The organism is Nitrospina gracilis Nb-211, assembly GCF_021845525.1.
Classification (GTDB): domain Bacteria; phylum Nitrospinota; class Nitrospinia; order Nitrospinales; family Nitrospinaceae; genus Nitrospina; species Nitrospina gracilis_A.
In genome coordinates this window covers 1,264,513-1,321,626 of sequence record NZ_JAKJKD010000001.1, presented here as the reverse complement: position 1 = coordinate 1,321,626, position 57,114 = coordinate 1,264,513, and the positions used below count along the sequence as shown (strand labels likewise).

The window sequence follows — 57,114 nt, the reverse complement described above, 5'->3', positions numbered from 1 at the left end:
CAAACTGACCCTGGAGCAGGCAGAAGGGTTTTACCACGTTCACAAGGAACGTCCTTTCTTTAAGGACCTGACCACTTACATGTCCACCGGCGGCCCCGTGGTCCTGCTGGTGTTGGAAAAAAACAGCGCCATCACCGGCTGGCGGGAACTAATGGGCGCTACCAATCCCAAGGACGCGGCGGAAGGCACCATCCGCAAGGAGTTCGCTGTGGACATCGAAAAGAATTCCGTACACGGCTCCGACTCAGCGGAGAACGCGGCGTTCGAGATTTCCTACTTCTTCAGCCAGACGGAAATCCAATCCTGATTGCCCTGAAAGGGGGTGAACCATGCAACGATCCCGACGGAACCCGGCCGCCCGCCTGTGGCGGGGCGCGCTTCTTTTCTGGACCCTCTGGTTTGCAATTTTACCCCCTGCCACGGCATGGACGCAGGACGAGCCCCGGCCGTACGTCCTGTACCAGAACTTCGAGAAACACGGCATCGTGGTCTGGCCCCGCGACCCCATGCCGCCGGAACTGAAAGATTTCATCGCCTCTTTGGGCTTTAAGGAAATCGCCCAGGGCCTGGCGGTCATGCGGTTCGGCGCGGTCAACCAGAACGGCACTTTCATGATGCCGGAGCCGGTACAGGAAAAGTTCGGCATCAAGCGGTTTATAATTCTCCAGATTTTGAGCGACCGGATCGGTATAATGGTAGGGATCTGGGAGCAGGAGTTCGGCCTCACCCTGCCGCAAAAGGTGTTCAATCTGGACGAGGTCAAGGAGAACATCCCGAAAACCTTGGATATTTTCCGGGAGCAGGAAGGCACCAAACCCATTTCCTGGCGACAACCCTGAGCCGGGAAATGGCGCCATCCTTGCCTCCCCCAAACCGGACAAGCAGGAGACACATTCATGCCGATTTACGAATACGAATGTGAAAAGTGCAAAGAACGAACCGAAGCCCTGCAGAAAGCGGACGATCCGCCTCTCGAAAAATGCGAGAAATGCGGCGGACCGCTTCACAAGTGCGTGGGCGGGGGCACCTTTCACCTCTACGGCCCCGGCTTCTACACCACGGACAATAAACGCAAATACCTGAAATAACCCGTCCTCAGGCACGAGGCCGAAGCGGAACCCAACGGCCCAGCGCCTGCTGGACCGCCTCCGCCCCGGCTTGATCCGCCGCCTTACTTTTACGGATATCGACCACGCTCACGCCGGAGCCCAGGGGACGCCACATTCCCGGATCGGTTTTTATAAATACCGCGATGGTGGGCAGGCCGAGCGCCGCCGCCAGGTGGGTCATCCCGGCATCGTTGCCCAGAAAACCCTGGCACTCACCGAGCAACGTGGCGCACAACGTCAGGGGAAAATTGTCCCATACCGGGAATCCGCGTTCCCGGCAAAAGGCGTGGACATTTTCGGCGATCGCCACCTCCGCCGGACCCAGCAGGAACACCGGCAGGGGACCCTGCCGATGCAACCAATCGGCCTGTTCCTGAAACCGGGCGAGCGGCCAGTTTTTGGAAACCCCGCCGCTTCCGGGATGCAGAACCCAGACGCCGTTTGAGAGTTGAGGAGAAGCCATCACCCGCCCCGCCTCCCCACGGTCCGATTCGGGAGCGTGCCAGGCCGGCGGCCAGTTGGGCCGGGACGGCAGGTTGGGAACCGTTTCCAGGTAATATTCGCTGACGTGCAGGCCCTCACGATAAGGAAACGGCGGGCGCACGATCACCTCCCCCGGCAGGCGTTGACGGAGCCGGTCCGCTACGGTGCCGCCGTGGTCCTGAATGAGGGCCACCACGCAATCGTAATCGGAAAGGAATTGCAAAGGCAGGCAATCGGCATCGTCGCCATACACCCGCCACCATTGCAGGTCGTCGGTGGCGAAAGCGCGATCGATGCAGTCGAAGCCTTCCATCAGAGTTTTCTGACGGGCTTCGACCACCACGTGGAGACAGGCGGGTTGCATGGAATGCACCGCCTGCAAAAACGGCAGAGTCATCAACACGTCGCCCAGCGCGCCGGTGCGGACGACCACGATTTTTTTCCCGGAAAGGCGATTCATATTACAAGCACAAAGGGCTTTAAACCCTGAATTCCATTGACAATCCGGGTCCCCTCCAATAACATGAAATGAAGAAAACCTATGATTTATATAACACGAAAAGTAGAATTTTGCGCCAGTCACCGGCTGTTCAATCCAACCTTTTCTGACGAAAAAAACGCCCAGGTGTTTGGCCTTTGCAATAACCCCAACGGTCACGGCCACAACTACACCATGGAAGTGACCGTCAAAGGGGACGTGGATCCAAAAACCGGCATGGTGCTGGATCTCAAGTTCCTGAAGAAGCTCGTCACAGAAGAGATCATCGACAAAGTCGATCATAAAAATCTCAACATGGACGTGGAGTTTTTGCAAGGGGTCATCCCCACCGCCGAAAATCTGGCTATCAAGTTCTGGGAGGTGCTGGAACCGAAAATCGGCGACGGGTTGCTTCACGAAATCAAGTTGTACGAATCTCCGCGCAACTTCGTAACCTATAAAGGACAAGTCAGTGAAAGAGTTGATTGAAAAATTGCTGCTCGAGCTGGGAGAAGATCCCTCCCGGGAAGGCCTTAAAAATACCCCCGAGCGGGTGTCCCGTTCCCTGAAATTTTTGACCGGCGGTTACTGGGTCAACATCGACGAGTTGGTGAACGACGCGCTGTTCACCGATGCCAACACCGATGAGATGGTGATCGTCAAGGACATCGACATGTTCAGCCTGTGCGAGCACCACATGCTCCCCTTCTTCGGCAAAGCGCACGTCGCCTACCTGCCGGACGGAAAAATCATCGGCCTCAGCAAAATCCCCCGCGTGGTGGATGCCTTCAGCCGCCGCCTGCAGGTGCAGGAGAGACTGACCACTCAGATCGCCGACTGCATCAACCGCGTGTTGAAACCGAAAGGCGTCGCCGTGGTCATCGAAGCCCTGCATCTGTGCATGTCCATGCGCGGTGTGGAAAAGCAGAATTCATACACCACCACGAGTTCCATGCTGGGTTACTTCAAAACCAACCCCAGCACGCGCGGCGAATTCTTAAGCCTGATCAACGGCAGTCCGCGCTACCGCACCTGACCGCCCGGCGGGCGGCCAATGCAAGCCAACCCTTTTAAAAGTAGTCATTTACAGGCTCCGGTATGCTTTGACATCGGAAATCAATGTCCATATAATGGGCTAAGGTCCATTCACTAAAGGTCGTCTCTGCTTGAACCACACCGCCTCCAGGGAATTGCTTCTCGAAAGCACGGAATACATTCCTGAAATTTTCGGCACCCAGGACGTCAACCTCAAACAGATCGAAAAAAAATTCAACGTCCGCATCACCACGCGCGAAAACCAGATCCGCATCAGCGGCGAACCGCACGAGGTGGAGGCGGTCGAACGCTTGCTCGTGCAGTTGCACGATATGCTGGCCAGCGGTCAGCGGCTGGTGAACGGCGACATCAAGTTCGCCATCCGCCTCATGGCGGAAGATCCGGACGTCGATCTCAAGGGGCTGTTCAGCGAGCGCATTCCCGTATCGCCCAAGAAGGGGTTCATCACTCCCAAGGGCAACACCCAGCGCAAAATGATCCAGGCCATCCGCCAGCACGATATCGTGCTCGCCATCGGCCCCGCCGGTACCGGCAAGACCTACCTCGCCGTGGCCATGGCGGTGGAAGGTTTTCTGAAGCGCCAGTTCCGGCGCATCATCCTCACCCGTCCCGCAGTGGAAGCGGGCGAGAAGCTGGGCTTTCTGCCGGGAGACATCGCGGAAAAAATCCAGCCGTACCTGATGCCGCTCTACGACGCGCTTTACGAGATGGTGGAGTTCAACCAGGTCCAGCAGATGATCGCCGAGGGCTACATCGAGATCGCGCCCCTCGCCTACATGCGCGGGCGTACGCTGAACGACTCATTCATCATCCTCGATGAAGCGCAGAACTCGACCCGCGAACAGATGAAGATGTTTCTCACGCGGCTGGGATTCCGTTCGAAGATGGTGGTCACCGGCGACATCACACAGGTGGACCTGCCGCGCGGCGTGCAGTCCGGCCTCATCCACGCCAGGGGAATTTTGCGGGACGTCAACGGCATCGACCTGATTGAGTTCGGTCAGAAAGACGTGGTGCGGCACGAGTTGGTGAAGAAAATCATCGGGGCCTACGACCGGGCCGAAAGCGAAGAGCCGCCCCCTTCTGTCCCTTCTGAATGAAAACGGTACCTTTCCTCATACCGCCCGGCCTGTCCCCCCTGCTCCACTGATATCATGCCCGTCCTGGTGAACAACGACCAATCGGCAAACAAAGTCGACGTGCGCTGGCTTAAAAAAGAAGCGCGGCGTGTGTTGAAAGCGCTGGAGTTGGAAGACGACGAACTCAGCATCCTGCTGACCGACGACCCGGGCATCCACGAACTCAATCGCCAGTACCGCGATAAGGACCAGCCGACGGACGTGCTTTCGTTTCCGCAGGATGACGGCGCGGTCAACGAAACCGGCGACCGCCTGCTGGGCGATGTCGTCATCTCCGTCGAAACGGCGGACCGGCAGGCACGCGATCACCACCTGTCCCTGCAAGAGGAGTTGATCCTCCTCCTCATTCACGGCATACTGCACCTGATGGGATACGATCACGAAACGTCGCGGAAGGACGCGCGTTTCATGAAAACGAAAACGCAGGAAGTCTTCGGCCACATTTTCCCCGGCCGGCAACCTTCCGGAACCAGCAACTTCTGATTTTCCGATTCCCCCCGGAGAGTGGACATGGAAAACCTTTGGGCCCCCTGGCGCATGGATTACATCAAGTCCGACAAAAGTAAGGAGTGCATCTTCTGCACGGCACCGCAGGCCAACGACGACATGGGCCGGAAACTGCTGTACCGCGGCAAGCTGAGTTTCGTCATCATCAACATCTACCCTTACTCCAACGGACATTTGATGGTTTCTCCATACCGTCACCTCGCCTGCCTGACCGACCTGACCGCCGAAGAGCTGGCGGAGATCGGACTGCTCACGCAGAAGTCCATGGAAATTTTACGCCAGTCGTACCATCCGACCGGCTTCAACGTGGGTTACAACATCGGCAAAAGCGGCGGCGCCGGGTTTGAGGAGCACATCCATTCCCATATCGTTCCACGTTGGACCGGCGACACCAACTTCATGCCTGTGCTTGCCGAAACCAAGGTGCACCCGGAGCATATTGAGGCCACGTTTCAACGGCTGTACCCCATCTTTCAGGAACTCAAAATTTAACCACACCCAGTCATGGCCAAAACCGCCAACAAGCAGAACGTTGTGGACGACGAAACTCCCATGATGCAGCAATATCAGAGCATCAAGAAAGAGTATCCCGACGCCATCCTGTTTTTCCGCATGGGCGACTTCTACGAAATGTTCAACGAGGACGCGAAGGAAGCGTCGAAACTCCTCGACATCGCCCTCACCTCCCGCAACAAGAACAAGCCAAACGCCATCCCCATGTGCGGCATTCCGCATCACTCCGCCAACATGTACATCAGCCGCCTGGTGAAAGGCGGCAAAACCATTGCCGTCTGTGAGCAGGTGGAAGACCCGAAGCAGGCGAAAGGGCTGGTTCGGCGCGAAGTCGTGCGCGTCATCACGCCGGGTACGGTGCTGGACGACAACCTGCTCGACCCCAAAAGCCATCACTTCCTGGTTGCGCTTTACTTCGGCAAGGAACAGACGGGACTCGCGGCGCTGGACATGTCCACCGGCCTGTTCAAAGTCACCGAACTTCCCCGGACTTCAGCCGACCTGCTACGGGATGAGCTGGGCAAGCTCGATCCCAAGGAAATCCTGATACCGGAAAACTCAACGAACGGCAATGAAGCCCACCCGCCAATGCTTCAGGGCACGGATTACTTCATCCAACCGGTGGAAGACTGGACGTTCCACCACAGCCAGGCACACCGCGTGCTGGTGGAACAGTTCAAAACCAAAACGCTGGATGGTTTCGGCTGTGAAGGCTGGCCCGCCGCCGTGTGCGCCGCCGGGGCTTTGGTGCAATACTTGAAGGAAACGCAAAAGTCTGCGCTCCAGCACATCACGTCGCTGTCCACCTTCAGCACGCAGGATTGCATGATGCTGGACCAGTCCACCATCAACAGCCTGGAACTGGTGCAATCGAGCGACGGCCAGCGCAAGCATTCCCTGCTGGGACACCTGGACGCTACCTGCACGCCGTTGGGTGCGCGGCGCCTGCGGGAATGGATTTTAAAACCACTCATCCGGCTGGAATCCATTCAACAACGCCTCGATCTCGTCGGCCACTACCGCGAACACCTGATTGAACGCAACGACCTGCGCGAGCAGTTGAAGCATATTTTCGACCTGGAACGCCTGCTCGGTAAAATCTCCATGTCCACCTGCACACCGCGCGACCTGATCGCACTGAAAAATTCCATCCGCGTATTTCCGGACATTCAACAAATGATTGAGCGCTGTCCCCTGCCCGCCATGCAGGCAATCAGCAGTGGCTGGGACAACCTGGAATCGGTGTACCAGCGGATCGACGAGCGCATCGAGGACGATCCGCCACTCAACATCAAGGACGGAAATCTCATCAAGCCCGGTTGCGATGAGGAACTGGACCGGTTGAAGGCCATCATGAAGGACAGCAACCAGGCCATCGCCAACCTGGAGGCGCGTGAGAAAGAACGCACCGGCATCCCGCAACTGAAAGTCGGTTACAACAAGATTTACGGTTACTACATCGAAGTCACCAAGAAAAACCTTGATCGCGTGCCCGACGATTTCATCCGCAAGCAGTCTCTGGTCAACACCGAGCGCTTCATCTCTCCGGAACTCAAGCAGTACGAAGCGGAGATCACCGGCGCGGAAGAAAAGGTGCAAGCCATCGAACAGAGATTGTTTCACGAAGTGCGGCAAGCCGTTGCTGACGAAGGGACACGCATCCAGGCGATGGCACGGTGCATCGGCGAGCTCGACGCTTTACTCGGCTTCGCGCAGATCGCGCACCAGCACAACTACTGCCGTCCGCAAATGAACGAGAGTGATGTGCTTCGCATTCAAAACGGGCGGCACCCGTTGGTAGAACTGATCGATCCCAACCAGCCGTTCATTCCCAACGACACACAACTCGACTGCAACCAACATCAGGTAGCGATCATCACCGGCCCCAACATGGCGGGCAAATCCACTTATCTGCGGCAAGTGGCGCTGATTGTCCTGATGGCGCAGATTGGTTGCTTCGTCCCGGCGGAAGAAGCGGAAATCGGTTTGGTCGATCGCATCTTCTCGCGCGTCGGTGCGCAGGATCATTTGCAGAAAGGTCAATCCACGTTCATGGTGGAGATGAACGAGACTGCTAATATCCTGAACAACGCCACGCGAAAAAGCCTGATCATTCTCGATGAAATCGGGCGCGGCACAAGTACGTTCGACGGCATCAGCATCGCCTGGGCCATTGTCGAGTTTTTGCAGGGCCCCGATCGCATCGGAGCGAAGACCCTGTTCGCCACGCATTACCACGAACTGACCGAACTCGAAAGACTGTTCCCTTCTGTCAAAAACTACAACGTACAGATTAAGGAATGGAATGACGAGATCATTTTCCTGCGCAAGATCGTTCCCGGCGGCGCGGACAAAAGTTACGGTATCCATGTTGCCCGTCTTGCCGGGTTGCCGGAAGAAGTGCTGAAGCGCGCCAATGAGGTGTTGTTCAATCTGGAGAACAGCGAGTACGACGAAGTGGGAACCCCCAAGCTGGCCCAGCCCCAGCCGCCCGCCGCCGGCCCCCAGCAGCTGGGCCTGTTCGGCGAGTCACCGTCTCCCCTGGTCCAGAAACTCAAGCAGTTGGATCTGGATAACCTCACCCCGCGCCAGGCTCTGGAGAGGCTGTACGAACTGCGCGACCTGTTGAAAAACGGTTGATTTGCGGGGTCGCCACCGCGACCGGCTCCGCCCTAAAAAAAACTCATTCAATTTCAAAGCCCTAAATTCCCGGTTCGCCTTCCCACCCGTTCTCCTTCCGGCCCACTGTTCCCTCCGCTTCGCGGGTCCACTAAATTCAATTTTTGTAATTATTTACATCCTTTTTAAAATACTTTAAAATATTCGAACAGGGATGGGGCTCTTACTGCTGTCATCTTACCTGTCGCTTTCTGAAGCCCCCAGCTTCGATTTATGTTTCCGATGTAAGCGGTAAAACTTAGAGGACGAAACCAAAATTGTTGGCACAAACTGTTTCAGGATGTATCCGGCAGAGCATTCTCACTGCGCTTTGCATTCTTTTCATGGCGGTTCCAGCATGGGCCAAACCGGTTCTGTCTAAAGTGACCCTGCACGCCGATCATGAAAAGGTCCGTGTGGATGGAATACTCGAAGACGCGTTCACCGATAAAATGATGGAAGCGTTGCATAGCGGCGTGCCGCTGACCTTCCATTATAAAATCGAACTTCTGCGTCATGTGAGCTTCTATCCGGACGAAATCATCAGCCAGAGCACCATTGCGCACACCGTGCAGTACGACACGCTCAAGAAAACCTACGAATTTTCATCGCAGGGCGACAACGTCGAGCGCAAGGTGGCGACCCGAAAATCGGATTTGTGCCGGGAATTGATGATGACATTGAAGGATGTTCCTCTGTCCTCGGTTTATCTGCTCGATCCCGATGAACGGTATTATGTCCGCGTCAAGGCGGAAATGATCAACGACGATGGCCTTTGGTTCCCCTTCAACTGGTTGTTATTCTTCGTGCCGATCCACGACTTTGAAACCTCGTGGACCGAATCCAGTCTGATCCAGGTGGAACCCAATAAGGGATTTCCCGCGGATGCGACTCAACCTCTTCGGAGTCCTTCTGGAACGCATGCCGGGGGATTGAACAATGCCGTTCGAGCCTTTAGTCAATAATCCCTACGATTCGCATCTCACCGAAGACCAGCTTCGCAGGAAAAGAATCCGGGCACGGCGCAACCTGGCCCTGATCGTCCTCGCGCTCGGTCTGCTGACTTATTTCGAGTTCTCCTACCTTCGCCAGCAGAACGCCACCATTTCGGACAACATTCCGGTTCTTCTGCTGTTCAACATCATTATCATCCTGCTGGTTTTGCTGGTGACGTTGATCGCGCGCCATCTGACCAAGCTGTACAACGAGCGTAAAAGCTTGATGATCGGCGCAAAGTTTCAAACCAAGCTGATCCTCGCGTTTTTGACCCTCGCACTGGTGCCTTCGGTCCTTTTGTTCTTCGTTGCCAGCAAGCTGTTCAGTTACAGCATCGGCACCTGGTTCAGCGTCCAGGTGGAGCAGTCGCTTCAACAGTCCATGGAGGTCGCGCGGGAATACTATTCTCACGTGGAAAAGACCAACCTGTTTTATGCGAAAAAACTGGACCAGTTCATCACCAACAACCAGTTGTACCTGGAAGACCGGCGCGAGCAATTGAGGCGGCTCGCGGAAACGAAGGTCGAAGAATACCAGTTGGGCGGCGTCATCATCTACGATCACGAGGGACGCGTGGTGGTTTCCTACGCCAGTCGTGCCATGCCGGAAACCTACACCAACAAGGATTACTCCGACCTCATTCGCGAAAGCATGGCCAACCAAACCATCACCGAGCCCCGTTCCTTCACCAAGGGCAACTACATGGTGGTCATCACGCCGCTCGTGCAAAACCTGGAAGACCGGCGGGCTACTTGGGGCTATATCCTGACCCTGTCGAAAATTCCACAGAGCACGCTGTTCAAAATCGAGAACATCCGCAACGCCTTTGAAGAATACAAAAAGCAGAGTTTTCTCAAACTGCCTGTCAGCGCCAATTACTTCACCACCTTCATTCTGATGACGTTGTTGATCCTGTTTTCCGCCATCTGGCTGGGATTTTACATGGCGCGGGGCATCACCGTTCCCATTCAGGAACTGGCACAGGGTACGCGGCGCATCGCCGAAGGCGACCTCAACTTCAAAGTCGATGTCGCCACCAACGACGAGATCGGCATGCTCGTCAACTCCTTCAACAGCATGACCGAGGAACTGAAACAGAGTCGCGTTAAGATCGACCGGGTCCATAGAAACCTGAGCGACACCAACATCGAACTGGAGCGCCGCCGGTACTATACGGAAACCATCCTCGAAAACATCGGCGCAGGCGTGGTATCCATCGACAAGAAAGGTGTCATCACCACCATCAACAAAGGCGCCAAGCGCCTGCTCAAAATGGGCGACCGCAAGGTACACGGGCGCAGTTACAAGGAAGCCTTCGACCCGGTCCTGCGCGACGCCATCCGCCACATCATCAAACAGATGGATGTCGGCCAACAGGAATCTTTCGAGAAAAAACTGGAGTTGACCGTCGGCGACAGCGCCCGCACGTTTCTCGTCAACATCAAGTTCATGCGCGATGGGGCGGGAAAGTACCTGGGGCTTCTGCTGGTGTTCGAGGACGTGACGCAACTCATCAAGGCGCAGAAGATTTCCGCCTGGCAGGAAGTGGCGCAGGGCATCGCTCATGAGATCAAAAATCCCCTGACGCCGATCCAGCTCAACACCCAGCGCCTGCGTAAAAAATATTACGAGGACAAGAAATCGTTCGCCAAGGTGTTCGACGAGAGCATCCGCATCATCACGCAGGAAGTGGAAGGCATGAAGGACCTGCTGAATGAATTTTTACGATTTTCGCGGATGCCCACTCCCCGGCCGCGCCCGGCGTCACTTCATCAAATCATCGACGACATTCATAAGCTTTACAAGACCCACACCAAAAAACCGCAGGTGGTCAAGGAATTCGATCTGGGCATCACGCTTCTCAATATCGATCCGGAGCAGATCCGCCGCGTGTTCATCAACCTGTTTGACAACGCGCTGGACGCCATCGATCCCGGCGGCACCCTGCGCATCTCCACCCGCCGGGACAAACGGTCGGGCACCATCCAAATCCAATTTTCTGATAATGGGAAAGGGATCAATCCCTCGGACCGTGACAAGCTGTTCCTACCGCACTTCACCACGAAGAAACGTGGCACCGGCCTGGGTCTCGCGATTGTCACCCGCATCATCAACGAACACAACGGGAGCATCCAGGTGGCCGACAACACACCGAAAGGCACGATCTTCATCATCGATCTGCCCGACACCTCCGCCCAGGCCGCCGCACCGGCGTCACAGGAACCCACCCTGCCCCGCACCGCCCCCCCGGCCTGATCCCTATTTCTCAATCCGTTCGGACGCCTTCCCAAAAAACGGATTTTTTAATAGAATATGGATCATACCCATTGATCATCAGGATGGAATCCCATGACTAAAAAACATGATTTTCTAATCGGAAGAAATTGGACCGGGGCCGTGGAAACGATTCCCGTGACCAATCCATATACACAGGAAGTGATCGCCGACGTCTCTCTGGCCACGCCGCAGGTAATCGACCAGGCCATCGGTCTGGCGGTCGAGACCTTCAAGACCACACGCAACCTGCCATCTTACGCCCGCAGGGACATCTGCAACCAGGTGGCGGACGGCATCGAGAAACGCCGCGAGGAATTTGCGCGGACGCTTGCGATGGAGTCCGGAAAACCGCTGATCTACTCCCGCGCCGAGGTGGACCGTTCCATCTCCACCTTCCGCGTGGCGGCGGAAGAAGCGACGCGCATTCACGGCGAGGTGCTGAACCTCGACATCACCGAGCCCGCCAAAGACAAAACCGGCCTTACCCGGCGGTTTCCGCTGGGCGCCATCTCCGGTATTTCGCCGTTTAACTTTCCGCTGAATCTGGTGTCGCACAAAGTGGCCCCGGCACTTGCAGTGGGCAATCCCATCGTGCTGAAGCCCGCCTCATCCACTCCGCTCACGGCCCTGTTGCTGGGCGAGGTGATTCTGGAAAGCGACGCTCCCGGAGGCATGTTCAGCGTGGTGCCGTGCAAAAGCCGCGACGCCACGGCGCTGGTCGAGGACCCACGCCTTCAGCTGGTGTCGTTCACAGGAAGTCCGCCCATTGGCTGGGACATCAAGAAGCGCGCAGGCAAGAAGCGCGTCATCCTGGAGCTGGGCGGCAACGCCGGCGTCATCGTCGAGCCGGATGCGGATATCGATTTCGCGGCCCAGCGGGTCTGCTTCGGCGCATTTTCGTTTTCCGGTCAGGTATGTATTTCCGTCCAGCGCACTTACGTCCATGAGGCGGTGTTCGACTCCTTCATCGACAAGCTGACCGCGGAAACCGCCAAGCTGAAAAAGGGGGATCCACTCGACGAGTCCACCACCTTCGGCCCCATGATCGATACCGGCAACTCCGAGCGCATCGAATCCTGGGTGAAAGAGGCTCTGGACGACGGAGCGAAACTGGTCGCTGGAGGCAAGCGCGACGGAGCTTTCTTCGACCCGACCATCCTCACCAACGTCAAGCGCGACAAGAAAGTCGTTTGCGAGGAAGCGTTCGGCCCGATTCTGGTGGTCGAGCCTTACCGGAATTTTCAGGAAGCATTGGACACCATCAACGACTCGGACTTCGGCCTGCAGGCCGGGGTGTTCACCAACCACTTGGGCAACTCCATGCGGGCTTTCAACCAGCTCCAGGTCGGCGGCGTCGTGCTCAACGACGTGCCCACCTTCCGCGTGGACAATATGCCTTATGGCGGCGTGAAGGATTCCGGATTCGGGCGGGAAGGTCTCAAATACACCATCGAGGAAATGACGGAAATCAAACTCCTCGTGATGAACAAATATCTCTAACCCCAAAACTTGAAAGAGTTTTTACCATGACCGAGCAGGCCCGCTTCGTTGACAACGGAAACGGTACCATCACCGACCACCAACTTCAGTTGATGTGGAAGAAGACCGATTCGTTTCAAGACACGAAAAAATGGCAAAACTGGTTTCGCGGCCACGAGTATATGCAAATCGTGAACCTGGAACGGTTCGGCGGGTTCGAGGACTGGCGATTTCCGTTTGAAGATGAGGCGTTCAGCCTGCTGGAATTGGATAAAACCAACAAGGACAAGTACGGCGACGACATTTACCTCGACCCGGCGTTCGAACCCGGGTCGGCTGGTGTCACTTGGACGGAGGACGTGAAGGAATCCGCGGCGCTGGTGATCCAGTACGAGGATGGGGTGAAGGTGTGGCCCTCTCAGTATGCCAACCTGAACATGGCCGTCCGGCTGTGCCGGGATCTCACCTGACCGGTTCCACATCCTTGCCCACGAGAGGCGGGTACACCACGTGGAGACTGGGCGGAGTGGGGCCAAAGTAATCGAACCACGGTTTGGCCACCACCTGGATCATATTCACCTCGGACGAAAACACTTTGGGAAACTGCGGATGCTTGCGCTCCGCCCACACCTCAATGCGCGCCATGCGTTCGGCGGGAAACTGAAAGTCGGGTCCACGCAGGGTGGTTTTATTGAGGCTGATGCGCACCGAGCCGTCCGGATCCGTCATGTACTCCGTCTCACCGCTCGCCGCCAGCCGCCACTGACGCCCCTGCGCCAGCAACAGCCTCCATTTATATGAGGTCTGAAATCCCCGCGCCTGTGCCACAAACAGAGTCGGGTCCAGAAACTGAATCCACGATTCTCCGTTTTCCAGATAGAAATACAGATTCAACACCGGCGTTTTGGACAACTGTTCCTGAAAAATCTTTTTCTGCATGCCGCCGCACCGCGGAAACTTGAGGATGGTTTCCGGGTCAACGCGCTGATTCGTCCACATCTCCTGACGAAGGAGCAGGGCGTCGGGCGATTGCAGGTAGCAACTGGCGGCGGCCAGTTTTTGGTCCACGTCTCGCGGACGCGGCGTCTCCACCGCTTTTTTCAATACCGCCATCAGTTTTTGATCGGCTTCGGGATGCGTGGTCCGCGCCGCTTCCTGCAGGATGTCCAATACCGCCTGCCAGTCTTCCTTATCGATAGCCTGCTGGAAGTCGGCCTCTATCAACTCCGCATACGCGCCTTCGCGTTTCTCAAAATATTCTTTTCCCCGAAACACCTTTTCCTTCATGAAGCGGTAACGCTCGGGGTTGGTGTAACGAAAGTATGGATAGTGGATGTACCCTGCGACGGCGTTGGCGAAATCCTCCATCGCGTTTTCGCGGGAATGAATGGGATGCTGGAGATCGGACACCGGCGCATAACGCATGATGTCGGGATCGTTGAGCAGGGTATAAATGAAATCGCTTCCCGGCTCCCCATCCAGCGCAGGCATATTGTGGATGCGGAATCCCGCCAACGTCAGCCAGTCCGCCTGGAGGCTGGGAAATTCGTGAAAAAGGTCAAAAATGTGACCCATCTCATGATGGACGATGTTCTGAAATACTTTCGTATCCAGATAAAAGAGGTCGTTATAAAATTCGATTCGCGGCTGTTCGTCGGCAACGACCACCAGATGGTGTTTCGCCGCCTGCCGGTAGATGGTGGTCAAGGGAGGAAACGTCGCGGCAAACACCTCTCCCGGCACCATCGCCTGCTTGCCTGCCTGCAGTTCGTTGGCGCGATAGAATCCCTTGAGTCCGGGAATGCGGTAAAAATTTTCGGGCAACAGCACAAAGGCTTCGTGCAGTTTGCGGATTTCGTCCGCCGTCCAGCCGCGGTCCAGATCCATCAACACGTACCCGAAGGCGGACTGGAATTTTTCCTTCAGTTCGTTGATCTCGCCGCGATAATCGCCCTTGTACTCGAAAAGAGGCCGTTTGCGGGGCGGCTCCTCCTCTTCCGTTCCCAAATGACTTGCCCAGGCGGGCGAGATCATCAGACTGGCCAGGAGGAAAACGGCCAGCACCTTATTGCGCTTGGTCTGGGGAAGGCGTGTCATGGATTTAGTGTACCTGAGCCGGGATCGGCAATACAAGCCAATTAAAAATGCCTTTTAAAACGGGAGGATGCGCAGGCTGAGGCCGCCAAAAACATTGATCGGCGGACCGGGTTCGAAAAAGCGGCCGAAGGCGGCATTGATGCGGACGTTGGCGTTGTACCGGTCGTCGAACAGATTGTTGACTCCGGCGAACAGCGACGCCTCCACGCACTCCCATTTCCCTTTCCAGCCGAAAAGAAGCTGACCCAGGCTGTACCCGGCACTGGTGGTGGTGTTGGCATTGTCGGCGAAAAAGCGCCCCACCCTCTGCACCCGGATCTGCCCGAACGCGCCGGACGGATGCGCGTAACTCACCCGCCCCTCCCAATGGTGTGCCGGTACGCCGGGAAAGGTGTTGCCGTCCAGGTTGACGTTGTTGGCCATGAACTCGTCAAACTCGAAATCCGAAAACGTGTAGGCGACCTCCGCCTGCAGGCCGCGCCACGTGGGCGTGGCCAGGCGCGTCTCCACGCCAAGGCGACGCGACTTCCCGGCGTTGCGGAAAAACGTCCGGCCGGGAAACGCGGGCAGTTCGAACGGTGTGATCTCGTCCCACGACCGGATGTAAAACACCACTGCTTCGTACTGCCACCCCGAGGGCGTACCGCGCAAGCCCAGCTCCTGGCTGAGGGAGGTCTGCGACTGGAGGCTGGGGTTGAACCCGCCCGCACCGGATGGATTGTTGATGAGTTCCGTGGTGGTCGGCGCTTCGAATACCGAAGCCACGTTGGCGTACACCTGGTGCCGGTCCGCCAGATGGTACACCAAACCCACGGTGCCGCTTCCCTGCGACAGGGTTTGCGAGCCGGACTGATCGCCGTCGGCGCCAAACGCATCGTCCACGCGGTAATGCAACCAGTCCCAGCGCCCGCCGATCACCACGTCCAATTTGTCCGACACTTGCCATTCGTTGCGGAAAAACGGACCGACGCTCTGCACGCGCTCAACCTGGTCGAAGGTCAACGCTCCCTGCTGGCCGTTGTTGTTGTCGTACCGCTGGCGGTCGTCGTTCTGGATGCCATAATCGACTCCGGCGAGAAAGCGATTCGTGCGGCCCGCAAGTTGACGATCGTTCTGCCACTGCGCCGCCAGACCCCCCACCCAGCGGTCGAACCGCACGCGGCCGCCGGAGGTGAACGGCAAACGGTTTTCAAAATCGCGGCGAAGCAGATGCGCCGTGATCGTCCATTCATCCTGTGCCGTCGGCATTTTGCGGTAGCGCACGGCAAGCTGTTCCTGGCCGACCTCTTCTCCAGCGTTGAACAGCAGGTTGCGTGACGCCGCCTGGCGGGGATTCGTCTCGGCCTGCTGAAACGTCAACCCGCCGGGGTCTTCGGTGAGTGGCGAATGAAATTTGCGGAACAGCACCATCCAGTCCGAATCCATTCCGCTATATATGTTGAACTTGAGTTGGGCGAACAGGTTTTCCATGCGGCTGTGGTCGCGCCAACCGGTTTGGCCCAACCGCGAGGCGAACAGACCGTAGTCGAACCCCCTTTCCTGTTTGCCCGCCCACAATTCCGTTTTGAAATAACCGAACGAGCCGAACACCTGCCGGGGAGCGAGTTCCAACCCGTCCGACTGCGGGTTGCGGGTGGTCATGGAGATCATGCCGCCCGACGCGTTGCCGAACAGCGACGCCGAGGGTCCGCGCACAATTTCCATACGTTGTATGAGAGACGGGTCGATGGAGTCCAACTGCGTCTGTCCGTCGGGGAGTGTCTGCGGGATGCCATCCACATGAACCTGGATGCCGCGCACACCAAAGGGCGACCGTGCGCCAAACCCGCGGATGGCGATGCGCAGGTCCTGCGCGAAGTTGAACCGGTTCTGGAAAAACACGCCGGGCGCGCTCAGCGCGAACTCCTCCACCGTCGCGCCGGGTTGATGGCGTTGCCAGGTTTCTCTCTCGATCAGACGCAGACTGTTGGGGATATCGCCGGGCGATTTTTTCGTGCGCGTGGCGGTGACTTCGATCGGGTCCAGCACCACGGCCTCTGAAGACTCTACCACCGCTTCCTCGCCCAGTGCCAACGGAACAAGACACAGCATGCCCGCAAACCAGAATCCGGTGCAAAGAAAAACGAAATTGAGGAGGGGGGCAAGTGGCAATCCAACGGGCACCAAACCCATTTTCCGGTCAGCCAGTCGCACAGAGGAAGGATTATTTTTTATCGAGGATTTCGAGAAGAGACTCCAGCTCTTCCTGAATTCGGTTTTTGAGATCGATGAAGGCACCGCGATCGAACCCGAAATCGAGCTGGGAAGCACCCTTGCGCCGCTGTTTGAGCCGCTGTTTCGCTCCGGCGATGGTGTATTTGTCATGATACAGCAACTGCTTGATCTCGAGGATGCGCTCGATGTCTTTCTTCTGGTACAGGCGCTGACCGGAGCGGTTCTTGTCCGGTTTCAAATCCTCGAACTCGTCTTCCCAGTAGCGCAGGACGTGTTGTTCCACGCCCGCGATCTCTGCGACCTCGCCGATTTTGAAAAACAGTTTGTCAGGAAGTTTGAGACTCATCGGTTTCACGGTTGGTGGACTGCAACAGTTGCTTGCTGGGTTTGAACGACAGAACCCGCCTCGGCTGAATGACGATGGGCTCACCCGTACTGGGATTTCTCGCCTTGCGGGCTTTTTTGTCACGCAGGTTGAAGCTGGCAAAACCGACGATGCGCACGTCCTCACCGCGGATCAGCGCATTTTTGATCTCCTCGAACACCACTTCCACCGCCTGTGCGGCTTCCTTACGTGTGAAGCCGACCTTGTCGTAAACCTTATCAACCAGGTCGGCCTTGACCACGGTTCCAATTTCCGGCGAGTTGGGCAAAAAGGCCTCTTGCGGTTCAGGTGAATATCATTGGGAAGCTTCTGCTTCCGCACGGGTTTCTTCGACAATCTTGGCGGTCAGGTGTTCCGGCACCACGTCATAGTGGTCGAACTCCATCACAAACACCCCGCGTCCACCGGTCAGCGCGCGCAGCTCCGGAGCGTAGTTGAGGATGGACGCCATCGGCACGTGTGCGCGAATGGTCTGGTCCTCGTCGCTCGCGTCCACGCCCAGAATCTTTCCCCGCTTGGAGTTGAGATCGCCCATCACGTCGCCGACGCACTCGCTGGGCACATTGACTTCCATCGTCATGATGGGTTCCAGCAAAATCGGTTTGCAGTCCTTGACGCCTTTCTTGAACCCGATCGACCCCGCGATCTTGAACGCCATCTCCGACGAATCCACATCATGATACGAGCCGTCGTAAAGGACAACCTTCACGTCGACCATCGGGTAATTGGCCACGGCGCCATGTTCCATCGCTTCCTGCACGCCTTTTTCCACTGCGGGAATGTAGGTTTTCGGGATGGCGCCGCCGACGATTTTGTTCTCGAACTCGAATCCGCGTCCGCGCGGCAGGGGCATGATCTCCAGCCAGCAGTCGCCGAACTGGCCGCGCCCGCCGCTTTGTTTTTTGTGCTTGCCCTGCACCTTGGTTTTGCCACGGATGGTTTCCCGGTACGGAACCTTCGGCGGCTTCGTGTCCACATCCACGCTGAACCGGCGCTTGAGGCGTTCGATGATCACATCGAGGTGCTCCTGGCCCAACCCAGACACCAGCAGTTGATGCGTCTGCGGGTCGCGCTCCACGCTGAGAGACGGATCCTCCTCCACCAGCCGCGCCAGCGCGTTGCTGATCTTTTCCTCGTCAGCCCGTGTCTTCGGAATCATGGCGCGGGCCAGCACTGGTTTTGGAAACTCAATGGGTTCGAACTTCACGCCGGAGGAGGCGACGGTGAGCGTGTCGTTGGTGGTGGTCGATTTCAGTTTCGCCACCACCGCAATGTCTCCCGCCGGCACCTCCGTCACCGGCACCTGTTTTTTGCCTTGCAGGTTAAGAAGCTGGCTCAATTTTTCCGAACCGCCCTGCGTGGCGTTGTACACGGAGGAATCCCCCTTCAACGTGCCCGAGAACACGCGGAACAGGGTCAGTTTCCCCGCATAGGGATCGACGATGGTTTTGAACACCAGTGCCGCCAGGGGGCCAGCGGGGTCCGGCTTCACTTCCACTTCCTTATCGTCTTTCAGGGACACCGCTTTTTGCGGTGGACGTTTTTCCGGTGACGGGAGATATTCCAGCATGGCATCGAGCAGACGGTCGGTGCCGATACCCTGCGCTCCCGCACCGAGAAGCACCGGGACCAGTTGTCCCTTCTGGATGCCCACCTGCAGGCCGGTATGGAATTCTTCGTCGGAAAGCTCGCCCTTTTCCAGATAGGTTTCGATGAGATCGTCGTCGGCCTCCGCCACCACCTCGACCAACTCCGCGCGGCTGGTTTCCACTTCGTCCACCAGGTCGGCGGGGATGTCTTCCGGCTGGCCCACGCCTTTGCCACCTTTTTCGTATTTGTAGTATTTGTTCTCGATCAAATCGACCACGCCGGAAAATGATCCGCCACTGCCGACCGGCACCTGCACGAGCATGGGATTGATCTTGAATTTTTTCTTGGCGGCGTCCAGCGCGGCCTTCAGGTTGGCCTTGTCGCTGTCCATTTTATTGATGAATATGATTTTCTGAAGATCCTGCTGGTCCGCCCATTGCCAGGTTTTTTCCGTGTAGTACTGGACCCCCGCCTCGGCGGAGATGACGACCACCACGCCGTCCACCACGCGGATGCAACCCGGCGTGTCCGTGACAAAGTTGTTGGAACCGGGGGTGTCCAGAAGGTTGAGTTTGTTCTTCTGATATTCGCAATAGGAAAGGGAAGCGCTGATGGAGTGACCCCGTTTGGCTTCATCGGGATCGTAGTCCATGACCGAGGAGTTGTCGCCGACCTTGCCCAGCCGGTCGGAGACGCCGGTGAGGTACAGGATGCTTTCAAGGATGGAAGTCTTGCCCGCCCCTCCATGCCCGATGAATCCAACATTCCGGATGTTTTCAGGACTGTACGGCTTCATAGCTCCCCCTTTTCATCATCTGCTGGAACACAGGCTTCCACCAGGAGTCAGGCGGAACCCAATCCTGCAATGAACTCGAGTTTGCGGCTATTTTAGAGACTGTCCCTTAAGCTTTCAAGGACCTTAGCATAGCACAGTTTGCAGTTTTTTCATGCGTTGATAAACCGTGCCAAAAAAGGAGGGATAGGATTTGAAGATTTTACTCAACTGCTGGGATTTGAGGCGCACGGCGGACACCCGTTCGCTCGCCGCCAAGGCATTGGAAGTTTTAGGCATATCCGTGACATGAAGGAGCTTTTGAATGGAACGCTCCTGGGACGTGATTTCGCCGAGAACATCGCCACTCGAAAGGAACACCCCTTCCGACTCTCCGCTTTGTTCGTTGGGGATCTGCACCTGTCCGGAGAGAATGACAAACACATCGCCCTTGCGGATGCCCTTGTCGAAAATCCTCTCGTTCTTGCTCCACTGCACGAGATCGCCTTCGCCCAGGGAGGCCACGAGGCCCGGACGGATGGAACTGTTGAAAAAGTTGCCCAGCTTGTAGAAGTCGTCGGTGATTTTCGGCAGTTTGACGCGCGAGTAGTATTCCTTCGGCACTTTGACCAGGGTCAGACGCGACATGGCTTTCACCGTGGCGCGCCGCCGCGGATTTTCGGTGGAGATAGCGAGTTCGCCGAAAAACATTCCTTTTTCGTAGATGATGGATTTGCGCTTGTTCAGGATGATCTCCGCAAACCCGTCGAGGATGATGTAAAACGAATCGCCGACATCGCCTTTGGCAAACACCACGTCGTTCGGCTGGTATTCCAGCACTTGCGAATGCTGAATGATGTCTTCCAGTTCCTTTTGCGGCGTGTTGCGGAACAGGCCCGCATGTTTGAGGTCCTCGACTTTCGGCTTGACCGGCATCGCCTGACCTTTGATCAATATCTCGGTCTGCCCCTCGTGCGCCGAGCGCATGTATGGATGTTCCGGCGGCTCCTTGTCGTGGTGGACCAGAACGACTTTGCGCGCCAGTGCGGGATCAAGATGCAACAGTGACTCAAAGTCGGTATGAATGGGACCACCTCCCACATCGTGCATGATGAGATCCGCATCCCAGATGAATCCCAGAATCTGCTCCCGCCGTTCCGGCGACAGGTGGCCGTTTTCGTACCAGGAATTCACCAGGTCGCGGTCGTATTTGGTATCGCCGGAATGCGCGATGGTCCGGGCCTTGCCGTTTTCATCCTTGTAGCTCAGCTTGAAACGGCCGGTGGGGATGGAGTGAAATGAATAATCGAACTCGATGAAAGTGCGCTTGAACCCTGGAAGCTTGACCTTCTTGTAGGGTTCGAGCTCGATAAAATCCACCAGGTTCTCCAGCACTTCCGCCGGGAACAAGGTAACCGCCTGGATCTTTCTGAGAAAGCTCTCGAAGATGATGCGGCTACTCAATACTTTGAGCCGCTGGCCGGAAAGAATTTTTTCAATGAAGCCCGCATCGTGATCGGAGTGAATGTGCGTGAGGAACATGTAGGGCACATCTTCGCCGGAAATGCCGTGCTGAACGATGGCGCGGTCGTTGTCGCTGAAGGCATCGACCATGATGCCCTTGCCCTCCGACCAGGCGATCATGCAACTGTTGTGACGCTTGTGGGTGAACCCGGAACCGACGCCGAGAAACGTCACGCCCATGAACGGTTTTTCCGCACGCTCAATCCGCGTCGGCACGGAATGGCGGTCGAGATTCAAAATATCGAATTGACAGCGGAGGATATTGTTCTGGTACACCTCAAATTCCGAGGGCCGGACCTGGCGGATTTTGAGTTTCTTGCGCTTGTCCACATCGCCCTTCACCTCCACCACGCCGGCGCTGTCAAACACATGGAAGTCCGCCACGTTTTCCAGAAAATCTTCGCGGTCTTCCTCTTTGGCCAGAGCGAACAGTTCCATCTCGACCTTCAACTGGGCGCAACGGGCATAATGCTGGGCGAAGGTGCGCTCGATATTCTTGATTTTTTTGGAAGCCAGCCACCGCTCGTTTTCCAGCAGGGTGGATATGGGCTCCGCCAGGCGGGCGTGCATGTCCTTGTCGGGCACATGCTTGGCGACCTGGCCTTCAAACACATGCCACAGCTTTTTGTTTCTGGACAACTTTTCCAGAAACGCCAGGTAGTATTCCCTCTCCTCGGAGGAGAAATGATGGATCCGGCCGAACCGGTAAAACTCCGCCTTGAGCAGGTTGTAAAAGTTGGGGCCGAACAGGGTTTCTTCGAAAATCGCCTTGAAGCGGTTTTTCTGGTCCTCGGTACAGAAGATGGAAACCTTCTGCCGACCGGGCTTGATGAACAGGTACGTGTAAAGAATGAATTCGAAATCGAACCGGTTGGTGCCGTTGACGAAGGTGCGAAGGGGGAGAACGTATTTGGACGGCAGGCTTTCCTCACGCTGGGAAAAGTCTTTCACCACACCCGGCGGGCAACCGAAACAGATGCGGCCGAAATCATCCGTTTCGAGGATGCGAAAGTTGTACCCCTTATGAAGGTCGAAGCTCATCCTGTGATTCCCTATTCATCCTGATGACGGGACGAAAAAATCATTCGCACCGGCGTTCCCGAAAAGCCGAATGCTTTTCGCAGGCTGTTGACCAGGTAACGTTGGTAAGAAAAATGGACACCCTGCGGGTAATTGACAAAGCATTCAAACGTCGGCGGGCCACTGCGAACCTGTGTCGCATAATAAAGTTTCAAAAACTTTCCTTTATAGGAGCTCATCGGGTTCCTTTGGATTGCTTTTTGAATGCAATCATTGAGTCGTCCTGTAGGAATTTTTCTCGAAAATTCCCCAAAAACCGACCGCACCTCTTCAAAGAATTTAGGAAATCCGAATCCGCTTTTAGCCGACACTTTTATCATAGGAGCAAAATCAACAAATTTCAATTTCAATCTAACCCGCGCCTCCACCTCCTCCTTTACGAGGCCCTTTTCCTGGACCAGATCCCACTTGTTGATGGCCAGTAAAAGGCCTCGACCGCGCTCAAAAGCGTAACCCGCAATGGTGGCGTCCTGCTCGGAGACGCCTTCCGCTCCGTCGATCACAAGCACCGCCACATCGCATCGCTCCAGCGCCTTCAATGCCATTATAACACTAAATTTTTCAACTACTTTTGTGGTTTTTCCCTTGCGCCGGATGCCCGCTGTGTCCATCAAAATAAAAGGGTGGCCCTCGTATTCCAGAGGCAGATCCACGGTATCCCGCGTGGTTCCCGGGATCTCCGAAACGATGCACCGGTCAGAGTTCAACAGCCTGTTGATTATAGAAGACTTTCCGGCGTTGGGCTTGCCCACGATGGCCACCCGGATGGCCCCGTTTTCAGGAAGTTCGATATCCGGCTCTACCGGAACGCGGGCCAACTCCTCAGCGACAATATCCATTAGTCCGGAAATACCTATATTATGCTCGGCTGAAATCGGAATAGTGAATTTTACCCCCAGCTCATAAAAATCGGAAATTCTAACTTCATGCACCGGATCGTCGATTTTGTTTACGGCTAAAATCAAGGGTTTTCCCGAGCGCCTCAGGAGTTCGATCACTTCCCGATCCTGTGGCAGAATGCCCTGCTGGCCATCCACAACGAAAACAATTACATCGGACTCTCGAATGGCCAGTTCTCCCTGCTCCCGGACCTGCAATTCGATGGTGTTGCCCCCGGCGAGATCAATGCCGCCGGTGTCGATCACCATGAACGGCTTGCCGTCCCATTCCGCCTGACCGTACATGCGGTCGCGGGTGACCCCCGGCATATCATGCACGATCGCCGACCGGCTACGGGTGATGCGGTTGAACAGGGTGGATTTGCCAACATTGGCGCGGCCAACGATGGCGATGTGGGGAAGCATGGGCCTCTAAATGGAAGGTGCTTTTTCTTTCAGGAACTCGTAGATGCCCTTGGCGATCGCTTCCGCCAGGGCCTTCTGATAGGCTTGCGAGCTCAGGCGTTTTTCTTCACGGCGGTTGGTGACAAATCCCACCTCCACCAGGATACTCGGCATGTTGGTGTCGTGAAGAACGAAAAACGGTCCTTCCTTCACCCCCAGATCATGCACATCCTGGTAGTGTTTTACCATGCTCCCGTGAAGGGTTCTCTGTACTTTGGACGCCAGCCTGGAAGAGTCGTTGATCTTGGTGGTGCTGATGAGGCTGGCGAGGATCTGCTGAACTTCGTCATCGGCGACGGAATAAATCAGGGTGCCGTTTTCACGCGAGGCTGTTTCCCGCGCCTGCTCGGTGGCGCCGCTTCCCAGGTAGTAGGTCTCAATGCCTTCGGCGGCCTTGTGCGGCGCGGCGTTGGCGTGGATGGAGACGAACAGGTCCGCGTCTTTCTGATTGGCGATCTTGCCGCGGTCGGCGAGTTCAATAAAACGGTCGTCGTCACGGGTCAGCACCACACGCAGTTTGTAACGATGGGTGAGAATGGCCGCGACTTGTTTCGATATGTTGAGGTTGACTTCCTTCTCCTTCAAACCGTGGTGGCCGATGGCACCGTGGTCCTTGCCGCCGTGTCCCGCATCCACCACCACCAGCGGCACATGCTTGTTTTTCTCCACCGGCTCGACGGTTTTGGGCGTCGTCTCCAGATTCTGCGGTTTTTGCGGGGTGAGGTGGTCTTTGCTCTGCGCCTCCACCACGGAGATGGGCGCCGGATTCGGCGTCGGGGCGTTCGTGATCAGCCTCACCAGCCGTTTCAATTCTGTACGCGAGGCCTCCACCTTGTCTCCGTCCGGGTACTGCTTGAGCAGATTTTGCAGGCGCTCACGGGCACCCTGGTAATCCTTGAGATGCAAATCGATGTCGGCCAGTTGAAACAGGCTGTCGTCATTCAGATGGCCTTCCGGATATTCCTTGAGCAAAATCGAGTAATACCGCCCAGCCTCCCGCAGATCCGATTCCAGATCCAACTTTTTGCCGAGCTTTTGATACAGGCGGCCGACAGTGAACGTCGCCTTGTAGGCCAGTTCAGTTTGCGGGTAGGTGATCAGCACCTTTTCAAACAGGCGAATGACGGAAACCCAGTCGTCCCGGTTCGGAACCCGCTTGGCGTTTTCCAACAGCTGGTAATAGGCTTTTTTGGCGTTGTCGTAAAGGCTGTGGGCCGGTGAGGCAGCGCTGGGCTTGGCCAATGCGGAGCCGGGCAGGAACCCGGATAGAAGGCATGCCACCGCCGCAATCTGGAGAACTCTTCCAAGCCTCCCTATCACAAAGGTTTGCCTGGTCATGGCCTGTTTTCCCGCTTGCAGAGAGGTTGATGGGGGCACAATGTGCCGGAAAGATCAAACTGCCGAAGGAATTATTTAACCCCTTCAATTTATTGGCGTTTTGACTATACCACCATCGAGGAAACGGGTCAAGGCGATAACTTGCGGATTTTCAGACACCTGCGGCCAAGCGTTCGGCCAGGAACGTGGGCAGGCCTTCTTCGTGGATTTTTTCCTGGGTGCACTCCACCTCGTATTCGAAACGATGAAACTCGATGGTTTTGGTCTCGGTGTCGTAGGACACAAAAGAAGCCTGCGGGTTTCCATCCCGAGGTTGTCCCAGACTGCCCACATTGATGATGTAACGGCTGTCCGGTTGCAGTTCGTACACGTCGGAAAGCCCGGCTTCGATGTTGCCGTCGGGCTCCTGTTTCAGGATCAGCGGCCGGTGGGTGTGTCCCACGAAGCAGAGTTGGGTGTCGAATGCGGGGAAATTGTCCACCCCGTCGTAGGGGTTGGTGATGTAATGCCATTCCTCCGGCTCGCAGGGCGAGGAATGGGCCCAGGTGATGCGGTATTTTTTCTCGATCGCGGGAAGCGATTGCAGGTATTTGAAGTTGTCCATGGTCAACGCCTCGCGGGTCCACTCGCAGGCCTTGAGCGCATGGGGATTGAAGTAGCTGGTATCCGTCTTTTCGACCACGGCGTAATCGTGGTTGCCGGCGAGGGCCAGGTCGGCATTTGCGCGCACCCAGTCCACGATCTCGTTCGGGTTGGCGTTGTACCCCACCAGATCCCCCAAACAGATTATTTTGTCATACTCGAGTTTTTTGCTGATACGGATGAAAGCGTTCAGCGATTCGAGGTTGCTGTGCAGATCGGACAGTATCAGAAACTTCATAGATAGACCCCCCAGTCACCCTCAGCGTTCGCTGGTGGATTCGACGACGGTTGATTTTTCTTTGAGGACTCTATCTAGTATACCATTGATAAAATTGGGCGAGTCTTCACTACCGTATTTTTTGGCGATTTCCACGGCTTCGTCGATGGCGACCTTGGGAGGCACCGAATTGCCGTACAGGATTTCACAGGTAGCGAGCCGCAGAAGATTGCGGTCGATGACAGCCATGCGGGATAACGTCCAGTTATCGCTGTATTTTTCAAGCAGGGCGTCGATGGCTTGTTTGTTGTTGAATATGGTGTTGAGCAAGTCCTCGGCGTACTGTTTGATTTCGGGCTGGCAGGTGTTGCGCTCCCAGAACTGATCGAGCTGTTCGGCGACGGGGCCTTCGTTCATGTCCACGAGATAGAGGAACTTCACTACAAGTTCGCGTGAGTATCGGCGTTTTCCCATGTCAAATCTGCCGGTAAAGGTTGACCATTTCGATGGCGGCAACGGCAGTCTCCCACCCCTTGTTGCCGCTTTTGACTCCGGCACGTTCCACCGCCTGCTCGATGGTGTTGGTGGTCAACACCCCGAACAGCACGGGGATATCCGCTTCCAGTGCCAGCGCGCCGACGCCCTTGCTGGCCTCTCCGGCGACGAAATCGAAATGGGGGGTAGCGCCGCGGATCACGGCTCCTAAACAGATGACGGCATCGTATTTGTTGCGGGCCACCAGTTTGCGCGCGCCCATGGGAATCTCAAACGCACCCGGCACACGGATCACATCGATATCCCCATCCTGCACACCGTGGCGCACCAGCCCATCCACCGCTCCGTCCATCAGGCGGCCAGTGATGAAATCGTTGAAACGGCTGACCACGATTCCATACTTGTGGCCCGCACCGTTGAGGTTTCCTTCCAACACGTTCGGCATGCTCGTTCCTTAAAATACGTTTTTGATCAGATGACCCATCTTCATCTGCTTGGTCTTGAGATAACGGATGTTCTGCTTGTTCGGCTGCACCTCGATCGGCACACGCTCGACCATCTCCAACCCGTACGCTTCCAGACCGACGATCTTGCGCGGGTTGTTGCTCATGATGCGGATCTTGCCCAGGCCCAGCGCCCGCAGAATCTGCGCGCCGATGCCGTAATCGCGAAGGTCGGGCTTGAATCCCAAAGACGCATTGGCCTCCACCGTATCCTGCCCTTCGTCCTGCAGGGCGTAGGCTTTCAACTTGTTGAGGATGCCGATGCCGCGTCCTTCCTGGTAGAGATACAGCAAAACGCCGCGCCCTTCCTTTTCGATCATCTCCAGCGCCTTCGACAACTGCTCGCCGCAGTCGCAACGGAACGAGCCGAACACGTCGCCGGTGAGGCACTGCGAATGCACCCGCACCAGAGTGGGCTCGTCCGATTTCAACTCGCCCTTGATGAGCGCGATGTGCACCTGGTCGATGAGCTTGTTGCGAAACGCCACGGCACGGAACTCGCCGAACTCAGTCGGCAATAAAGTCGATGCCACCTCTTCGACCAGCGTTTCGCTGTTCAGCCGGTACTCCATCAGGTCCTTGATGGTGATCATCTTGAGGTCGTGCTTTTTGCAGAATTTGGTGAGTTCCGGTACGCGCGCCATGGTGCCGTCGTCATTCATGATCTCGCAGATGACGCCGGACGGGGTGAGCCCCGCCAGCCGCGCCATGTCCACGGAGCCTTCCGTCTGCCCGGCGCGCACCAACACGCCGCCTTCGCGCGCGCGCAGGGGAAAGATGTGTCCGGGAATGACGAGATCGTACGGCCGCGCCTTCGGATCCATCGCCACCTTGATGGTGTGTGCCCGGTCGGCGGCGGAGATGCCGGTGGAAATGCCGTTTCTCGCGTCGATGGACACGGTGAACGGCGTCTCGAACCGCGACTGGTTGTCACCTGTCATCATTTGCAGGCCCAACTCCTGCGTCCGCTCTTCGGTCATCGCCAGGCAGATCAGCCCCCTGCCGAACTTGGCCATGAAGTTGATCGCTTCCGGCGTCACGCAATCCGACGCGATCATCAGGTCGCCTTCATTCTCCCTGTCCTCGTCATCGACGATGACAATCATTTTGCCCTGACGGACATCTTCGATGGCGTCCGCGATGGAACTGAAAACCGGTTTTTCTTTTTTAATATTTCCCTTGCTCATTTCAGACAAATCCATGTTGTTTCAAGAAATCTTGCGTCAAATTGCCGCCCCGGATGGGCCCGCCGAACAGCGATTCACAGGCTTTCAATACGTATTTGCCAATCATATCACATTCGATATTGACCCAATCGCCGATTTTCCGCTGGTTCAGGTTGGTGTGTTCCCACGTGAATGGAATGATCGAAACTGAAAATCCATTGTCACGGCAGTCGAACACCGTGAGGCTGATGCCGTCCACCGCCGCCGATCCTTTTTCGATGACAAACGGAGCCAGTTCCGGAGGATGTTCGAAACGAATTCGCACTTCGCCGGGATTCTGCTCGATGCCGGCCACCGTGCCGACCTGATCGACATGCCCGCTCACGAAATGACCGCTCATTTTTTTGTTCGGCGTCAGCGCTTTTTCCAGGTTGAGGTGCGTGCCCTCGGCGGTTTGCTTGAAGCTGGTGCGGCTCAATGTTTCCGTGGACAGATCCACGGCAAACCCGGCGTCCAGGATCTCCGCCACGGTCAGGCACACGCCGTTGCAGGCAATGCTCTCACCCAGTTCAAAACCGCGGAAACCCTCCGGCGTCTCGATGATGAGCCGCGCCTTCTCCGCACTGCGCTCAATGTGCGTGACGGTTCCCAGAGCTTCGATGATTCCGGTAAACATGATTACAGGTATCCTTCCACCATCCAGTCCTTGCCCACCGGGGTGAGCACGGAATTCTGGATGTGCAATGCGTCTTTTAATTTTTGAATGCCCGGGCCGCCGATCACGCTGACCGCCCCATTGCCGCCGATCAACATCGGCGCGACAAAGAACAAAACCTTGTCCACGATGCGCGCCTTCAACGCGGCGGCATTGAGACGTGCCCCTCCTTCAATCAACACGTGCGTCAGACCGTTTTCCGCCAGGCGGCGCATGACGCGCTTGAGCGGCACACCTTCCTTGCCCGCGCGTTCCACCCACACCTCGACGCCCGTCTTTTCCAGTCTGCGCAGGCGTACCCCCGGTGCATGCTCCGCGGTGACGTAGATGATGCGGTCACGATCCGTATTTTCAAACACCCGCGCCTGCAGGGGAACGAGTCCCTGCGAATCCAGCACCACGCGCACCGGGTTGCGTCCGCCGCGTTTGCCAAGCCGCGTCGTCAACTGCGGGTTGTCCTTGAGCACGGTGCCGGAGCCCGCAACAATGGCATCAACCCGATCGCGCAGTCGATGCACCGTCTTCCGCGCTTCGGGACCGGTGATCCATTTCGAGTCGCCGCTGTTGGTGGCGATCTTGCCGTCGAGGGAAATCGCCGCCTTCAAGGTGACGAACGGCATGCCGGTGCGGATGTATTTCACAAACACTTCGTTCTGCCGTTCACATTCTTTGCGCAGAATCCCGGTGGTCACTTCGATTCCGGCTTTCCTGAGCAGGCGCGCGCCCTTCCCTTTCACCAGCGGATTGGGATCCTGCATGCCGACATACACCCGGCGGATGCCGGCAGAAATCACCGCCTCGGTGCATGGCGGCGTTTTGCCGTGATGGCAACAGGGCTCGAGAGTGACGATCATGTCCGCCCCGCGCGCCTTGTCACCGGCTTTCCTGAGTGCCTCGATTTCCGCGTGCGGCTTGCCTGCGCGGTGATGGTAACCTTCGCCGACCACCGTATCGCCGCGCACGATCACCGCCCCGACCAGGGGGTTGGGCGAGGTGCGGCCTTGCGCCTTGGCCGCCAGGGTCAGGGCACGCCGCATCCATTGTTGCTGGGTTTCACGGTCCATTCACCCGTCCCCTGAGCAAGCCTCTCTCGAAAATAAACCCCTCATTTCTCTGGATGCTTAACAGTAGCAGAGTGATCCACGCTTGTCAAAGCTAACTGATTGACAAAAAACGGGTTTTGAATAGGCGAGGCGGACGGCCGGGGGGATCAGCGATTCAGCAGGTTCACCATGTGTTTGCGGATACTGCCGCGCTGATAAACGATTTCGATGCGGCGGTTGATGGCCCGGTTTTGGGCGCTGGAGTTGGGGACCTTCGGACGGTATTCGGCGAAGCCTTCGACCGACAGTTTCTCCGGAGGGAAGCCCTCGGCGATCAGCATGCGCGCCACCTCCGCCGCCCGGGCGGAAGACAACTCCCAGTTCGACGGAAAACGGTCCGTATGGATCGGCGTGTCATCGGTATGACCCTCGATCTTGACGTCGTAGTTGAACTGCTTGAGCAGGTCGAACACATCCTTCAACGTCTCGCGCCCTTTATAGGTCATGCGTGCCTTGCCCGCCGGGAACAGCACCACGTCGGAGATGGTGATGATGGCGCCGCGCTCTCCCTGCGAGACCTGCACCTGTCCGGAAAGCTTGTTCTTATAAACAAATTCCTCGACTTCGGAGGTGATCTCCTTGATCTCCTTGGACACCATCGCGCCGACCTCATCCACGGCATGAATGGTTTTCTTATCCATCTTCGCATCGGCCATGTCCTGGATGACCTCGAGCCCTTCGCGGGTTCCAAGTTCCGGCAATTGTTCGGTGCCCAGCGCACTGCGCAGGGATTCGCGGAGTTGTTTGAATTTCTCTTCTTCGATGGTGCCCATGGCGTAGAGGAGAATGAAAAACACCATGAGCAGGGTCACCATATCGGCGAAGGTGATGACCCAGGGGGCGAGGCCGCCGGTATCCTCGATGATTTCTTCTTCGTCATCGAGATGGATGTCAGGATTGGTTTGACCGGAAGGTTTGGTTCCCATGACCGTTCCTCACTTCGCGGCCCGGGGTGCGGCCCCCGGTGCCTGGCCAGGCGGGCGGGCCGGGCCTTTGGCGGCGCCCGGTTTCTTAGACGCGCCTTTGCGGGCTTCTTCTTCCGCTTCTTTCTTGATGTTCTTGCCCACCGCGTTGTCGATGTAGTTTTCCAGGGTTTCTTTCATGAACCGCGGGTTCACTCCTTTGCGGATGTAGGTGATGCCCTCCAGCACGAGGTTCATCTCCAGCGTTTCCGCCGCACTCCGCCGTTTCAACTTGACCGCCATCGGCAGGAAGACAAGGTTGGCCAGCAGGGCTCCGTAAAAGGTGGTGATGAGCGCCACCGCCATGCGCGGACCGACGGTGCTCACGTCTTCCAGCGACGCCAACATCTGAATGAGACCGATGAGCGTGCCCACCATGCCGAACGCCGGGGCGAACTTGCCCATGTCGTTCAGAATTTCCCAGCCGTCCTTGTGCGACTGCTGTACCTGCTTGATCTCCCGCTTCATCAGGGTCACCACCGTATGCTCGTCCTTGCCGTCGACGGTGAGGCGCAGACCCTTTTTGAGAAAGTCATTGTCGATCATATTGAGCTTCGACTCGATGGCCAGCACCCCGCCCTTGCGCGCGATACTGCAGATCGACACCATGGTGTCCATCAACTCGTACAGATCCGATTTGCGGGTGATGAACACACGGATGAAATGGCCCAACATGCGGAACAACTCGTTGACCGGGTATGCGACCAGCGTTGCCGCAAAGGTTCCGCCGAGAACAATCATCACCGAAGGGGCACTGACAAAAAGGTCCAGTCCGCTGTTCTGCAGAATGGAAGCGAGAATCAGGCCGATGCCGATGAAGATTCCGAGTAAGGTCGCAATATCCATAAAAACTATACTTTTATGACTTTAATGGAGCTGACGATGGGATCGAGGTTGTTGAACCGAAGCACGTTGCTCAAGGTGCTTCTGTCCAGAACGGTGCCTTTGCGCAACACGCTGGTACCGGACCGGGAATACATATCCGACGCCAATTGCATGCCTTCCTGAAGCGTGAACACGGTACACTCGATGGTATCGATGTCTTTGAATCGGGAGGAATGAACAAACTCTCCCAGCAAGGAAACGATATCTTCATCGTAACGGGTCCCCTTTTCCTTTTCCAGTAATTTCATGACCGCTCCCGGGGATTCGCCGGGATGGCTCACGCGGGCGTGATCATAAAAACTGGCAGCAGAAACAATCCGAGATCCTATAGGGATCATGTCGCCGCTCAGGCCTTCCGGAAGTCCGGAGCCGTCCACGTTCTCGTACAAATGCCGGATGATCTGCGCCGTCGGGTCGAATCCCGGGAACTGACGCAGAAGCATCTCGGCAAGGTGTGTGTGGTGGATGCGCGGCGGAGCATCTTCCTTTTTCTTTGCTGTATGACCGTTGCCGTTGGCGGGCTGGGAGACAATGCCCAGCTCATGCAGACGCGCCGCGGTGCGAATGTGTTCGATCTGGCTTTGAGGTAGCTGCATTTTTTGCGCCACGTAATCGGACATCTTCTCCACCCGCTCCGGGTGCCCTCGGTGCTTTGCCTGATGCAGTTCGATGATGTTGGTCAGCATGTTGACCGTGGCCTGGAAGGTGCGGACCAAGTCTTCGTTGAGCGCCTCGACCTGTTGTTTTTTGGCTTCCAGTTGCAGGTTCCTTTTAGTGACATCTTTCAATTTCGTTTCGAGGCGCTTGTTTTCCTTTTGGTAACCCTGCGCAATTCCGGTGATTTTATCCTGATACGTTTTTGCATCCAGGACGGCTTTTTCCAACTGCTGGTTTTTGTCCTGGAGTCCGCGGCTCATCGTGAGCATTCGCAAAACGTAATTCACGAAAAAATGAACTTCGTGCGCCTTCAACGGTTTGGGCAGAAACGCTTCCGCTCCCACCTTCTGTGCGCCCTGGGTCAGGCCGAGGATTTCATTTTCCGCACATCCGGACATCAATATGGCCACCGCGTGCAAACCGAATTGACGGATACGGCGGATGACTTCAAAACCGTCCGGCCCCGGTATCCGAAGATCACAAAAAATGAGATCCGGTTTCCACGCCAGGGCTTTTTGCACCCCCTCATCGCCGGACATCGCTTTCTGGATTTGCACCTGCGCTTGCGCCAATGCCTCTTTCAGATAGACCTCCACCAAGGCCGGAACGGTGGGGTCGTCATCGATCACCAATAGTTTTTTTGCAAGTTCAGCATTCATGAATAAAACAGACCGGGGTTCGTGGGTATCAGGCAACAATCCTATAGATTGACGGATATAAAGCCCGATTAGAATACCGATCCGGGTCCCCTCCCCATTCCGTTCCGGGTTTCCACTAAACATAACGGCGACAAAAGCCTTTTCTTTAAATGTTATGCGCTGAAAAATCAGAAAGAAGGCACCAGCCTGCCGCGAAATGCAGGCTTTATAATTGGTTGTAATTATTGCAGGTAAAATTCAGCCTTGGGGTGGAGTGAGCAACAGGCTTAATGCGAAAGGACAGGGGGACTTCAGTCGTCTTCCTCGTCGTCCGCATCGATTTCGGTGAAGGGGAGAGAGGTGCACCGGAAGCCGACGGCGGGATAGATGTCGGCCGGATCGAAGGAGTTCCGAAACGTGCATTTCGCCTGCACCATGTAGTTCAACCAGGAGCCGCCGCGCACGATTTTCTGGGTGGTGAACTTCGAGGCATAAAACTGCACGCACCACTCCCACACGTTGCCCGCCATGTCGTAACAACCGTAGGGCGAACTGCCCTCCTCGTACTGGGTCACGGGCGTGGTGTGTCCCACCACGAAGTCGGCGGTGTTGCAGTACCCTTCCTGGTATCCATGCGCTTCGCCCCAGGGATAGTCGCGACCGTTGGGTCCGCGCGACGCTTTTTCCCATTCCTTCTCGGTAGGCAGGCGCATGCCCAGCCACAAAGCGAACACGGTGGCTTCATAATAATTGATGCCGATCGCCGGTTGATCGTCGTCCTGCGAATAGGCGGGAAAGCGCGGAACGAAGTTCGGATCGAATTGCCGGAACAGAGAGTTGGTGACCGGGTATTTCATGATGGCGTATTCGTGCATGCCGATGCGGTCCTCGTCGTCGCGTTCATCCTGATAGATGAACGAGCCCGCGGGCACGGTCACGCATTCGCCCCACTTCTGCACGACTCCCCGGTCCACCGTTTGCGGGTCGGTGGCTTCGGCAAAGAACGATTCCAGTTCCGGAAGCGCGCGGACGCGGTCCCATTCCTGAGAATCGACCAATTCGCCCAACGCGATGCCGTGCAGAGCGCACACCAGTTCCAGCACGCCGAACAGGATGCGCGAGTCGCGCCGGTCGCGTTGCAACAGCCGCTTGAGCATCGGCCACAGGTAGTCCGCACCGCATGCCTCCATCACCTGCTCCACACGCACCACGCGGTTTTTCGCGAACTGCGGATACGTCTCCCGGCACTGGTATTTCAACAACTGGTTGACCAGCAGTCGCCGCGACTCGGAGACACCCTCGATTTCCGGAAGCACCTGCCCGGCCAGAAACACCGCACCGTGCTCGATGAACAGGTCGATCAATTCGTCGGCGCCTTCTTTCAACTCGCCGCCGAAAAACTGGAACACGTCGTACCATTTGGGATCGCGGCACCGTTCTTTTACCAGGTCCCGCCAGTCGGGAAGCTCCGCCAGTTTGCGTCCTGAAAAATATTCCTGAAGCGAGGGATGGCGGAATTCCCAGCGCTTGTGGTTCCACGCCAGCAGGCCGTCGAGGCCCGGAAGGACGTCCCCTTCTTCCACCATCACGTTGCGCGCGGGGGCGCAGTCGGAAAGCAGGGCCTTGTCGAATCCCGTATTCACCGTCTCCTGCCGCTGGTTGCGGCCTTCCTTGATCAGCCGGTACGACACCTGCTCCAACTGCCGGAACACGTCTTCAATCCATTCCTCGCCTTTCTTTGGAAACCGGCTCTTGAGGTGTTGCGTGATCCAGTGCCGGTACACCTGCGAGCGGCTTTTCACTTCCGCCGCCTCGTCCGATGCCGCCTCTTTCACCATGTGCAGGACATATGGCACCTGCAATGTTTCCGGAAAATACAACGCCAGATGACCGAGGTTCCGTTTCCACATCGATTCCGGCAGAAAATGCTTCCTCTGTTTTTCTTCCACCGGTTGAATGCGGACCCGGAAACTCGCGTCCTGTCCACGCCGCACGATGGAAGTGGTGGCGAGCGGACCGAACCCCACCGGACGCGTGGCGATCAAAATAAAATTGTCTTTCAACGCATCGCCATCGACGATCACATCCATGTAAAACCGGAACCGGTCTTCGGGAAGCATCTGCTCGAAACCGTCCAGCAGAAACAGAATCTGTCCCGTCCAAACCAACCGCTCCACGGTGCGGCCCAGAAGCTCCTCGTTGATGATGAGGTCTTCCTGCTCCTCCTGCTCGCGCAGAACGACATCCATCACCACACGATAGAACATCGGGTAGAACTGTTCGAACCCGGTGCCGTCCGGCAGACGCGACAGGTCGCAGATCACCGGCACGGGGTATTCCTCCGGCGTTTCCGCTTTCAGCATGCGTTCCTGGTACACTTTGAGAAAGGTGGATTTTCCCATGCCCGAAGGGGCTTCCAGAAAAACCTTGGTCGGGGAGACATCCAGCAGGTTTTCGGTGATCTCGCGCGGCGTGGGGAACACCTGTTCGTGCAGGCTCTGACGAAAGCGCACAGGATTGTTGTCGAGCAGGATGGGCTCGATGAACCGGTCCGCCTCGCGTCCCTCTCCCAGGATGCTGTCCAGTTCGTCACTCACTTCCTGAAGCATCTGCCGGCGGTACACCTCGATCACCCACTCAGGCGACTCTTCCGGACGCGGGATGGCTTTCGGCGCTTCGCTTTCGGGGTGGAGGATGGGTGTGTCTTCACTTTCACTCAAGGCGGTTTTCCCATATAATCGGTGGAACCTTCTTATTGTATCTGAATCGTCCCTGAAAACGTAGCATACAGGACCCGGCCACCCGGTTCAAACCGTCATGATTCCACTGCACGACGAAAACCCAACCCGTTCGTTTCCCATCCTCACTATCGGCATCATCGCCGCCAACACCCTGATATTTTTCTGGGAGTTGTCCTTGGCCCAGGAAGGGACCCAGTTCATCACCGAATACGGACTGGTGCCATACCAGTTGACGCACAACCCGCTGAAGAATTACTCGAACATCTTTTCATCGATGTTCATGCATGCCGGGCTGGGACACCTGGCGGGCAACATGCTGTACCTATGGATTTTCGGCAACAACATCGAAGACCAGTTGGGGAAACTGCGGTTCGTTCTGTTTTACCTGACCTGCGGGGCGCTGGCGGCGGCGGCGCACGTCTCCGCCGACCTGGACTCGACCATCCCCATGGTGGGTGCGAGCGGCGCCATATCCGGAATCCTCGGCGCATACCTGATGCTGTTTCCCTTCTCCCGCGTCAAGACGCTGGTGTTCCTGGGCTTCTTCATCACCATCGTACGCATCCCGGCGATCTTTCTGTTGTTGTTGTGGATTGGATTGCAGGTCCTGAACAACATGGCGGCGGGGCCGGACGGCGGCGGCGTGGCATGGCTCGCGCACATCGGCGGGTTCATCGTCGGCGCAGTACTCATCCATCCCTTCCGCATGAGCGCCCGCACCGGATGAACCCCCGGTTCAGAATGTCATCAACGAATAAAACAAAATCGACGCGAGCACCGCAAACAAAACAAGGATCGCTCCAAACATCCAGTTGGGCACACGCGGATAATCGGCTCCACTCGCTCCGTACGGCGCACCGCAGTAAGGGCAAATCTGGAAACCATCTTCAAACTCTTTTTGACACTGGTGGCACTGTATAAAAATCACGTTCCCTTCTTTCGTCACACTACTCCATCTCTCAGGCAGGGCGCCTGAATCAATACCGATCTCGGAGATTATTTTAACCCGATTAAGTGCAAACGGAGAAGGTTCAATGCGGCTTGCGCCGCACGTTCTTTATTGCGAACGCGGTCTTGCGGGAACACAAATTTCTGACATGAGGTAAGGCTTTCACCTGCGACGGAGATGTAGGTAAGACCCACGGGTTTGGTTGCAGTGCCACCGTCCGGCCCGGCGATTCCCGTCACCGCCACCGCCCAGTCGGTCCCGGCGCATCGCCGCGCCCCTTCCGCCATAGCGCGCGCAACCTCTTCACTCACGGCGCCATGGCGTTCCAGCAGTTCGGCATCGACGCCCAGGTTTTTAATCTTCGCTTCGTTGCTGTAGGTCAACCAGCCCTGCAGAAAATACCGCGAGCTGCCGGGAACGTTTGTCAGACGATGACCGATCAATCCGCCTGTACAAGATTCGGCAACAGCGACGGTTTCGCCGCGATCGGCCAAAAGCCGCCCCAACACACTTTCCATTGTTTGTTCATCCCTCGCGTAAATATAAGAGGAAAGCACATTGCTCAACAGCGTCTCCGCCTGCTCCAGTTTCGCGGAAGTTTCCTCGACGTTTTTGCCGTACGCGGTAAGATGAATGCGCACGCCGAGGTGCGAAGGCAACGACGCCACCTGCACGAGACTCTCCAGCGTATCCATCGGACCGAACATTTCCCAAAGCGCGGACTCGACGAGACCCGTGGTCCACAGCATGCGTTGTTGCAGGCACAGGTTTCCGGAAGGCGCGACATCGGGCAGGATGTACTGCCGCGTCAGGTATTCGGCTTCGCGCGGCACCCCGGGCAGAACGTAAACACGCTGACCGCCGCGCTCGAACATCAAGCCCGGCGCGGTGCCCTGGTCGTTGTACAACGTCCTTCCATCTTTCGGCACTTCCGCCTGGCGGAGCGCCGCATCGGGAACCGGCCTCTGCCGCTTTTCGAAAAATACGCGGATCATTGCCTCCACCTTTGGGTCGCGCGCCAGCGTGGTGCCAAAGTATTCGGCCAGCACGTCTTTGGTGATGTCGTCGTGCGTCGCGCCGAGTCCGCCGGTGACGATGACCAAATCGACCCGGGAAAGCGCCTGATCCAGCGCCGAGCGGATCGCTTCCGCATCGTCGCCGACCACGGAGATGCGCCCCACCTGCAAACCGTGCGAACGCAACTGGCCGCAAATGAAGGTCGAGTTGGTGTCGGACACCAGGCCGTTCAGCAGTTCGTTGCCGACAGCAACGATTTCGGCCTGTGGTATGTCGTTTCGGGTCTTCATGCAATTGGTTGGGAACCGCCGGCGCAATTCGAGCCGGGGTCCGGTTCTTCACGAAATCCTGCTTGTATTGGACCGGGGCGATCAAGTAGGCTTGATTGGACCACATTCGCCGGTGAAACTCAACGGCGAGAGCCCCAGCCCTGTCCATTTCTATTGGCATTATGAACGATATCGAACGGCTTTTGAACGACCTCAAAAAAGTGGACTCGAAAATCCGCAAGCAAGCCACGCAATCCCTCTGGATGCGCTGGTACCAGGAATGCGGCGAAGCGGCGGAACGCAGACTTTATGAAGGCATCCGCTTGATGGACGCAGGCGAGCTGGCGAGGGCCCGGTTTCACTTTGCCGACCTTGTGGAACAGTTTCCGGAATTCACCGAAGCCCACAACAAACTCGCCACGGTGCACTACCTGGAAGGGAACTACGAAGAAGCCATTGCCGAATGCCGGATCGTGGTCGAGAAAGCTCCGCATCACTTCGGTGCGTGGAACGGCATGGGCATGTGCCTGTTTCACCTGGGACGCCTCAACGAAGCCATCCACAGTTTTCAAAAAGCGCTGGAAATCCAGCCTTACGCAGAGGACAACCGCCATTACATCGGCCTCTGCCGCGGCAAGTTGAATTGACCCGCGAAGTGTTTTAGTCTTTTAAACAACCGATTGACACCGCCTCCCTGGGAACATCTTTTCCAAAGAGCAGTGCATTCCATCACAATCCCACGGCTTCGCAAGGAGTTACTTTGTTCGGATTTCGCGCTCTCTGGTCCGAGGACACCAGCGCCCCGCTGGATGCGGAAACCCGCACCCGCCGGACGTTCCGGCTGGATCTCGCCCGCGGCGTGTTCCGCGGCATTCTCACCTCCGGCACGCAGACGTTCGGCCTGTTCATCGCCATTCGCGTGTTTCAGGCGGGAGACACGTCCAAGGCGCTCATCGGTTCCGCACCGTTCATCGGCATGCTGGTATCACTATTATTCGTGCACTATGCGTCGAAGACGGGTTTCCGCAAATCCGTGCTGGGCTCCCTGCCCGCCGCCGTGTGCGGCGTGATGCTGTTCGCCGCGGCGTTCGCCGACACGCTGGCCGCGTACACCGTGTGCCTGGTGCTGGCGTTCATGGCGCTCACCAGCCTGGTGCCGTTTCTCACCGCCATCTACAACGACAATTACCCCGAAGACCGGCGTGGCATGTATTTTTCCCGCTCGGTGCTGGCGCTGGTGCTGGTCTCGGTGGTTGCAGGATTCCTCGGTTCCGCCGCCATGGACGCGGACCTCGACAACTACCGGTGGATCCTGGCAACGCTCGGGGTGGCAGCCCTCGGCAAAGCCTGCGTCGTGTACGCCATGCCTTCCGGCATCATCGAAAACGGCGAACACAAAAATCCGCTCGGCAACCTGAAGCTGGTGTTCGAAGACCGCAACTTCGGTTACGTTTTGCTGACATGGTTCATCATGGGTTTCGCCAACCTGTGGACCCTGCCCTTGCGTGTGGATTACATCACCTCCAGCAAATACGGCATCGAAGGCTCCGCCCTGTTCGTGGCGCTCATCATCACCGTCATCCCGGACCTCATGCGCGCCCTGTCCACGCCGTTTCTGGCGCGGCTGTTCGACAAAATGAATTTCATCGTCCTGCGCATGATTCTGAACCTGCTGTTCGCCATCGGCGTCGGTCTGTTTTTCCTGACGAAGGACCCGTATCTCATCGCCATCGCCTCGGCGTTCATCGGCATGGCTTTCGGCGGCGGCACCATCGCGTGGAGCTTGTGGGTCACCAAATACGCCCCGCCGGGAAAGGTGGCGGCGTACATGTCGGTTCACGTCGGGTTGACCGGAGTGCGCGGCACCATCGGCCCCATGCTCGGATTCTGGATGGTCAATCTGGTCGGACCGGTGAACATCGGCCTCATTTCGTTCAGCATGATGATCCTCGCCACCGTCATGCTGATTCCGGAAATCAAGCACGGAAGGCGCAAACGCGGGCCCATTCCGGCGGAGGATTTCGAGCCCATAGAGCCAAAATGACCCGCCCTCCCCGCCCTCTTGAACTGCCGCGGGAATCTTGCTATAAACGCAGGACTTCAATTTAATTTCCCGCACCCGTTCCGTTGAATGGGCGCGATCCCGTTTGCATATTTAAGGATTCTAACTGTGGCTACCAAAAAGAAGAAAAATCTGCCGCGTGTCGGCATTCTGATGGGAAGCGACTCCGACTTCACCACGATGGAAGAAGCGAGCAAGGTCCTCGAACAGTTCGGAGTGAATCACGAAATCCTGGTTTCCTCCGCGCACCGTTCTCCCGAACGCACGCGCGATTATGTCAACGGCGCGAAGAAACGCGGCATCCGCGTGTTCATCGCGGGCGCGGGCGGCGCGGCGCACCTGGCGGGTGTCATCGCGGCGGAATCCACCCTGCCGGTGATCGGCGTGCCCATCACCTCCGTCCTGCAGGGCCTCGACTCCCTGCTGTCCACGGCGCAGATGCCGGGCGGCATTCCCGTCGCCACCATGGCCATCGGCAAGGCGGGGGCGAAGAACGCCGGACTGCTTGCGGTGCAGATCCTCGCGATCGAGGACAATGATCTCGCCAAACAACTGTTGAAATACAAAAAGGACCAGGCCAAGCAGGTCGAACGCAAAAGCAAAAACCTGAAGACACCGTATGGCGAATCGTCTTCAAGTTGACCCGCAGTTTCCGCAGACGCTTCAGGCGGTCATCACGCCCATCAAACGGTCACTGGCGGAGGGCGGCTCCATCGCGTTCCCGACCGACACGTTTTACGGGTTGGGCGTGGACCCCGGCAACGCCGACGCCGTGGAAAAGATTTTCACCATCAAGGAACGTCCAGCGGGCAAGCCCATCCTGATCCTCATCGACGACCGTGAACGGTTGAAAGACTGGACGGTAGAGGTGCCGGAGCTTGCGGAAAAAGCGATGGACGCGTTCTGGCCCGGGCCGTTGACGCTGCTGTTCCCGGCCCGCGACGACATTCCCAAAGCACTGACCGCGGGAACGGGCAAGATCGGCATTCGCCTGCCGGACTCGGCGATCGCGCGTCAACTGGTGCACGATCTGGGTCACCCCCTCACCGCGCCCAGCGCCAACAAAAGCGAGACGGACAACCCGCTCAACGCCGACGACGTGAACCAGTCGATCGGCAGTGCCATCGACTGGATCATCGATGCCGGCCCCGCCCCCGGCGGCGCGCCCTCGACCGTCCTGGACGTCACGGTATCGCCGCCGGTCATCGTGCGCGAAGGCGCCGTGTCCCGCGCCGATATCGAAGCCGCACTCGGCACGCCGTTGGCCTGACCGCACGGCAAAACAGGCTTATCATTTCTCCGGACCTGTCCTATAATTATTAGAACTTATTCAGGTCGCTCATGATCCACGGTACAGGTGTTGACATCATTCAGATTTCCCGGATTCAAAAATCCATGGAAAAACATGCGGAACGGTTCGAACAGCGTGTGTTCACACCGCGCGAGATCGAATACTGCCGCTCCCGCCCGGAACCGTTCAAGCATTTTGCCGCGCGGTTTGCCGCCAAGGAGGCAATCCTGAAATCGATCGGCACGGGGATGGCCGGGGGCATCACTTGGCGCGACCTGGAAATCCTGAACCATGAATCGGGGCAACCCGCGCTGAACATCACCGGCAAGTGCCGCGAGATTTGCGATGCCCTCAAGTTGAAGGACATCCACATATCGATGTCCCACGACAACATGTACGCCATCGCGCAGGCCGTTGCGGAAACGGCCTGACCCCTGTCAAGGTCTGCATGTTCGCATTGCCTGTTCAAAAAATAGAGAATCAAGGTTGAGTTCCCGTAACACACTTTCCAGAAGAATCCGCTACCGCATCGAATACGCCCTGTTTCGTCCCGTGGCGGGCATCATCATGAGCCTTTCTCCCACCACGCTGTACCGGTTGTCGGGATTGATTGCAGGGCTCTTGTTCTGCGTGTCTCGCAAGCGTCGGCGCATCGCGCGCATCAATCTCGACATCGCCTTCGGCGACAGCAAGTCCCCGGACGAAAAGGACCGTATTATCAAAGCCTCCATGCGGCAGATGATCTTGTCCGCCCTGCAATGCATTTGGGTCAGCCGCGACACAGAAAACCGCGTGCATCAATTGATCGGCATGGAAGTGGAAGGCCGTGAATACCTGGACCAGTGCGAAAACGGAAATGTCGGGTTTCTCGTGCTGATGGCACACTACGGCAATTGGGAAATCCTCGGCCTGTACCACGGATTCCTGAACACCACCCAACACTACGCCGTGGCCAGGCGGCTGGACAACCCTTACCTGGAAAAGTTCTTCATGGACATGCGGCTGACTTCAGGCAACCGCATCCTGCACAAGGACACGTCGCTCATCCGCATCGTGCGCGCAATCAAGGAAAAAAGCAGCATCACGGTGCTGATGGACCAGAACGGCGGGGATCACGCGTTGTTTGTCGATTTTTTCGGGAAGAAAGCGGCAACGGCGCGGTCGTTAGCCGCACTCAGTTACAGCACTGGTGCGCCCATCCTGCCCATCTTCAGCATTCCTATCGGCAAAGGACGCTACAAGATTGTGTACAAGCCGCCGTTGAAGCTGGAAAAAACGGATGACAAGGAAGCGGACATTTTCCGCTGGACCGAGCAGTGCGAAAAAGTGTTGGAAGAGATCATCCGCGACTATCCGGAACCGTGGATGTGGTTCCACAGAAGATGGAAGTCGCGCCCGCCGGAAGAACGGCACCTGCCCGTTTACTGACCAGGTTATTTTAAAAGGGAAGGAACGGCACCGTCACTGCTTGATGTGCCATTTCTCCGAACGGGTGAGAAAGATGGCGGCGAGCGCCGCGATGAGGATGAAGTTGTACTCATAACCGTTATTCTGAATGTCGAACCCCTTCGACCCGGTAACGGTGAGGATGGCAACCAGCATGACGAAGATCAAAGGCAGGGCTGCCCACCGCGCGTACACACCGAAGATCAACGCCATTCCTCCCAGAAACTCGGCGAGCGTGGCCAGCCAGGCGTTGATGAGCGGCGAGGGCACACCCAGTTGCCCCAAAACGTTGGCAAACCCGTTCACGCCTCCCGGCCCGAACAACTTCAGCGAACCGTGATACACAAACACGGTGCCTACCGAAACGCGCAACACCAGCAATGCAATTTCCGGATACGAAAAAGGAATCTTGGGGATGAGTTTCATGCCTCACACCTCGTCAGCCAGGATGGATTTCAGTTTGGTCCTCAGCCGGAAGACCGCTTTGGAATGAATCTGTGACACGCGCGACTCGGTGATGCTGAGCACCTCTCCGATTTCCTTCATCGTCAGTTCTTCATAATAATAGAGCGAGATCATAAGCCGTTCTTTTTCCGGCAGGGCGTCGATGGCTTCGGCGATGATTTTTTTCAGTTCATTGAGGCGGATCTGGGTTTGCGGGTCGGCTTCCACGTCGCCCATCAGGCAATCGAGCAGGTTCTGCTGTTCCCCGGTTTCCTTGTTGATGCCCAAATCTTCAAGGCTGAGGATGGGAACACTGCGGGTCTCGTTCATCGCCGTGAAGAACTCTTCCATGCTGACACCCATCTCTTCGGCGATTTCTTCGTCTTCCGGCGGCCGGCCGAATTTACCCTGCAGACGGTTGGTGAGTGCGTCCATCTCCGACGCCTTCTGTCGAACCGACCTCGGCACCCAGTCGAGATTGCGCAGTTCGTCGAGTATGGAACCGCGCACGCGGAACTCCGCATAGGTTTTGAATTTTGCGCCGCGGTTGGGGTCGTACTTCTCGATGGCGTCGATCAAACCCAGGACGCCGACGCTGATGAGATCATCCACCTCAATATGGGAAGGAAGCCGCATGGCGATCCGGTTGGCCACGTACTTGATCATCGGAGAATACTCCAGAATGATCTGCTCCGTATTCTCCGGAGAGATGGAAATCTCTTGTGCCGGTTGCGGTTTACCTGCCATAGTCACTCATCCTTCACACCGTTTGATCCAGGTTTTGTCCCTTTTTGGAATTTTTCCTTTTCTTCTTTTTATCCTGTGGCTCGCTGGTCGCCAGTAAAGAACACACCGCCCAGGCGAACGCACCAAACAGCAGGAACCCTTCGATCCCCCGCAACACCGCCGCCCATACGCGCGCACCCGACACCCAACTGCCGATGGACAGTATGATGAATGCAAACACGGCGAACACCAATGCGGCTTTTCTTGCCTGGAACGGGGTCATCATATCTGCAGTACACTCCTCCACGCAAAGGGCCGATCGGAGTCAGGAGAAAACCTGTCGCGCTCCATGAGAATCCGTTGCGTTACCAGGTCGATGCACTGACTGACCTTGGAATGCGGGTACAGGTCCACAAACGGTCTCTGCTGGCGCACCGCCTTGGATACATTGACATCGTGCACAATGTATCCCATGTATTCCAGGGTCACGCCACCCAGGAACCGGTCCAGCACGGAAGACAGACGCTTGTATACTCCCAACGCCTCGCGCTCGTTTTTAACCGCGTTGACGATGAGACGGAAGCGTTTCTGCCGGTGTTGCTGAAACAGCACTTTCATCAGTGCATACACGTCCGTATGCGAAGTCGGTTCCGTGGTGGCGACCAGCAAAATATCGTGCGCCGCACTGCAGAAATACGTCACGTTGGAAGATATGCCCGCGCCGGTGTCGAACAGAAGAAAATCAAAATCGCCGCTGATGCGGTCGAGTTCTTCCATCAACAGCAGTTTCTTTTCCGAGTCCAACAGGGTCAACTCCTGCCAGCCGTTGCTCGCCGGAAGCACCTTGATGCCGCGCGGCCCGTCCACCAGCACGTCCTCGATTTTCTTCTCGCCGGCAAACACGTGGCCGATGTGAAACGGCGACGCAAGTCCGAGCAGAATGTCGATGTTGTTCAGCCCCATATCCGCGTCGAAGATCAACACCTTTTTGCCTTTACGCGACAGCGCGCACGCCACATTGGCCACCACGTTGGTTTTTCCGACGCCGCCCTTTCCGCTGCTGATGGCGAGAACTTTGGGAGGGAGTTTGTTGGAATCGTTTTGCATGATGCGCCTCAAGGTGTTGGCCTGGCGGCCCGTTTTTTCGGTTAGGCCTGAAAAAACCATAGGTTAGCCTTTTTAATTTAAGATGATTTCAGCCAAAAATCAAACGAATTACCCCGTCGCGCGCGGCCACTTCAATATCCTCCGGCACCCGCTGACCATTTGTAAAATACGAAAATGGAACGGAGTGCCGCGCCGCGATGTTATACACATGCCCGAACTGCATGCCCTCGTCTATCTTGGTCAATACAATGCGGTCCACACCCACCGGTTGAAATTGTTTCAGGGAATGCTCGAACACGCTTTCCTGTGCGGTGGCGCTCTGCACCAGGTGCGTTTCCAGGTTCGGCGCGGCGCTGAAAATCTGCTTCAACTCGCTCACATACTGCTCGTCGCGCGGGTTGCGTCCCATGGTGTCGATGAGGATCAGGTCCGCATCCTGGTGACGATTGAGAATTTGAAGAAACTCGTTGCGGTCCGTAGCCATCTCCACCGGCACGCGCATGAGGTCGCCGTAAATCTGCAACTGCTCCAACGCGCCCAGACGGAACGTATCGAGCGACACCAGCACCACCTTCTTGCGTTCCAGCAAAGCGAACCGTGCGGCGAGCTTCGCCGTGGTGGTGGTCTTGCCGGAGCCGGTCGGCCCCAACAGCGCCACGATTTTGGGCCCGATGGTATCGAGTTGAATCGGTCCGGCAAAGCGGAAGGCATCGCCGACGTGCTTCGCCACCCGGTTCATGTCCACAGCCGTTTCCGGGGATTGCCGGTTCAGCATCTCAAAAACGCCTGCCGCCAAACGCTCCTCGATACCGCGCTCGACGAGATGCTGATAGGTGTGAAGCTGTTCGGAATGGAGCCCCATGGATTTCGCCCGGTCGGTTTGCGACAACAGGGTGTAGATCAGGGACCGCAGTTCGCGGTCTCCAGTCTCCGAGCTCAAAAACGTCTGGCCTCCACCAAGGGATGCAGGGGCGTTGGCTTCCGGTTCTTCCGCCACCGTCAGCACATTGGCCGAATGCGAAGCGTCCTCCATGGCGGCAGTGATCTCCACCATGGAGGCGCCCTGGCCCCCTCCTTCCTGGCCAAACTTGATCGAACGGGTCTTGAGCACCAGGGCGTCCTCGCCCAGTTCTTCTTTCACGCGCGTCAGCGCTTCGGGATAACTGTTCGCCAGTATTTTTTTAATTCGCATTGAGCGTCACCACTCTCAGGGTTTTGATTTGCGCCGTGGACATGATCTCATTGTGCGACAGCACCACGAGGTCCGGGATGAACCGTTCCGTCAACCGTCGCACGTGCATGCGGATGGCGGGGGAGGTCAACAAAATGGGCGTCGTTTCAACCATAGGCAGCACCGCCTCCACGGCATCTTTGAGTCGTCTCAAAATCTGTTCCGCCACCGTCGGGTCCAGCGCGAGAAAGGATGTCAACTCCGTGCGCTGGATCGACTGCTGGATCGCGTCTTCGATGTTGCGGTCGAAGGTGATGACCGATAGCGTTTCGCCTTCGCCCGCGTACTGCTTGGTGATCGGCCGCGCCATCGCCTGGCGCACGTATTCGGTAAGCAAATCCGGATCGTCCACCTTCGGCGCGTAATCCGCAAGGGTTTCCAGAATGGTGCGCAGGTCGCGGATGGAAATCTGCTCGCGCAGAAGGTTCTGCAGAACCTTCTGCACCTTGCCGAGATTCATCAGGTTGGGGATCAGCTCCTCGATCACCTTCGGATTGGATTCCTTGAACTTGTCGATGAGCGCCTGCGTTTCCTGCCGGCCCAGCAGTTCCGCCGAATAGCGCTTGATGGTTTCCTTGATGTGGGTGGTGATGACCGTCGCCGGGTCGACCACGGTGTAGCCCGCCATCTGCGCCTCCTGCTTGGCGCGCGCCTGAATCCAAACCGCGGGCAGACCGAACGTCGGCTCCTTGGTGTGAACCCCCTCGATTTCCTTTTCAACCTGTCCGGGATTCATCGCCAGCAAACGGCCCATCATCACCGAGCCGCGCACCACCTCGACTCCCTTGATCAACACCGCGTAATCGCTGGATTTGAGTTGCAGGTTGTCACGGATGTGCAAAGGTGGCACGATAAAACCCATCTCCAGCGCAAACTGACGGCGGATGGACTTGATCCGGTCGAGCAGTTCGCCGTTGCGGTTGGCGTCCACCAGCGGAATCAACTCGTAACCGACCTCGAGTTCCATCACGTCGAGCGGCAGAATGGATTCCACCTTTTCCGGAACCGGTGCGCTCTGCACTTCTTCGATGCGCTGGCGCTCCACAGCCTCCTGCTTCAACCTCTCCTGGTACAAACGGTAGCTGATGTATCCCGTCGCCGCCGCAAGAAAGAAGAACGGAATGTGCGGCAGACCGGGAATGAGACCGAAGAAGAACAGCACGAAGGAAGAAATGGAAAATGCCGCCGGATTTTTTACCACCTGCTGGATGAGCTCTGCGGGCAGGTTGCGCTCCGTCGTGGCGCGCGTCACCACCAGGCCCGCCGCGGTGGAAACGACGAGCGCGGGCAATTGCGTGACCAGGCCGTCGCCGATGGTCAGCAGCGTATACACCCGTGCGGCTTCCCCAACGGCCATGTCCTGCTGAAACACACCGATGGCGAATCCGCCGATGACATTGATCAGCGTGATGAGGATGCCCGCCACCGCATCTCCCCGCACGAAGCGGATGGCACCGTCCATCGCGCCGTAAAAATCCGCTTCCCGTTCGAGATTGCGCCGCCGGGTGCGCGCCTCCTCTTCGGTGATGAGTCCCGCGTTCAGGTCCGCGTCGATGCTCATCTGCTTACCGGGGATGGCGTCCAACGTGAACCGGGCCGCCACTTCCGACGTGCGCACCGAACCCTTGGTGATGACGATGAAATTGATGAGAACGAGGATGATGAAGATGACTGCGCCGACGACGTAATTGCCACCAACCACGAACGAACCGAACGACTCGATGACCTGCCCCGCCGCGTGCGGGCCTTCGTCGCCGTGCAGAAGAATGATGCGCGTCGAAGCGACATTGAGCGACAGCCGGACCAGCGTGACCATCAGGAGAAGCGATGGAAACACGGAAAAGTCCAGCGCCGAAATCATGAAGATGGAGACTAGCAGGATGACCAGCGAAAAGGTGAGGCTGAACGACAACAGAAGGTCAAGCAGGAACGTGGGGATGGGAATCACCATCACCACCAGCACGGAAATCATGCCGAGAGCGATGCCGATTTCTCTCGGGCGCGATGCCATGATTGCCTGAACCTGGGTCTGCGTGGCCATGAAGCCGGTCATCCTTTCAAAATTTTGACGCCGTTCGCACCTGCGAGGAGCGTCCCCGGAACCCTTTATTCATAATAAGTTATCCTGCGGGCCGGGTCACGGAACGCGCTTTGGAACCGTTCCAAAACACATCAAAACAAATATTTAGCAATATCTATACCATTTTGATTCCCTTCAACCGGTACACGTATGCCAGAATTTCCGCCACGGCGCGGTAAAGCTCCGCTGGGATGTACTGGCCGATGTCCACGGTCTTGTACAACAGGCGCGCCAGCGGTTTATCCTCCACCAGCGGCACGTCGTTTTCGCGGGCGATCTCGCGGATGCGAAGCGCCACCGGCCCCATGCCCTTGGCCACCACCACCGGCGCATCGTGGCGGTTGCGGTCATATTTGATGGCAATGGAGTAGTGAGTCGGGTTGGTGACCACCACGTCCGCTTCCGGCACGGCGGCCATCATGCGGCGGCGCATCATCTCCAACTGCACACTGCGGATGCGTTGCTTGACCTGCGGACTGCCCTCCGTGTCCTTGCGCTCATCCTTCACCTCCTGCTTGGTCATGCGCAGGTTCTTCATGTAGGTGAAGCGCTGGAACAGGTAGTCGATGAACGCCAGCACGATGAGCGCCAGCAAAACCTGGATCATGATCTCCAGCCCGACACGGCCCATGAAAGTCAATATCTGCCCGACACCGAAGTCTGTCATCGCCGGGATTTCCGAAAAATGACTTTTGATCGTGAAAAACGCGATGAGCGAGATGAGCGTGACTTTGAACAGCGACTTGAACAGTTCCATCAACGCCACCATGGAGAACATGCGCTGGGTGCCACTGATGGGATTCAGCTTGTTGAACTTGGGAATCAGCGGATGGCCGGAGAATTTGAGTCCGCCCGTCTGCATGAGGTTGATGACAATGCCGCCCACCATGATGGAAAGCAGAATGGGACTCAAAATGGTGAGCACGTTCTGCACGATCCACGCGAGCAACTCCCGCATGGCGGGGATGGTCGGCTCCACCGTGTGCGCCTGGCTGATGAGGTTGTGCCAGGTGGCCATCATTTTCTTGGTGACGAAGGAACCGCCGAGAGTGAACGCGAGAATCGCCATCATGAGGATGAAGGCGGAAGTCAACTCCCGGCTGTGCGCGAAGTTGCCCCGCTCCTGTGCGTCCTGGATTCGTTTCGCTGAGGGCTCTTCTGTTTTCTGATCTTTATTCTCTTCGTCCATGCCTTTTTCCTCCGCTTATCCGCGGACGGTCTTCCGTCAATAAGTCTGCATGAGGCCCAGCACCCAGAATGGCAATTCGGCAATCTGCTTTTTGAACAGAACGGTGAAAAACGAAAACGTGAGGCCGACCATGAGGAGCCCCACCCCGATCTGCAAAGGAAACGCGACGATGAACACGTTCATCTGCGGCACCGTGCGCGCAACCAGCCCCAGGCCGACGCTGATGAAAAACAGGATCACCATCACCGGCGCGGCGATCTTGATCGCCACCACAAACGTCGCGGTAAATACCTGCAAAATAAATTCTGCCGTCGATGCGGAAAACGCAAACTGCTCGGGGTTGATCATCTCGAAGCTTTCCAGCAGGGCGTGGATGGTCAGGTGATGCCCGTTGAGCGCGAGGAACAGGAACATCGCAAAGATGTTCTGGAACTGCGCGGTGATGGATACCTGCGACTGCGTTTGCGGATCGATGACGTTGACCACGCCGAACCCCATCTGGAAATCCACAAGCGTTCCCGCAATCTGCACCGCCGTGAAGATCATACGCATGACATAGGCGATGGAGAACCCGACCAGCATCTCCGAGAACAGCATGACCGACAGGCCGAGAAGCCCTTTCGGCTGGGCGATGGCGCCTTCCGGAATTAGCGGATACAGGCTGACGCTGAGAAGCAGGATGAGGCCGGTCTTCAGCCGGGCGGGAAACTGCGGGCTTCCAAAGAAGGGAACGAAAACGATGAACGCCCCCACCCGGAACAGGACAAACAGGAACCGTTCGAAATCCGCGTAAGACAGATTGAACAGGTCCATCAGCCGATCAGAGACGGAAAGTTAGCAAGGATGTTTTCGGTGAAACCGATGATGATCTGCAAAAGCCAGGGAAAAAACAGAAACATCGCCAGGAACACCGCGAGGATTTTGGGTATGAAGGTCAGCGTGAGTTCCTGAATCGAAGTCACCGCCTGAAAGATGGAAACCACAAGGCCCGTGAGCAGACCGAAACCCAGCATCGGCGCGGAGAGCAGGAGCGTCGTCTTGATGGAATTCATTCCGAAATCGATGATGAACTGTTCGGTCATCGCAATGCCTCGTTAGAAAAAACTTTTAACCAGCGATCCCACCGTCAGGTGCCAGCCGTCCACCATGACAAACAACATCAGTTTGAATGGAAGCGAAATCAACACCGGCGGCAACATCATCATGCCCATGGAAAGCAGGATGCTGGCCACCACCATGTCGAGAATGAGAAACGGGATGTAGATGAGGAATCCGATCTGAAACGCGGTTTTCAATTCGCTGATGACGAACGCCGGCACCACTACGGCCATGCTCACCTCTTCCGCCGTGTCGGGGCGTTCGTCCTGCGAGATATTGAGAAACAGGTCGAGATCCTTGTTGCGCGTCTGGCGCAACATGAATCCCTTGATCGGCGCCTGCGCCCGCGCCAGCGCTTCGGTTTGCGTTATTTGCTCACTCAGATACGGTTGTAACGCTTCGCTGTTGATCTGCGTCAGCACCGGGCTCATCACAAAAAACGTCAGAAAGAGCGCCAGGCCAACCAATACCTGCGTCGGCGGCGTCTGCTGGGTGCCCATCGCCTGACGAAGAAACGACAACACGATGACAATGCGGGAAAACGACGTCATGAGGATGAGGATCGAAGGCGCCAGCGTGAGGATGGTGAGCAGGGCCAGAATCTGGAGAGCGGTGGACATCGCTTCCGGTTCTTCCGTGTCCTCCACGCCCACCTGGATGCTGGGCATGGGGATCGCCTCTGCGTCCGACACCGGGCCTGCCGCGAAGAATGCGGTGAGGGCCAGCACGCCGATGAATGTGAGCAAAAGTTTGCGCATCATTGATCCGAACTATCCTTCAAAGTTTTTTTCAAACGTTGCTCCAGCCCTTTCACCGAATCCGCACCGTCGCTTTCATTTTTGTCTTCCGCAAACTGCTTCACGAAGTCGGGAAACGGATTGGTGGTTTTGGACTGCTTCACCACCCGCTCGTAGGCATCCACGCGCTTGTGCGGCGGCACCGGGGGTTTCGGTGGTTCGGCAGTGACCGTGGCCGTAACCGGGACATCCTCTTCTGCCTCCATGGATTCCTCTTCTGCCGTGGTGGAAGGAGCGGGTGCCTTTACACTGGCCGGATCTTTCCGGCGAATGCGTGATGTTGGCGTATGTGCGCCGCCCTTGATGCGGTCGATCTGGTCCGGGTCCTCCACATTCGCCAGCAGGGAAATGTTCTCGTTGGCGATGCCGAGCACCAGCACCTCGCCCGCCACCTCGACCAGCGCGATGCTTTTCTTCGGTCCGAGAAATCCCGTGGACAATACTTTGATCGGTTTGTTCTCACTACCGAACACGCCGTTCTTCCAAACGTATCTTTTGAACACGTGGAACAACAGGAACATCAGCCCCAGCACGAGGGCGAGCGTGTAAAACATTTTGAGTCCGGCGGAGAAGATATCCGGTCCATCTGACGCTTCTTTTTTCTGCAATGCCGTGCCGCTTTCTTTTGTCGGAATGCCCTTGGATTCGGGCGCGGTCTTTTCGTTTTTATCCTTGCGAAATGCAGTGCCCACCATCTCCGACAGCGTTTCTTTTTTCGGCTGGGTGGTGGAAGGCGTCTTCTTTTCCACCGGTTCGGTTTTGGTTTTCGTCAGCAGTTCCATGAACGGATCGGCAGATTCAGGACCGGTTCCCGCTCCCGTTCCATTCACCACGGGTTGCGATTTCGTTTTGGGAGTCGTGGTGTGAGAAGGCCCCGAAGCCAGAAAATCATTTAAGGGGTCTTCCGTTAATTTGGAAGACGGCAGAGGATTGGATTGTTTTAAAGCGCCCGCCGCCCGGCGCACGAGGACATCGATATTGTTTCCGTTACGAGTGATCTGAAACCGTTTCTGAAACTCTTCCCGCGATTCACCCAGGATGAAACGGATGCGAAGCAGTTCCTTGTTGTACTGGGATGCATACACCTGGCGGATTTCGTCATCGCCCGTCGGGAAGTACTGTTTGGCCGGAGCCAGGTAGGCGAAGGGCACATCGACCTGCACCGAATTCTGGAAAAACACCGGTGTCTGGTAATTGTCGGGCGGTTGCCGGAACTGGAGCTGGATGTGGAGCCCCTCTTCCGTCTCCCGCACCATCACATCGCGAAGCTTGTTGTATTCCGTCAGCGGCAGAGCCCAGGCCGTACCTGCAACCAGCAGATTGAGCACCAGCACCCATGCCAAGCCAAACCGTTTGCACTCCATAACGCCTTCCCATCTTAAGGATTGACCGTGTCAAAAAACCCGACAGACATCGGGTCCATCCCTAAAATTGCAAAGGCCGTACCGTGATGGAATAAAACGTCTTGATTTTCAGTGTGTTATGAGGGGGCCATGCAAAACCCGTTACAAACAAAGGGGTTTTGAAGGTATTGCCGTTGAGAGGGAGATCTCACGGAACCGGAGGGAGAAAGAGGTTCACCCGGCCGGACGGGGGCGTGGGCCCTCCGGCTTTGGAAACCGGGCGGGAATTTTGGCGGTCGGAGAGCGTCAGCCCAAAGACTGCACACGCTCCATGGGAGAGACGATGTCGGTCAGCCGCACGCCAAACTTCTCGTTGACCACGACGACCTCGCCGCGCGCTACCAGTTTGTCGTTGACCAGCACTTCGAGGGGTTCGCCCACCATTTTGGTGAGCTCGATCACCGAGCCCTGCCCGAGCTGAAGCAGGTCGTGGATCAGCATCTTCGAGCGTCCCAATTCGACTGTCACCGTGAGCGGAATGTCGAGAATGAGGTCCAGCCGCGAGTCCCGTTTGGTTCTCTCGCCCTCGCCTTCCCCTTCTTCGCCTTCCTTGTCGAATTCGAAATCCTCGAACTTGTCCAGGTCGTCCAGTGCGCCCAGTTCATTGTCATCGAATTCAGCCATAGGTCACTCTTCCCTTTCAATGATTTTGGAAATCTGTACGGCCTTCATGCCCCGGGAGACGCCGGGGTGGCCCATGTACTTCTTGATGCCCTCCACCTTGACCGTCAGCGGATCGGAAACATCGTTGCCAAGCATGAGGGTGTCACCCACCCGCAACTGGAGCAGTTTGCGAGGCGTCATGATGGTTTTCCCCAGCTCCACCACGCATTCAACATCGGTCTGCATCAGCTCTTCGCGCAGGCGGCGGATCCAGACCTTGTCGGCCTCCATCCGCTCGCTCTGGAAGTTCGCTTTCAATTTCGGCAGAACCGGCTCGATCGCCGTGTACGGCAGGCAGATGGTGATGGTGCCGGAGGCGCGCTCCATTTCGATATCAAACACGATGATCAACACCACGTCCGTGGGCGGCACGATGGCCGCGAACTGCGGGTTGACCTCGGAGCGCACATAAGAGGTTTTGACCCGGTGCACCGGCTTCCACGCATTAGCCCAGTCTTCCAACGCCTGCTGGATGACGTTGCGCGTCATGCGCATCTCGATGGACGTGAAGTCCCGGCCCGTGTTCTTCATCTCGGAAGAACCGTTTCCGCCGAAGAAGTTGTCCACCAGCGCGAACACCAGGCTGCTTTCCATGACCACCAGCCCGAATCCGCGCAGAGGCTCCATGCGGAACACATGCAAACTCGATGGAACCGGCAGAGAACGCAGAAAGTCGCCGAACTTCAGCGAATCGGTGGACACCGTGCTGACGTCGGCGGAGCGCCGCATCATGCCCGAAAAGGAGTTGCGGAACAGGCGGGAAAAGAACTGGTTGATGATTTCCAGGGTCGGCAGGCGGCCCCGGATGATCTTTTCCTGGCTGGTCAGGTCGTACGGAACGACCCCCTTTTCCTCTTCGGTGATGTCCGCTTCCACCTCGATCTGGTTTTCGCTGACACCGCGAAGAAGCGCATCGACTTCACCTTTGGATAATACCTGTGCCATATTCAGAGCCTGGTAAAATCATTGCCGGAATCGGGGCCCATTGGGCCTTCTATCCAATATACACGCTCAAAATCCATTATTGAACGATGAATTCCGAGAAATAGACGTCCTTGACGTGGCCCATCACCAGGAACCGGTTCACCCGGGTGGCGATCTCGTCCTTCAACTTGAACTTGCCCTGCAGAGAGATGACATCCTCCCGCGTTTTACTGCTGAGCAGGAGCAGGATGGAATCCACAATCTTAAATTCGTTGGCCTTGACCTCCGGGCGCACCTCCGGGGAGCTGAGCTCCAGAGTCAGGCTGACTTTCAGGTACTGCTTGCCGTTGCTACGGGCGAGGTTGATGAGAAACGGCTCCAGAGGATACATCACCCCCATTTCCCGGGGTTCCTTTTCAGCGAACTTGGAACCCGGCACCTCCAGCGGCTTGCCCTGTTGGTTGGCTTCCATTTGCGGCTGTATGAAGTTCAAAAACGCAAAATAACCGCCCACCGCCAGTCCCGCGATCAACAGAAGAGTGAGCAGAAACCCCCGGCTCACACCGCGCCTGGGAACCTCTTCAATAATCTGATCGACACCTTCCTGAGTTTCCTGCTGAGCCATGCACCTTCCTCCCGGTTATTGGGAACTACGGCAAACGCGTTTCAAATTCGAAATATAAGGAGCAAAGACTGTGCCAACATCCCATCCGTCCCACCGGAACGTTAACTTACTTAATTATAACGAGTTATAAAAGCACAATCAATGCATCGCCAAATGGTCTCGCCCGAATAATGACGATTTACGTCAAGCAATTGACTTCCGTGGCGCAGGGCGGCCTTCTTCAAGCGGTTTTCCTCCTAGTTCTTTCACGGTAAAAACGGGAGAGACTTGAATGAATTTATGATTATTTTTTCAGCACCCTCGGTGAAAACGTCCCCAAAAACCAGCACCCCTGGACCCGCGTTTTTCGCCGAACGGACCTCCTTTATCTTTTTAACCCTGTGACCCACTCCACCCAACTCTTTCAATTAAAACCGCTTACCGGTTTTTTTCCAATTATTTGTTCTTCCAGCCTGTTATGGGTACAGGTTTTGATTAAGTCCTGTTATTTCGTGCCGCAGGTGCGCCGATTCCGCCTCCCCGGTGCGGGGGCGACTCCTTCAATAAATAAAGGACTAAAAGATGGGTCGATTTTTCCAATACGTGGTTTTTGCGATCGGATTCGGGTTGTGGTCGGTCCTCCCTGCCTATGCAGAGGAGGCCCCCCAGCTAAATGGAGCGGACACGGCCTGGATCCTCGTGTCCTCTGCGCTGGTCATGCTGATGCTTCCGGGACTGGCTCTGTTCTACGGCGGCATGGTGCGGCGTAAAAACGTACTGAGCACCATCATGCACAGTTTCATTCCCCTCGGAGTGATTACCATTCAATGGGTCCTGATCGGGTATTCGCTTTCGTTTGGCGGTGACATCGGAGGATTGATAGGGAACTTCGACAAAGTATTCCTTAACGACACTGATGTGAACACCCTGAACGGCACCATCCCGGATTACCTGTTCAGCATGTTTCAGTTGATGTTCGCCATCATCACCGTCGCCCTGATCAGCGGCGGCATCGCCGAGCGGGTGTCTTTCAAAGCCTACGTCATCTTTATTTTTATCTGGTCCACTCTGGTGTACGACCCCATCTGCCACTGGGTGTGGGGTGGCGGCTGGCTGGGTGAACTGGGCGCTCTGGATTTCGCTGGCGGCACGGTGGTGCACATTTCTTCCGGCGTCGCGGGGCTGGCGGCGGCGTTGTACCTGAAAAAGCGCCGCGGGTTTCCCGGTCCCATGATGATTCCGCACAACCTGCCCCTGGTTCTTCTGGGCGCGGGCCTCTTGTGGTTCGGCTGGTTCGGTTTCAATGCGGGAAGCGCCTTGGCGGCCGATCAGAACGCCGTTCTGGCCTTCACCAACACCCAGGTCGCCACCGGGGCGGGCATGCTGGGATGGCTGGTTGCGGAGCAGATGAAATCCGGAAAACCGAGCGCACTGGGCGCGGCCTCAGGCATCGTCGCGGGACTGGTGGCCATCACGCCGGCGGCGGGCTTCGTCTCTCCCATGTGGGCGATGGTCATCGGTGTGGTCGCCGGCATGCTCTGCTATATGGCGGTCATCATGAAGCACAAAAAAGGCATCGACGATTCCCTGGACGTGTTCGGCATCCATGGCGTTGGGGGCGCCTGGGGCGCCCTGGCTACGGGCCTGTTCGTCACACATGGAGGAACCGGACTTCTGGACGGCAATCTGAAGCAGGTCGGCGTGCAGATCATCGGCGTCGCCGCGGCGGCGCTTTATTCCTTCATCGTCACCTACGGTCTGGTGATGGTGGTGGACAAGATGGTCGGGTTCCGGGTGGATGAGGAAGACGAGGAAATCGGCCTCGACGCCACGCAACACGGAGAGTCGGGCTACAACCTCGTTTGACATTTTGAAATGAGGGATTCCGGTCTGAGGGACCGGAAAAATGGGTCAATCAGGATGCCGCAGCCGTACCGGGTGGGAGGATCCGGTACGGCGCGGTAACTTTATCCATGCCTTCTCAGGCAACCAAGGGGGAGTGATGAAAGGCAAATTTCGATTGCTGGCTGTGGGGCTGGCATTTTCATTGAT

Annotated in this window: 56 protein-coding genes (2 of these 56 cut by a window edge); 22 read left to right on the top strand and 34 right to left on the bottom strand. The window is 56.8% G+C overall.

What is annotated here, in order from left to right; translation table 11 throughout:
- The 3 genes in view from ndk to J2S31_RS06225 are tightly spaced (at most 57 nt apart) and all read left to right on the top strand, a layout consistent with a single transcriptional unit that may run on beyond the window.
- Window positions 1-307, top strand: partial view of a nucleoside-diphosphate kinase gene (gene ndk / locus J2S31_RS06235; protein WP_237098205.1) — the 3' portion only. 113 nt of this gene lie to the left of the window's left edge; 307 of the gene's 420 nt are visible here — the last part of the coding sequence; the start codon falls outside the window, past its left edge; it ends in the stop codon at window positions 305-307.
- A 22-nt stretch (window positions 308-329) separates the two neighbouring features.
- A complete protein-coding gene (locus J2S31_RS06230; protein ID WP_237098204.1) occupies window positions 330-839 on the top strand; it encodes a hypothetical protein in 510 nt (169 codons plus the stop codon).
- A gap of 57 nt (window positions 840-896) precedes the next feature.
- Window positions 897-1,088 (top strand): FmdB family zinc ribbon protein, encoded by a 192-nt coding sequence (locus J2S31_RS06225; RefSeq protein ID WP_237098203.1) that lies wholly within the window; start codon window positions 897-899, stop codon window positions 1,086-1,088.
- A gap of 7 nt (window positions 1,089-1,095) precedes the next feature.
- On the opposite strand, the gene J2S31_RS06220 is transcribed toward J2S31_RS06225, so the two are convergent.
- Window positions 1,096-2,052 (bottom strand): glycosyltransferase family 9 protein, encoded by a 957-nt coding sequence (locus tag J2S31_RS06220; RefSeq protein WP_237098202.1) that lies wholly within the window; start codon window positions 2,050-2,052, stop codon window positions 1,096-1,098.
- 81 nt (window positions 2,053-2,133) lie between these two features.
- Here J2S31_RS06220 and J2S31_RS06215 point away from each other — a divergent pair, with 81 nt between their 5' ends.
- The 10 genes from J2S31_RS06215 to J2S31_RS06170 all read left to right on the top strand — a co-directional run bounded on the left by J2S31_RS06215 (window position 2,134) and on the right by J2S31_RS06170 (window position 13,165).
- Entirely contained in the window at window positions 2,134-2,559 is a 426-nt protein-coding gene (locus J2S31_RS06215) for a 6-carboxytetrahydropterin synthase (protein WP_237098201.1), read from the top strand.
- Window positions 2,543-3,106, top strand: coding sequence for a GTP cyclohydrolase I FolE (folE, locus tag J2S31_RS06210; RefSeq protein WP_237098200.1), 564 nt, complete (start codon window positions 2,543-2,545; stop codon window positions 3,104-3,106). Before J2S31_RS06215 ends, folE begins: the two co-directional genes overlap by 17 nt.
- Window positions 3,107-3,236: 130 nt before the next feature.
- Entirely contained in the window at window positions 3,237-4,226 is a 990-nt protein-coding gene (locus J2S31_RS06205; RefSeq protein WP_237098199.1) for a PhoH family protein, read from the top strand.
- Between the two features lie 54 nt (window positions 4,227-4,280).
- Window positions 4,281-4,748: an rRNA maturation RNase YbeY gene (gene ybeY, locus J2S31_RS06200; protein WP_237098198.1), complete on the top strand. Its 468-nt coding sequence runs from the start codon at window positions 4,281-4,283 to the stop codon at window positions 4,746-4,748.
- Window positions 4,749-4,775: 27 nt separating this feature from the next.
- Window positions 4,776-5,264, top strand: coding sequence for an HIT family protein (locus J2S31_RS06195; RefSeq protein ID WP_237098197.1), 489 nt, complete (start codon window positions 4,776-4,778; stop codon window positions 5,262-5,264).
- 60 nt (window positions 5,265-5,324) lie between these two features.
- Window positions 5,325-7,925, top strand: a complete 2,601-nt coding sequence (gene mutS, locus J2S31_RS06190; RefSeq protein ID WP_237098196.1) for a DNA mismatch repair protein MutS — start codon at window positions 5,325-5,327, stop codon at window positions 7,923-7,925.
- A 362-nt stretch (window positions 7,926-8,287) separates the two neighbouring features.
- The gene (locus tag J2S31_RS06185) at window positions 8,288-8,908 is read left to right on the top strand and encodes a DUF4390 domain-containing protein (RefSeq protein ID WP_237098195.1); all 621 of its coding nucleotides are present in this window, start codon (window positions 8,288-8,290) and stop codon (window positions 8,906-8,908) included.
- Complete coding sequence (locus tag J2S31_RS06180; RefSeq protein WP_237098194.1) at window positions 8,883-11,195, top strand: sensor histidine kinase; 2,313 nt, start codon at window positions 8,883-8,885, stop codon at window positions 11,193-11,195. Before J2S31_RS06185 ends, J2S31_RS06180 begins: the two co-directional genes overlap by 26 nt.
- A gap of 93 nt (window positions 11,196-11,288) precedes the next feature.
- Window positions 11,289-12,716, top strand: coding sequence for an aldehyde dehydrogenase family protein (locus J2S31_RS06175; protein WP_272908615.1), 1,428 nt, complete (start codon window positions 11,289-11,291; stop codon window positions 12,714-12,716).
- Window positions 12,717-12,742: 26 nt separating this feature from the next.
- The gene (locus J2S31_RS06170; RefSeq protein ID WP_237098192.1) at window positions 12,743-13,165 is read left to right on the top strand and encodes an Lcl domain-containing protein; all 423 of its coding nucleotides are present in this window, start codon (window positions 12,743-12,745) and stop codon (window positions 13,163-13,165) included.
- Here J2S31_RS06170 and J2S31_RS06165 read toward each other — a convergent pair.
- From J2S31_RS06165 to J2S31_RS06080, 18 genes are all read right to left on the bottom strand, one after another.
- Window positions 13,158-14,792: a hypothetical protein gene (locus J2S31_RS06165; protein ID WP_237098191.1), complete on the bottom strand. Its 1,635-nt coding sequence runs from the start codon at window positions 14,790-14,792 to the stop codon at window positions 13,158-13,160. The two genes, J2S31_RS06170 and J2S31_RS06165, sit on opposite strands and share 8 nt — an antisense overlap.
- A gap of 54 nt (window positions 14,793-14,846) precedes the next feature.
- Entirely contained in the window at window positions 14,847-16,883 is a 2,037-nt protein-coding gene (locus tag J2S31_RS06160; RefSeq protein ID WP_237098190.1) for a TonB-dependent receptor family protein, read from the bottom strand.
- A gap of 112 nt (window positions 16,884-16,995) precedes the next feature.
- On the bottom strand, window positions 16,996-17,352 hold the full coding sequence (locus J2S31_RS06155; RefSeq protein WP_237098189.1) for a MerR family transcriptional regulator: 357 nt from the start codon (window positions 17,350-17,352) through the stop codon (window positions 16,996-16,998).
- Window positions 17,333-17,659 carry an integration host factor subunit alpha gene (locus tag J2S31_RS06150; RefSeq protein ID WP_237098188.1) on the bottom strand — a complete coding sequence of 109 codons (327 nt, stop codon included), beginning with the start codon at window positions 17,657-17,659 and terminating at the stop codon, window positions 17,333-17,335. The genes J2S31_RS06155 and J2S31_RS06150 overlap by 20 nt, the downstream gene beginning before the upstream one ends.
- 27 nt (window positions 17,660-17,686) lie before the next feature.
- Window positions 17,687-19,777: an elongation factor G gene (fusA, locus tag J2S31_RS06145; RefSeq protein WP_237098187.1), complete on the bottom strand. Its 2,091-nt coding sequence runs from the start codon at window positions 19,775-19,777 to the stop codon at window positions 17,687-17,689.
- 123 nt (window positions 19,778-19,900) lie between these two features.
- Window positions 19,901-22,318 carry a cyclic nucleotide-binding domain-containing protein gene (locus J2S31_RS06140; RefSeq protein WP_237098186.1) on the bottom strand — a complete coding sequence of 806 codons (2,418 nt, stop codon included), beginning with the start codon at window positions 22,316-22,318 and terminating at the stop codon, window positions 19,901-19,903.
- An 11-nt stretch (window positions 22,319-22,329) separates the two neighbouring features.
- Window positions 22,330-23,661 carry a ribosome biogenesis GTPase Der gene (der, locus tag J2S31_RS06135; protein ID WP_237098185.1) on the bottom strand — a complete coding sequence of 444 codons (1,332 nt, stop codon included), beginning with the start codon at window positions 23,659-23,661 and terminating at the stop codon, window positions 22,330-22,332.
- A gap of 6 nt (window positions 23,662-23,667) precedes the next feature.
- Window positions 23,668-25,038, bottom strand: a complete 1,371-nt coding sequence (locus tag J2S31_RS06130; protein WP_237098184.1) for an N-acetylmuramoyl-L-alanine amidase — start codon at window positions 25,036-25,038, stop codon at window positions 23,668-23,670.
- Between the two features lie 151 nt (window positions 25,039-25,189).
- Window positions 25,190-25,918: a metallophosphoesterase family protein gene (locus tag J2S31_RS06125; protein ID WP_237098183.1), complete on the bottom strand. Its 729-nt coding sequence runs from the start codon at window positions 25,916-25,918 to the stop codon at window positions 25,190-25,192.
- Between the two features lie 21 nt (window positions 25,919-25,939).
- Entirely contained in the window at window positions 25,940-26,371 is a 432-nt protein-coding gene (gene nusB / locus J2S31_RS06120; protein WP_237098182.1) for a transcription antitermination factor NusB, read from the bottom strand.
- 1 nt (window position 26,372) lies between these two features.
- Window positions 26,373-26,837, bottom strand: coding sequence for a 6,7-dimethyl-8-ribityllumazine synthase (gene ribH / locus J2S31_RS06115; RefSeq protein ID WP_237098181.1), 465 nt, complete (start codon window positions 26,835-26,837; stop codon window positions 26,373-26,375).
- A gap of 9 nt (window positions 26,838-26,846) precedes the next feature.
- Window positions 26,847-28,082, bottom strand: coding sequence for a bifunctional 3,4-dihydroxy-2-butanone-4-phosphate synthase/GTP cyclohydrolase II (locus tag J2S31_RS06110; protein WP_237098180.1), 1,236 nt, complete (start codon window positions 28,080-28,082; stop codon window positions 26,847-26,849).
- A gap of 1 nt (window position 28,083) precedes the next feature.
- On the bottom strand, window positions 28,084-28,737 hold the full coding sequence (locus J2S31_RS06105; protein ID WP_237098179.1) for a riboflavin synthase: 654 nt from the start codon (window positions 28,735-28,737) through the stop codon (window positions 28,084-28,086).
- Between the two features lie 2 nt (window positions 28,738-28,739).
- A complete protein-coding gene (gene ribD / locus J2S31_RS06100) occupies window positions 28,740-29,840 on the bottom strand; it encodes a bifunctional diaminohydroxyphosphoribosylaminopyrimidine deaminase/5-amino-6-(5-phosphoribosylamino)uracil reductase RibD (protein WP_237098178.1) in 1,101 nt (366 codons plus the stop codon).
- 146 nt (window positions 29,841-29,986) lie between these two features.
- Complete coding sequence (locus J2S31_RS06095) at window positions 29,987-30,805, bottom strand: OmpA/MotB family protein (protein ID WP_237098177.1); 819 nt, start codon at window positions 30,803-30,805, stop codon at window positions 29,987-29,989.
- A gap of 9 nt (window positions 30,806-30,814) precedes the next feature.
- On the bottom strand, window positions 30,815-31,687 hold the full coding sequence (locus J2S31_RS06090) for a motility protein A (protein ID WP_237098176.1): 873 nt from the start codon (window positions 31,685-31,687) through the stop codon (window positions 30,815-30,817).
- Window positions 31,688-31,692: 5 nt separating this feature from the next.
- Window positions 31,693-33,042, bottom strand: a complete 1,350-nt coding sequence (locus J2S31_RS06085; RefSeq protein WP_237098175.1) for a response regulator — start codon at window positions 33,040-33,042, stop codon at window positions 31,693-31,695.
- Window positions 33,043-33,332: 290 nt separating this feature from the next.
- Window positions 33,333-35,741: an SUMF1/EgtB/PvdO family nonheme iron enzyme gene (locus J2S31_RS06080; protein ID WP_237098174.1), complete on the bottom strand. Its 2,409-nt coding sequence runs from the start codon at window positions 35,739-35,741 to the stop codon at window positions 33,333-33,335.
- Between the two features lie 97 nt (window positions 35,742-35,838).
- Between J2S31_RS06080 and J2S31_RS06075 the strand changes: the two genes are divergently transcribed.
- Window positions 35,839-36,489 carry a rhomboid family intramembrane serine protease gene (locus J2S31_RS06075; protein WP_237098173.1) on the top strand — a complete coding sequence of 217 codons (651 nt, stop codon included), beginning with the start codon at window positions 35,839-35,841 and terminating at the stop codon, window positions 36,487-36,489.
- A 269-nt stretch (window positions 36,490-36,758) separates the two neighbouring features.
- Here J2S31_RS06075 and J2S31_RS06070 read toward each other — a convergent pair whose 3' ends face one another.
- Window positions 36,759-38,018, bottom strand: coding sequence for a competence/damage-inducible protein A (locus J2S31_RS06070; RefSeq protein WP_237098172.1), 1,260 nt, complete (start codon window positions 38,016-38,018; stop codon window positions 36,759-36,761).
- 161 nt (window positions 38,019-38,179) lie between these two features.
- On the opposite strand from J2S31_RS06070, the gene J2S31_RS06065 reads away from it, so the two are divergent.
- The 6 genes from J2S31_RS06065 to J2S31_RS06040 all read left to right on the top strand — a co-directional run bounded on the left by J2S31_RS06065 (window position 38,180) and on the right by J2S31_RS06040 (window position 42,778).
- Window positions 38,180-38,644: a tetratricopeptide repeat protein gene (locus tag J2S31_RS06065; RefSeq protein WP_237098171.1), complete on the top strand. Its 465-nt coding sequence runs from the start codon at window positions 38,180-38,182 to the stop codon at window positions 38,642-38,644.
- A 113-nt stretch (window positions 38,645-38,757) separates the two neighbouring features.
- A complete protein-coding gene (locus tag J2S31_RS06060; RefSeq protein ID WP_237098170.1) occupies window positions 38,758-40,041 on the top strand; it encodes an MFS transporter in 1,284 nt (427 codons plus the stop codon).
- A gap of 126 nt (window positions 40,042-40,167) precedes the next feature.
- The gene (purE, locus tag J2S31_RS06055; RefSeq protein WP_336886594.1) at window positions 40,168-40,701 is read left to right on the top strand and encodes a 5-(carboxyamino)imidazole ribonucleotide mutase; all 534 of its coding nucleotides are present in this window, start codon (window positions 40,168-40,170) and stop codon (window positions 40,699-40,701) included.
- Window positions 40,679-41,329, top strand: coding sequence for an L-threonylcarbamoyladenylate synthase (locus J2S31_RS06050; RefSeq protein WP_237098169.1), 651 nt, complete (start codon window positions 40,679-40,681; stop codon window positions 41,327-41,329). Before purE ends, J2S31_RS06050 begins: the two co-directional genes overlap by 23 nt.
- 71 nt (window positions 41,330-41,400) lie before the next feature.
- Window positions 41,401-41,781, top strand: coding sequence for a holo-ACP synthase (acpS, locus tag J2S31_RS06045; protein WP_272908612.1), 381 nt, complete (start codon window positions 41,401-41,403; stop codon window positions 41,779-41,781).
- Between the two features lie 55 nt (window positions 41,782-41,836).
- The gene (locus J2S31_RS06040; protein ID WP_237098167.1) at window positions 41,837-42,778 is read left to right on the top strand and encodes a lysophospholipid acyltransferase family protein; all 942 of its coding nucleotides are present in this window, start codon (window positions 41,837-41,839) and stop codon (window positions 42,776-42,778) included.
- Window positions 42,779-42,811: 33 nt separating this feature from the next.
- Here J2S31_RS06040 and J2S31_RS06035 read toward each other — a convergent pair whose 3' ends face one another.
- From J2S31_RS06035 to J2S31_RS05970, 14 genes are all read right to left on the bottom strand, one after another.
- Window positions 42,812-43,222, bottom strand: coding sequence for a DoxX family protein (locus J2S31_RS06035; protein WP_237098166.1), 411 nt, complete (start codon window positions 43,220-43,222; stop codon window positions 42,812-42,814).
- Between the two features lie 3 nt (window positions 43,223-43,225).
- Window positions 43,226-43,987: a FliA/WhiG family RNA polymerase sigma factor gene (locus J2S31_RS06030; protein ID WP_237098165.1), complete on the bottom strand. Its 762-nt coding sequence runs from the start codon at window positions 43,985-43,987 to the stop codon at window positions 43,226-43,228.
- A 13-nt stretch (window positions 43,988-44,000) separates the two neighbouring features.
- Window positions 44,001-44,252 carry a hypothetical protein gene (locus J2S31_RS06025; protein WP_237098164.1) on the bottom strand — a complete coding sequence of 84 codons (252 nt, stop codon included), beginning with the start codon at window positions 44,250-44,252 and terminating at the stop codon, window positions 44,001-44,003.
- Window positions 44,249-45,073, bottom strand: coding sequence for a MinD/ParA family protein (locus tag J2S31_RS06020; RefSeq protein ID WP_237098163.1), 825 nt, complete (start codon window positions 45,071-45,073; stop codon window positions 44,249-44,251). The genes J2S31_RS06025 and J2S31_RS06020 overlap by 4 nt, the downstream gene beginning before the upstream one ends.
- A gap of 88 nt (window positions 45,074-45,161) precedes the next feature.
- Entirely contained in the window at window positions 45,162-46,265 is a 1,104-nt protein-coding gene (gene flhF, locus J2S31_RS06015; protein WP_237098162.1) for a flagellar biosynthesis protein FlhF, read from the bottom strand.
- Window positions 46,255-48,315 (bottom strand): flagellar biosynthesis protein FlhA, encoded by a 2,061-nt coding sequence (gene flhA, locus J2S31_RS06010; RefSeq protein ID WP_371831647.1) that lies wholly within the window; start codon window positions 48,313-48,315, stop codon window positions 46,255-46,257. Before flhA ends, flhF begins: the two co-directional genes overlap by 11 nt.
- A 184-nt stretch (window positions 48,316-48,499) precedes the next feature.
- Window positions 48,500-49,573 carry a flagellar biosynthesis protein FlhB gene (gene flhB, locus J2S31_RS06005; protein WP_237098160.1) on the bottom strand — a complete coding sequence of 358 codons (1,074 nt, stop codon included), beginning with the start codon at window positions 49,571-49,573 and terminating at the stop codon, window positions 48,500-48,502.
- Between the two features lie 36 nt (window positions 49,574-49,609).
- On the bottom strand, window positions 49,610-50,386 hold the full coding sequence (gene fliR, locus J2S31_RS06000) for a flagellar biosynthetic protein FliR (protein ID WP_237098159.1): 777 nt from the start codon (window positions 50,384-50,386) through the stop codon (window positions 49,610-49,612).
- Entirely contained in the window at window positions 50,386-50,655 is a 270-nt protein-coding gene (fliQ, locus tag J2S31_RS05995; protein WP_237098158.1) for a flagellar biosynthesis protein FliQ, read from the bottom strand. Before fliQ ends, fliR begins: the two co-directional genes overlap by 1 nt.
- Before the next feature lie 12 nt (window positions 50,656-50,667).
- A complete protein-coding gene (gene fliP, locus J2S31_RS05990; RefSeq protein WP_371831646.1) occupies window positions 50,668-51,429 on the bottom strand; it encodes a flagellar type III secretion system pore protein FliP in 762 nt (253 codons plus the stop codon).
- Window positions 51,429-52,832, bottom strand: coding sequence for a flagellar biosynthetic protein FliO (gene fliO, locus J2S31_RS05985; RefSeq protein WP_237098156.1), 1,404 nt, complete (start codon window positions 52,830-52,832; stop codon window positions 51,429-51,431). Before fliO ends, fliP begins: the two co-directional genes overlap by 1 nt.
- A gap of 285 nt (window positions 52,833-53,117) precedes the next feature.
- Window positions 53,118-53,495, bottom strand: a complete 378-nt coding sequence (gene fliN / locus J2S31_RS05980) for a flagellar motor switch protein FliN (RefSeq protein ID WP_237098155.1) — start codon at window positions 53,493-53,495, stop codon at window positions 53,118-53,120.
- A gap of 3 nt (window positions 53,496-53,498) precedes the next feature.
- Window positions 53,499-54,479, bottom strand: a complete 981-nt coding sequence (gene fliM, locus J2S31_RS05975; RefSeq protein ID WP_237098154.1) for a flagellar motor switch protein FliM — start codon at window positions 54,477-54,479, stop codon at window positions 53,499-53,501.
- A 76-nt stretch (window positions 54,480-54,555) separates the two neighbouring features.
- Window positions 54,556-55,083: a flagellar basal body-associated FliL family protein gene (locus tag J2S31_RS05970; RefSeq protein WP_237098153.1), complete on the bottom strand. Its 528-nt coding sequence runs from the start codon at window positions 55,081-55,083 to the stop codon at window positions 54,556-54,558.
- A gap of 561 nt (window positions 55,084-55,644) precedes the next feature.
- On the opposite strand from J2S31_RS05970, the gene J2S31_RS05965 reads away from it, so the two are divergent.
- Entirely contained in the window at window positions 55,645-56,928 is a 1,284-nt protein-coding gene (locus J2S31_RS05965; protein ID WP_237098152.1) for an ammonium transporter, read from the top strand.
- Between the two features lie 136 nt (window positions 56,929-57,064).
- Window positions 57,065-57,114, top strand: the beginning of a protein-coding gene (locus J2S31_RS05960; RefSeq protein WP_237098151.1) for a porin. Its footprint extends 1,138 nt past the window's final position; 50 of the gene's 1,188 nt are visible here — the first part of the coding sequence; the start codon lies at window positions 57,065-57,067; its stop codon lies off the right edge, out of view.

What these genes read in the sequence shown, in the direction of transcription:
- J2S31_RS06225 (WP_237098203.1), top strand. Translation starts at nt 897, where the DNA reads ATGCCGATTTACGAATACGAATGTGAAAAGTGCAAAGAACGAACCGAA.
- J2S31_RS06220 (WP_237098202.1), bottom strand. Translation starts at nt 2,052, where the DNA reads ATGAATCGCCTTTCCGGGAAAAAAATCGTGGTCGTCCGCACCGGCGCG.
- fliO (WP_237098156.1), bottom strand. Translation starts at nt 52,832, where the DNA reads ATGGAGTGCAAACGGTTTGGCTTGGCATGGGTGCTGGTGCTCAATCTG.
- ribH (WP_237098181.1), bottom strand. Translation starts at nt 26,837, where the DNA reads ATGCCGAACGTGTTGGAAGGAAACCTCAACGGTGCGGGCCACAAGTAT.
- J2S31_RS06160 (WP_237098190.1), bottom strand. Translation starts at nt 16,883, where the DNA reads ATGCTGTGTCTTGTTCCGTTGGCACTGGGCGAGGAAGCGGTGGTAGAG.
- fliM (WP_237098154.1), bottom strand. Translation starts at nt 54,479, where the DNA reads ATGGCACAGGTATTATCCAAAGGTGAAGTCGATGCGCTTCTTCGCGGT.
- J2S31_RS06030 (WP_237098165.1), bottom strand. Translation starts at nt 43,987, where the DNA reads ATGGCAGGTAAACCGCAACCGGCACAAGAGATTTCCATCTCTCCGGAG.
- J2S31_RS06170 (WP_237098192.1), top strand. Translation starts at nt 12,743, where the DNA reads ATGACCGAGCAGGCCCGCTTCGTTGACAACGGAAACGGTACCATCACC.
- J2S31_RS06075 (WP_237098173.1), top strand. Translation starts at nt 35,839, where the DNA reads ATGATTCCACTGCACGACGAAAACCCAACCCGTTCGTTTCCCATCCTC.
- J2S31_RS06155 (WP_237098189.1), bottom strand. Translation starts at nt 17,352, where the DNA reads ATGAGTCTCAAACTTCCTGACAAACTGTTTTTCAAAATCGGCGAGGTC.
- ybeY (WP_237098198.1), top strand. Translation starts at nt 4,281, where the DNA reads ATGCCCGTCCTGGTGAACAACGACCAATCGGCAAACAAAGTCGACGTG.
- nusB (WP_237098182.1), bottom strand. Translation starts at nt 26,371, where the DNA reads ATGGGAAAACGCCGATACTCACGCGAACTTGTAGTGAAGTTCCTCTAT.
- J2S31_RS06035 (WP_237098166.1), bottom strand. Translation starts at nt 43,222, where the DNA reads ATGAAACTCATCCCCAAGATTCCTTTTTCGTATCCGGAAATTGCATTG.
- J2S31_RS06050 (WP_237098169.1), top strand. Translation starts at nt 40,679, where the DNA reads ATGGCGAATCGTCTTCAAGTTGACCCGCAGTTTCCGCAGACGCTTCAG.
- J2S31_RS06130 (WP_237098184.1), bottom strand. Translation starts at nt 25,038, where the DNA reads ATGACCAGGCAAACCTTTGTGATAGGGAGGCTTGGAAGAGTTCTCCAG.
- fliR (WP_237098159.1), bottom strand. Translation starts at nt 50,386, where the DNA reads ATGGACCTGTTCAATCTGTCTTACGCGGATTTCGAACGGTTCCTGTTT.
- J2S31_RS06175 (WP_272908615.1), top strand. Translation starts at nt 11,289, where the DNA reads ATGACTAAAAAACATGATTTTCTAATCGGAAGAAATTGGACCGGGGCC.
- J2S31_RS06065 (WP_237098171.1), top strand. Translation starts at nt 38,180, where the DNA reads ATGAACGATATCGAACGGCTTTTGAACGACCTCAAAAAAGTGGACTCG.
- mutS (WP_237098196.1), top strand. Translation starts at nt 5,325, where the DNA reads ATGATGCAGCAATATCAGAGCATCAAGAAAGAGTATCCCGACGCCATC.
- J2S31_RS06195 (WP_237098197.1), top strand. Translation starts at nt 4,776, where the DNA reads ATGGAAAACCTTTGGGCCCCCTGGCGCATGGATTACATCAAGTCCGAC.
- J2S31_RS06070 (WP_237098172.1), bottom strand. Translation starts at nt 38,018, where the DNA reads ATGAAGACCCGAAACGACATACCACAGGCCGAAATCGTTGCTGTCGGC.
- acpS (WP_272908612.1), top strand. Translation starts at nt 41,401, where the DNA reads ATGATCCACGGTACAGGTGTTGACATCATTCAGATTTCCCGGATTCAA.
- fliN (WP_237098155.1), bottom strand. Translation starts at nt 53,495, where the DNA reads ATGGCTGAATTCGATGACAATGAACTGGGCGCACTGGACGACCTGGAC.
- J2S31_RS06110 (WP_237098180.1), bottom strand. Translation starts at nt 28,082, where the DNA reads ATGAGCAAGGGAAATATTAAAAAAGAAAAACCGGTTTTCAGTTCCATC.
- J2S31_RS06215 (WP_237098201.1), top strand. Translation starts at nt 2,134, where the DNA reads ATGATTTATATAACACGAAAAGTAGAATTTTGCGCCAGTCACCGGCTG.
- J2S31_RS06025 (WP_237098164.1), bottom strand. Translation starts at nt 44,252, where the DNA reads ATGATGACCCCGTTCCAGGCAAGAAAAGCCGCATTGGTGTTCGCCGTG.
- J2S31_RS06230 (WP_237098204.1), top strand. Translation starts at nt 330, where the DNA reads ATGCAACGATCCCGACGGAACCCGGCCGCCCGCCTGTGGCGGGGCGCG.
- J2S31_RS06090 (WP_237098176.1), bottom strand. Translation starts at nt 31,687, where the DNA reads ATGGATATTGCGACCTTACTCGGAATCTTCATCGGCATCGGCCTGATT.
- J2S31_RS06105 (WP_237098179.1), bottom strand. Translation starts at nt 28,737, where the DNA reads ATGTTTACCGGAATCATCGAAGCTCTGGGAACCGTCACGCACATTGAG.
- J2S31_RS06020 (WP_237098163.1), bottom strand. Translation starts at nt 45,073, where the DNA reads ATGCAAAACGATTCCAACAAACTCCCTCCCAAAGTTCTCGCCATCAGC.
- J2S31_RS05970 (WP_237098153.1), bottom strand. Translation starts at nt 55,083, where the DNA reads ATGGCTCAGCAGGAAACTCAGGAAGGTGTCGATCAGATTATTGAAGAG.
- J2S31_RS05965 (WP_237098152.1), top strand. Translation starts at nt 55,645, where the DNA reads ATGGGTCGATTTTTCCAATACGTGGTTTTTGCGATCGGATTCGGGTTG.
- J2S31_RS06125 (WP_237098183.1), bottom strand. Translation starts at nt 25,918, where the DNA reads ATGAAGTTTCTGATACTGTCCGATCTGCACAGCAACCTCGAATCGCTG.
- J2S31_RS06085 (WP_237098175.1), bottom strand. Translation starts at nt 33,042, where the DNA reads ATGAATGCTGAACTTGCAAAAAAACTATTGGTGATCGATGACGACCCC.
- fliQ (WP_237098158.1), bottom strand. Translation starts at nt 50,655, where the DNA reads ATGACCGAACAGTTCATCATCGATTTCGGAATGAATTCCATCAAGACG.
- flhA (WP_371831647.1), bottom strand. Translation starts at nt 48,315, where the DNA reads ATGGCATCGCGCCCGAGAGAAATCGGCATCGCTCTCGGCATGATTTCC.
- fusA (WP_237098187.1), bottom strand. Translation starts at nt 19,777, where the DNA reads ATGAAGCCGTACAGTCCTGAAAACATCCGGAATGTTGGATTCATCGGG.
- J2S31_RS06180 (WP_237098194.1), top strand. Translation starts at nt 8,883, where the DNA reads ATGCCGTTCGAGCCTTTAGTCAATAATCCCTACGATTCGCATCTCACC.
- ribD (WP_237098178.1), bottom strand. Translation starts at nt 29,840, where the DNA reads ATGGACCGTGAAACCCAGCAACAATGGATGCGGCGTGCCCTGACCCTG.
- J2S31_RS06165 (WP_237098191.1), bottom strand. Translation starts at nt 14,792, where the DNA reads ATGACACGCCTTCCCCAGACCAAGCGCAATAAGGTGCTGGCCGTTTTC.
- J2S31_RS06185 (WP_237098195.1), top strand. Translation starts at nt 8,288, where the DNA reads ATGGCGGTTCCAGCATGGGCCAAACCGGTTCTGTCTAAAGTGACCCTG.
- J2S31_RS06140 (WP_237098186.1), bottom strand. Translation starts at nt 22,318, where the DNA reads ATGAGCTTCGACCTTCATAAGGGGTACAACTTTCGCATCCTCGAAACG.
- J2S31_RS06095 (WP_237098177.1), bottom strand. Translation starts at nt 30,805, where the DNA reads ATGGGAACCAAACCTTCCGGTCAAACCAATCCTGACATCCATCTCGAT.
- der (WP_237098185.1), bottom strand. Translation starts at nt 23,661, where the DNA reads ATGCTTCCCCACATCGCCATCGTTGGCCGCGCCAATGTTGGCAAATCC.
- flhB (WP_237098160.1), bottom strand. Translation starts at nt 49,573, where the DNA reads ATGGACGAAGAGAATAAAGATCAGAAAACAGAAGAGCCCTCAGCGAAA.
- fliP (WP_371831646.1), bottom strand. Translation starts at nt 51,429, where the DNA reads ATGCGCAAACTTTTGCTCACATTCATCGGCGTGCTGGCCCTCACCGCA.
- flhF (WP_237098162.1), bottom strand. Translation starts at nt 46,265, where the DNA reads ATGCGAATTAAAAAAATACTGGCGAACAGTTATCCCGAAGCGCTGACG.